General features: G+C 67.9%; 36 protein-coding genes and 5 pseudogenes (1 of these 41 only partly in view). 27 read left to right on the forward strand and 14 right to left on the reverse strand.

Translation table 11 applies throughout. The annotated features are described in order from the left end of the window. Together AB0E91_RS28495 and AB0E91_RS28500 are read left to right on the forward strand one after the other, a co-directional pair. Positions 1 to 1,417, forward strand: the 3' portion of a protein-coding gene (locus tag AB0E91_RS28495) for an N-acetylmuramoyl-L-alanine amidase (protein ID WP_361787735.1). It extends 134 nt beyond the left edge of the window; the window shows 1,417 of its 1,551 coding nt (coding positions 135–1,551); its start codon lies beyond the left edge, outside the window; its stop codon occupies positions 1,415 to 1,417. 451 nt (positions 1,418 to 1,868) lie between these two features. Beyond that, complete coding sequence (locus AB0E91_RS28500; RefSeq protein ID WP_361787737.1) at positions 1,869 to 2,702, forward strand: PIG-L family deacetylase; 834 nt, start codon at positions 1,869 to 1,871, stop codon at positions 2,700 to 2,702. Positions 2,703 to 2,831: 129 nt separating this feature from the next. Here the strand turns inward: AB0E91_RS28500 and AB0E91_RS28505 are convergent, their stop codons facing one another. The 4 genes and pseudogenes from AB0E91_RS28505 to AB0E91_RS28520 all read right to left on the reverse strand — a co-directional run. Continuing rightward, entirely contained in the window at positions 2,832 to 3,161 is a 330-nt protein-coding gene (locus AB0E91_RS28505; protein WP_361787739.1) for a hypothetical protein, read from the reverse strand. 71 nt (positions 3,162 to 3,232) lie between these two features. Beyond that, a pseudogene (locus AB0E91_RS28510) lies at positions 3,233 to 3,400 on the reverse strand (IS5/IS1182 family transposase); the annotation flags it as partial. A gap of 89 nt (positions 3,401 to 3,489) precedes the next feature. Continuing rightward, on the reverse strand, positions 3,490 to 3,891 hold the full coding sequence (locus tag AB0E91_RS28515; RefSeq protein WP_361787741.1) for a hypothetical protein: 402 nt from the start codon (positions 3,889 to 3,891) through the stop codon (positions 3,490 to 3,492). A 151-nt stretch (positions 3,892 to 4,042) separates the two neighbouring features. Next, a pseudogene (locus tag AB0E91_RS28520) lies at positions 4,043 to 4,575 on the reverse strand (transposase family protein); the annotation flags it as partial. A 214-nt stretch (positions 4,576 to 4,789) separates the two neighbouring features. Here AB0E91_RS28520 and AB0E91_RS28525 point away from each other — a divergent pair. The 5 genes and pseudogenes from AB0E91_RS28525 to AB0E91_RS28545 all read left to right on the forward strand — a co-directional run bounded on the left by AB0E91_RS28525 (position 4,790) and on the right by AB0E91_RS28545 (position 11,318). Then, on the forward strand, positions 4,790 to 5,269 hold the full coding sequence (locus tag AB0E91_RS28525; protein WP_361787743.1) for a hypothetical protein: 480 nt from the start codon (positions 4,790 to 4,792) through the stop codon (positions 5,267 to 5,269). Between the two features lie 314 nt (positions 5,270 to 5,583). Further along, complete coding sequence (locus AB0E91_RS28530) at positions 5,584 to 8,571, forward strand: tetratricopeptide repeat protein (RefSeq protein ID WP_361787823.1); 2,988 nt, start codon at positions 5,584 to 5,586, stop codon at positions 8,569 to 8,571. Then, positions 8,516 to 9,199, forward strand: coding sequence for a tetratricopeptide repeat protein (locus AB0E91_RS28535; protein ID WP_361787825.1), 684 nt, complete (start codon positions 8,516 to 8,518; stop codon positions 9,197 to 9,199). The genes AB0E91_RS28530 and AB0E91_RS28535 overlap by 56 nt, the downstream gene beginning before the upstream one ends. Positions 9,200 to 9,734: 535 nt before the next feature. After that, positions 9,735 to 9,908, forward strand: a pseudogene (locus tag AB0E91_RS28540) (cold-shock protein); the annotation flags it as partial. Between the two features lie 1,032 nt (positions 9,909 to 10,940). Continuing rightward, positions 10,941 to 11,318, forward strand: a complete 378-nt coding sequence (locus tag AB0E91_RS28545) for a hypothetical protein (RefSeq protein ID WP_361787745.1) — start codon at positions 10,941 to 10,943, stop codon at positions 11,316 to 11,318. A gap of 161 nt (positions 11,319 to 11,479) precedes the next feature. Here the strand turns inward: AB0E91_RS28545 and AB0E91_RS28550 are convergent, their stop codons facing one another. Next, positions 11,480 to 11,680: a hypothetical protein gene (locus tag AB0E91_RS28550; RefSeq protein ID WP_361787747.1), complete on the reverse strand. Its 201-nt coding sequence runs from the start codon at positions 11,678 to 11,680 to the stop codon at positions 11,480 to 11,482. Between the two features lie 1,038 nt (positions 11,681 to 12,718). Between AB0E91_RS28550 and AB0E91_RS28555 the strand changes: the two genes are divergently transcribed. Then, the gene (locus tag AB0E91_RS28555; protein ID WP_361787749.1) at positions 12,719 to 13,204 is read left to right on the forward strand and encodes an ATP-binding protein; all 486 of its coding nucleotides are present in this window, start codon (positions 12,719 to 12,721) and stop codon (positions 13,202 to 13,204) included. An 845-nt stretch (positions 13,205 to 14,049) separates the two neighbouring features. On the opposite strand, the gene AB0E91_RS28560 is transcribed toward AB0E91_RS28555, so the two are convergent. The 4 genes from AB0E91_RS28560 to AB0E91_RS28575 form a co-directional block, all read right to left on the reverse strand. Beyond that, entirely contained in the window at positions 14,050 to 17,559 is a 3,510-nt protein-coding gene (locus AB0E91_RS28560; protein ID WP_361787751.1) for a hypothetical protein, read from the reverse strand. A gap of 24 nt (positions 17,560 to 17,583) precedes the next feature. Beyond that, complete coding sequence (locus AB0E91_RS28565) at positions 17,584 to 19,167, reverse strand: 5'-methylthioadenosine/S-adenosylhomocysteine nucleosidase (protein WP_361787753.1); 1,584 nt, start codon at positions 19,165 to 19,167, stop codon at positions 17,584 to 17,586. Positions 19,168 to 19,240: 73 nt separating this feature from the next. Next, entirely contained in the window at positions 19,241 to 23,491 is a 4,251-nt protein-coding gene (locus AB0E91_RS28570) for an ATP-binding protein (protein ID WP_361787755.1), read from the reverse strand. Continuing rightward, positions 23,488 to 24,384 carry a 5'-methylthioadenosine/S-adenosylhomocysteine nucleosidase gene (locus tag AB0E91_RS28575; RefSeq protein WP_361787757.1) on the reverse strand — a complete coding sequence of 299 codons (897 nt, stop codon included), beginning with the start codon at positions 24,382 to 24,384 and terminating at the stop codon, positions 23,488 to 23,490. The genes AB0E91_RS28570 and AB0E91_RS28575 overlap by 4 nt, the downstream gene beginning before the upstream one ends. A gap of 235 nt (positions 24,385 to 24,619) precedes the next feature. On the opposite strand from AB0E91_RS28575, the gene AB0E91_RS28580 reads away from it, so the two are divergent. Further along, positions 24,620 to 25,159, forward strand: a complete 540-nt coding sequence (locus tag AB0E91_RS28580; RefSeq protein WP_361787759.1) for a hypothetical protein — start codon at positions 24,620 to 24,622, stop codon at positions 25,157 to 25,159. Between the two features lie 1,083 nt (positions 25,160 to 26,242). Then, complete coding sequence (locus tag AB0E91_RS28585) at positions 26,243 to 27,040, forward strand: IS5 family transposase (protein WP_361787761.1); 798 nt, start codon at positions 26,243 to 26,245, stop codon at positions 27,038 to 27,040. On the opposite strand, the gene AB0E91_RS28590 is transcribed toward AB0E91_RS28585, so the two are convergent. Beyond that, positions 26,991 to 27,515 (reverse strand): hypothetical protein, encoded by a 525-nt coding sequence (locus tag AB0E91_RS28590; protein WP_361787763.1) that lies wholly within the window; start codon positions 27,513 to 27,515, stop codon positions 26,991 to 26,993. The genes AB0E91_RS28585 and AB0E91_RS28590 overlap by 50 nt on opposite strands. A gap of 185 nt (positions 27,516 to 27,700) precedes the next feature. On the opposite strand from AB0E91_RS28590, the gene AB0E91_RS28595 reads away from it, so the two are divergent. From AB0E91_RS28595 to AB0E91_RS28605, 3 genes are all read left to right on the forward strand, one after another. Then, a complete protein-coding gene (locus AB0E91_RS28595; RefSeq protein ID WP_361787765.1) occupies positions 27,701 to 28,009 on the forward strand; it encodes a hypothetical protein in 309 nt (102 codons plus the stop codon). Next, positions 28,006 to 28,398: a hypothetical protein gene (locus AB0E91_RS28600; protein WP_361787767.1), complete on the forward strand. Its 393-nt coding sequence runs from the start codon at positions 28,006 to 28,008 to the stop codon at positions 28,396 to 28,398. The genes AB0E91_RS28595 and AB0E91_RS28600 overlap by 4 nt, the downstream gene beginning before the upstream one ends. Before the next feature lie 92 nt (positions 28,399 to 28,490). Next, positions 28,491 to 29,231: a hypothetical protein gene (locus tag AB0E91_RS28605; RefSeq protein WP_361787769.1), complete on the forward strand. Its 741-nt coding sequence runs from the start codon at positions 28,491 to 28,493 to the stop codon at positions 29,229 to 29,231. A gap of 145 nt (positions 29,232 to 29,376) precedes the next feature. On the opposite strand, the gene AB0E91_RS28610 is transcribed toward AB0E91_RS28605, so the two are convergent. Continuing rightward, the gene (locus AB0E91_RS28610; protein WP_361787771.1) at positions 29,377 to 30,417 is read right to left on the reverse strand and encodes a helix-turn-helix transcriptional regulator; all 1,041 of its coding nucleotides are present in this window, start codon (positions 30,415 to 30,417) and stop codon (positions 29,377 to 29,379) included. A gap of 549 nt (positions 30,418 to 30,966) precedes the next feature. Between AB0E91_RS28610 and AB0E91_RS28615 the strand changes: the two genes are divergently transcribed. From AB0E91_RS28615 to AB0E91_RS28650, 8 genes and pseudogenes are all read left to right on the forward strand, one after another. After that, positions 30,967 to 32,343 (forward strand): helix-turn-helix transcriptional regulator, encoded by a 1,377-nt coding sequence (locus AB0E91_RS28615; RefSeq protein WP_361787773.1) that lies wholly within the window; start codon positions 30,967 to 30,969, stop codon positions 32,341 to 32,343. A gap of 55 nt (positions 32,344 to 32,398) precedes the next feature. Then, on the forward strand, positions 32,399 to 32,899 hold the full coding sequence (locus tag AB0E91_RS28620; protein WP_361787775.1) for a hypothetical protein: 501 nt from the start codon (positions 32,399 to 32,401) through the stop codon (positions 32,897 to 32,899). Between the two features lie 49 nt (positions 32,900 to 32,948). Continuing rightward, positions 32,949 to 33,809, forward strand: a complete 861-nt coding sequence (locus AB0E91_RS28625) for a nucleotidyltransferase domain-containing protein (protein ID WP_361787777.1) — start codon at positions 32,949 to 32,951, stop codon at positions 33,807 to 33,809. A gap of 89 nt (positions 33,810 to 33,898) precedes the next feature. Continuing rightward, the gene (locus AB0E91_RS28630; RefSeq protein ID WP_361787779.1) at positions 33,899 to 34,312 is read left to right on the forward strand and encodes a hypothetical protein; all 414 of its coding nucleotides are present in this window, start codon (positions 33,899 to 33,901) and stop codon (positions 34,310 to 34,312) included. A gap of 241 nt (positions 34,313 to 34,553) precedes the next feature. Further along, positions 34,554 to 35,177: a DUF6119 family protein gene (locus AB0E91_RS28635; protein ID WP_361787781.1), complete on the forward strand. Its 624-nt coding sequence runs from the start codon at positions 34,554 to 34,556 to the stop codon at positions 35,175 to 35,177. Between the two features lie 54 nt (positions 35,178 to 35,231). Continuing rightward, positions 35,232 to 36,046, forward strand: a protein-coding gene (locus tag AB0E91_RS28640) for an IS5 family transposase (protein ID WP_361787783.1) whose coding sequence is annotated in 2 segments (ribosomal slippage) — positions 35,232 to 35,589 and positions 35,589 to 36,046 — 816 coding nt in all. Because the reading frame shifts where the segments join, the coding sequence is not laid out codon by codon here. Positions 36,047 to 36,062: 16 nt separating this feature from the next. Further along, positions 36,063 to 36,914 (forward strand): annotated as a pseudogene (locus AB0E91_RS28645) (DUF6119 family protein). Then, positions 36,913 to 37,107 (forward strand): annotated as a pseudogene (locus tag AB0E91_RS28650) (hypothetical protein); the annotation flags it as partial. The pseudogenes AB0E91_RS28645 and AB0E91_RS28650, both read left to right, overlap by 2 nt. 144 nt (positions 37,108 to 37,251) lie before the next feature. Here the strand turns inward: AB0E91_RS28650 and AB0E91_RS28655 are convergent. Further along, a complete protein-coding gene (locus tag AB0E91_RS28655; RefSeq protein WP_361787785.1) occupies positions 37,252 to 37,593 on the reverse strand; it encodes a hypothetical protein in 342 nt (113 codons plus the stop codon). A gap of 244 nt (positions 37,594 to 37,837) precedes the next feature. Between AB0E91_RS28655 and AB0E91_RS28660 the strand changes: the two genes are divergently transcribed. From AB0E91_RS28660 to AB0E91_RS28670, 3 genes are all read left to right on the forward strand, one after another. Continuing rightward, a complete protein-coding gene (locus tag AB0E91_RS28660; RefSeq protein ID WP_361787787.1) occupies positions 37,838 to 40,414 on the forward strand; it encodes an ATP-binding protein in 2,577 nt (858 codons plus the stop codon). Between the two features lie 195 nt (positions 40,415 to 40,609). Then, positions 40,610 to 43,150 carry a WD40 repeat domain-containing protein gene (locus AB0E91_RS28665; protein WP_361787789.1) on the forward strand — a complete coding sequence of 847 codons (2,541 nt, stop codon included), beginning with the start codon at positions 40,610 to 40,612 and terminating at the stop codon, positions 43,148 to 43,150. A gap of 361 nt (positions 43,151 to 43,511) precedes the next feature. Beyond that, positions 43,512 to 47,573 carry a HEAT repeat domain-containing protein gene (locus AB0E91_RS28670; RefSeq protein WP_361787791.1) on the forward strand — a complete coding sequence of 1,354 codons (4,062 nt, stop codon included), beginning with the start codon at positions 43,512 to 43,514 and terminating at the stop codon, positions 47,571 to 47,573. A gap of 416 nt (positions 47,574 to 47,989) precedes the next feature. Here AB0E91_RS28670 and AB0E91_RS28675 read toward each other — a convergent pair whose 3' ends face one another. Next, positions 47,990 to 48,757, reverse strand: a complete 768-nt coding sequence (locus tag AB0E91_RS28675) for a DCL family protein (protein WP_361787793.1) — start codon at positions 48,755 to 48,757, stop codon at positions 47,990 to 47,992. Between the two features lie 145 nt (positions 48,758 to 48,902). On the opposite strand from AB0E91_RS28675, the gene AB0E91_RS28680 reads away from it, so the two are divergent. Both AB0E91_RS28680 and AB0E91_RS28685 read left to right on the forward strand, forming a co-directional pair. Continuing rightward, a complete protein-coding gene (locus AB0E91_RS28680) occupies positions 48,903 to 50,387 on the forward strand; it encodes a UvrD-helicase domain-containing protein (RefSeq protein ID WP_361787795.1) in 1,485 nt (494 codons plus the stop codon). Between the two features lie 17 nt (positions 50,388 to 50,404). Next, positions 50,405 to 51,301 (forward strand): hypothetical protein, encoded by an 897-nt coding sequence (locus AB0E91_RS28685; protein ID WP_361787797.1) that lies wholly within the window; start codon positions 50,405 to 50,407, stop codon positions 51,299 to 51,301. A 169-nt stretch (positions 51,302 to 51,470) separates the two neighbouring features. On the opposite strand, the gene AB0E91_RS28690 is transcribed toward AB0E91_RS28685, so the two are convergent. Beyond that, a complete protein-coding gene (locus AB0E91_RS28690) occupies positions 51,471 to 51,635 on the reverse strand; it encodes a hypothetical protein (RefSeq protein WP_361787799.1) in 165 nt (54 codons plus the stop codon). A gap of 196 nt (positions 51,636 to 51,831) precedes the next feature. Here AB0E91_RS28690 and AB0E91_RS28695 point away from each other — a divergent pair. After that, the coding region (locus AB0E91_RS28695; protein ID WP_361787801.1) for a hypothetical protein at positions 51,832 to 54,106 on the forward strand (2,275 nt) is incomplete at its 3' end.

Below are 54,106 nucleotides of genomic sequence, written 5' to 3' on the forward strand. Positions count from 1 at the left end.
CAGCGCCGCGGCCGAGTACGGCGTCCCGCGCGACCTCCTGATCGCCCTCGGCTACAGCGAGACCCACCTCGACGGCCACCACGGCCTGCCCAGCCAGGCGGGCGGCTACGGCGTGATGCACCTGGTCAGCAACCCCGACCAGCACACCCTGGAGCTGGCGTCCCGGCTGACGGGCGACACCGCCCGCGAACTGCGCACCGACACCGCCGCCAACATCCGCGGCGGCGCCGCCGTCCTGCGCTCCTACGCCGACCACGCCGGACTGAGCCAGGCCGAGCGCCGCGACACCGACACCTGGTACCCGCTCCTCGCCCGGTACGGCGGCGCCACCGACCCCGCCACCGCCCGGCTCTACGCCGACACCGTCTACACCTTCCTGGCCGAGGGCGTCACCGCCCGCGCCGAGGGCGGCGAGAAGCTGACCCTCCCCGCCCGGAAGGTCGCCCCCGAGCGCGGCGCCTACGAGTCGGCCCTGGCCCCGGCCGCACAGAGCCCCGACTACCCCTCCGCCCTCTGGGTCCCGGCCAACGCGGCGAACTACGCGGTCGGCCGCACGGCCGCGATCAGCAAGGTCGTCATCCACGTCACCGAGGGCTCGTACGCCGGGACCATCAGCTGGTTCCAGAACCCGTCGGCGCAGGTCAGCGCGCACTACGTGGTGCGTTCCTCGGACGGCCAGATCACCCAGATGGTCCGCGAGAAGGACACCGCCTGGCACGCCCGCTCCGGGAACGCCAGCGGCATCGGCATCGAGCACGAGGGGTACATCGACAACCCGAGCTGGTTCACCGACGCGATGTACCGCTCCTCCGCCGCGCTGACCGCCTCCATCTGCGCCCGCTACGGCATCCCCAAGGACCGCGCGCACATCGTCGGCCACTCCGAGGTGCCCGGCAACGACCACACCGACCCCGGTCCGAACTGGAACTGGACCTACTACATGCAGCTGGTCGGCGGCAGCACCGGCGGTGGCGAGGTCCAGCTCAGCTTCCCGTCGTACGACACCCTGCGCTCCGGCTCCACCGGCGCCCAGGTCTCGGCCGCGCAGTCGCTCCTCAACGCGCAGGGTTTCGACGCGGGCACCGTCGACGGCAGCTTCGGCTCGAAGACGACCTCCGCCGTGACCGCCTTCCAGCAGGCCCGCGGTCTCGCCGCCGACGGTGTGGTGGGCGCCCGTACCTGGACCGCACTGCTCTCGGCCGGCACCACGCCCGCCCTCAGCCAGGGCAGCACCGGCGCCGCCGTCCAGCGCCTCCAGCGGGCCCTGACCGCCGCGCTCGGGCGGACCGTCACGGCGGACGGCGACTTCGGCCCGGGCACCCAGCAGGCCGTACGGGACTACCAGACCAGCCGCTCGCTCGGCGTCGACGGCCAGGTCGGACCCGCCACCTGGGGCGCGCTGCAAGCCGGCCGCTGATCGGCCTGCCGACGGCGTGGGGCAACTCTTCGGGATCGCCGGCGGCCAGGGGCTCACCGTGACCGGGGGGGGGCTTGTCGTGGCAGGCACTGATCGACGGCGGCTCCAGTGAGGTGAGGTTCTGCGGCCAGAGGCGGGATGAGCGGATCGGGCGGGACCGCTGCCCGGATGCCCGGGTGGGTGGATGAGGATGCCGCCCTGCCCCGACGGGATCCGCTCCGAGCGCGTCTCATGCCGGCCTGGAGCGTCATTCTTCGTGATGATCAGTCATCTTCCGACAGGGGAACAGCCGATGGGGTCTGCACGGTTGTCCTGACCGAGGTCCGGCGCCGTACGAGTGGGGAACTCGGCACCGCAAGGGTCGTCCGCTCCGTCAGGGACAGGGTTCCCGGGGTGCGGTACGCGCGCCGCATACTCGGACCAGAACGCGTTTCCGCAGGAGGACTCCTTCATGACTGACCGGCCCTTGACGCTCATGGCAGTACACGCCCACCCCGATGACGAGGCCACCGGAACCGGAGGGATCCTGGCGCGATACGCGGCGGAGGGCATCCGCACCGTTCTCGTGACATGTACGGACGGCGGTTGCGGTGACGGACCGGGGGGTGTCAAGCCGGGCGAACCCGGGCACGACCCGGCGGCGGTCGCCTCGATGCGACGTCAGGAACTCGAGGCGAGCTGTGACGTCCTGAAGGTCAGCGATCTGGAGATGCTGGACTATGCCGACTCCGGGATGGCGGGCTGGCCGGGCAACGACGCCCCCGGATCCTTCTGGCAGCTTCCCGTGGAGGAAGGCGCGGCCCGACTCGCGGAACTCATGCGGCACTACCGGCCCGATGTGGTCGTCACCTACGACGAGAACGGCTTCTACGGTCACCCCGACCACATCCAGGCGCACCGCATCACGATGGCGGCGCTGGAGATGACCGCGCTGACACCGAAGGTGTACTGGACCACTGCGCCTCGCTCGATGATGCAGCGGTTCGGTGAGGTGATGCGTGAGTTCCACGAGGACAGGCCGGACCCGGACCCGGCCGAGACCGCCGCGCTGGCCGAGATCGGTCTTCCCGACGACGAGATCACCACGTGGGTGGACACCACCGCGTACAGCGGTCAGAAATTCGACGCCCTGGCCGCGCACGCCAGCCAGGGCGAGAACATCTTCTTCCTCAGGATGGGCAAGCAGCGGTTCGGCGAGCTGATGGGCATGGAGACCTTCGTCCGCGTCCAGGACACCACCGGTGCGGCCACCCCCGAGAACGACCTCTTCGCCGGCCTGCGCTGATCCGCTCGCCCTGCCGCCTGGTGGGGCGAGCGTTTCTATCGCACGGCGCGGTTACGTGGGGAGGGTCCTGCGAACCGTAGTGACGCCCGCTAGCCCGCCGGGTAGGGACCGGACCGACTGGGCCGTGTTTCAGAACTCGCTGACCTGTCTGGTTGGTCGTCCGGGGAAGTCGCGGGCGGCCATCCAGATGGTGAGGTCGCGGGCGATGTCGTTGATGCTGGTCGCCGTGGTGACCTCGTGCTCGTTGCGGGCGGTGTCACGGCGGACGATCTCGTAGCCGCCTTCATCGAGGACGGCCACGGAGGCGAACCAGACGGGGTCGTCCTCGTCGGGCTGGACGACCACGAACGTGTTGTCGGAGTTGTCGAGGTCGCTGATCATCATGAACAGCGCGTCCTCGGAGGGGTCGTCGATGCGGTCGCCGTTCTCGCTGTCGGCGCCGTAGTACTGAGCCCCCATCGTTGCCTTCCCCTCGCCTGTTCACCTGGATCGCGGTCAGCATGGCATGAGGAACCGACGGTTCAGGCCGGTCAGAGCCATTCGCCGAGCGCGGCGATCAGGACGGTGGCTTCGAAGCGGACGGCGAGCTTGTCGAACCGGGTGGCGGCCGCGCGGTTGCGCTTGAGCCGGTTGATCCCGCACTCGACCGCGTGCCGGGCCTTGTAGTCCTCGCGGTCGAAGGCCGGAGGCCGCCCGCCGGTTGTGGTCCCCGCACGCGCGGGGCCGGACGGGATCCGTCGCAGCCGCCCCTGCGCGCGGCCCCCTCGCACTGACGCCTCGACAGGTGTCAGATGGTCGGCATGCGCAGTGCAGAGGGGGTCGGGCGACCGATGGGCAGGACGCCGACCACGATGAGACGGGGCACTTCGGTCGCGCTGCGGGCGTAGCTGGTGATCCATACCCGGTCGTCGAAGTCCGAGTACCCGGCCGCGTGGCTGCTGTGGTCGCCGACCAGAAGCATGCTGAACGGCGGCCCGGTAACAGTGTAGTTGGCGGCCTGCGCGAGGTAGTCCCGTTCCACGAGCTCGCGATCCGCTTTGGTCTTGCGTCGCTTTACCTCGATCACGAACCGCAGCCCGGGCTGCGGGGTGTAGGGGACGTCGGTGTGCCCGGAGGCCACGTCGATGACCTCCCGCTGGACGGTGCCCGGAGTGAGCAGTCCGCCGGAAGGAAGCCGCTGAGGAGCCACGTGCCGCGCCTCGGCCGCCGTGAGGGTTGTGGCAAGGGACGTCGTTCATAAGTCACCCCGAGTGCCGAGCCTCGTCGTCGGCTGGCCGTGGCTCCGGAGCCACGGCGTTCGCGTCTCAGCTGCTGCTCTCGGTGCTTTCACTCGTCTCGCTGATCTCAACGCGTCTGCCGGTCTCGGCATCCGTGATGATCGTGGCGTAGAGACGACGGCGGCGCAGGGCGAAATCGTCCACGCCGATCACCCGCGGGACCGCCTGCTGTGGCAGCGGCAGGCGCCGCAGATGGCGCAGCGCGGTGCTGCGGGAAACGGGCGTGGCCAGCAGACCGGCGAGGCGGGCGGCTGCCCGGCCGCACAACTCCCGTGCCACCTGGGATATCTGCCCGGCAAGCCGCACCGTGCGGCGCTGATGGCGCTCAAGCAGTCCGGGAATCTGCTCGCGGAAGGTCTGCCGCCGGCAGCCCAGGACCGGGCAGACCAGCCGCCGTACACGCAAGTGGACGACGACCTTGCGGCCGTCGACCGGCACGTCCGTCACCGTCCGGCCGTGGTACCCGTGCACCCTTGCTGTCGGCGTCCCGCACCCCGGACACGGCACCGCCACATCCGGGTGCGGGCAGTGATCACCACCGCGTCACCGCCGTCCGCCACGTTCTCGACGGCCAACGCCGACAGCCCGGAAAACACCGCGTCCATAAGGAAGTTGACATCCATCACAAAATCATGATTACGGGCGGCTACTCAACGTCACCACCGACTACGGGCCAGAGCCTGATTCATGACACTTCCCTGCCGATCAAAGTTACGCAATGAATCGTCATAAGCCGCCATTGCAGGTGCGCGGTGCCCTGGCGCGGGTACGGTCGGAGCGATATTCCGGTCGGCTTTGAGGGGGGTCGCCATGTTTCCGGGTGTTGAGATCGCTGCGGGCTACGTGTTCGCGTGGGCAGTGCGCAAGGCGAGGTTGATTGGGGGGCGCGCTGACAGCGAGGTCGACCGGGCATTGGAGACCGGGATGAACCGTCTGCATATGCTGGTCAGCAGCAAGCTCGGGCAGGATCCGGCGTTGGAACGGGCACTGGAGGAGGCCGAGGAGGGTCGTGCGGAGCTGTCGGAGCGTACTCGGCTGCGACTGGAGGGCTCTCTCGATGAGGCCGTCGAACGCGACGGGCAGTTCGCGACTGCGCTGAAGGCGGCGGTGGAGGAGGTGCAGGCTGCCACTCGGGCCGCAGGCAAGACGACTGCTCATGGCAACGGCGTGGCCGTCGGCAACAACGTGGAGATCCACGCAGAGGGTGGTTCCGTGGCGACCTGGGAGTTGAAGGGAAACGTCACGGTCGGGGCCGTAAACCCTCAGCAGCCGGAGACGGACAAGGGCTGACTGCCTCCGGCACCACAACTGCTCCGACCGGCGCTGCCGCATCGGTCGGGGCGAAGCCCGTCATCATCAGTGCCTCCGGCAACAGCGTTGCCGCCTACCGGATCACCCAGCACGCGGCGCCGCGACCGCCTGCTGCTTGGCCGCACCAGGTCGGCACCCCGCCCAAACGGGCCGCCTGCTTCCAGCACCGTGCCGAAATCGCCGTGCTCGCAGCGGCGCTGGCGAGCGGCGGCTCGGCCGTCCTGGGCCCAACCACCTCTGTCGCCCCTGCCACTCCCGTGGGAGTGTCGGCGAGGAGTGGTGCTGCAGGCGTGGTGGCCGGGCTCGGAGGAGTCGGCAAGAGTCAGCTCGCCGCCCACTACGCCCGGAGCGCGATGGAGCACGGTGAGGTGGACGTGCTGGTGTGGGTCACCGCAGACACCAAAGCCGCGGTGATCGACGCCTATGCCGATGCCGCTGCCCAGCTCATCGGATCGGCCGCGCCCGAGGATCTGGAACAGGCAGCGGAGGCGTTCTTGGCCTGGCTGGCGCCCAAGGCCGGCCGGCCGCGGTGCCGGTGGCTGGTCGTGTTGGACGACCTCGCCGACCCGACGGCAATGAACGGATTGTGGCCGCCGCCCTCACCGACCGGCCGGACTCTGATCACCACCCGCCGCCGGGATCCAGCCCTCCTCACCGATCGCCATCTCATTTCCGTCGGCGTCTTTTCTCCCGACGAGTCCCACGCATACCTCACCCGCGTGCTCGCCCCCTACGCCCTGGCCCACCCCGCCCAGGAACTGGACGCGCTTGCCCGTGACCTCGGCCACCTGCCGCTCGCTCTGGCGCAGGCCGCCGCCTACATCGCCGAACTCGCCGACACCAGGATGACAGCCGCCGCCTACCGGCGTCTGCTCGCCGACCGCACCACTGCCCTGCGCACTACCGCGCCCCATCTCCTGCCCGACGATCAATCCCTCACGGTCGCTGCCACATGGTCGCTGTCCATCGAACACGCCGACTCCCTCAAACCCGCGGGTTTGGCTCGCCCCATGCTCCGCCTCGCCTCCTTCCTCGCCCCCAACGGCATCCCCGACACGGTCCTCACCAGCACGCCTGCCCTCGTCCATCTCGCCCGCCACCGGACCGCAGGCGCAAGCGAGGCCAGCACGGCCCGATCCACAGTCCAGACACCCGCCCGCACCGAACAGCATGATCAGATGGCCCGCCTTGCCCGCGGCCCTGTCACGCAACCGGCTGTTCCCTCGGTGACCCATGACGAGGCCCGAGCAGCTTTGAGCGCACTTCGCCGTCTCAGTCTCATCGAGCATATGCCGGAGGTCCCAGCGACCGCCGTGCGCGTCCACCAGCTCGTCCAGCGCGCCGTCCGCGATGCCCTCGCTCCCCCCGAACACGGGGAGCTGGCCCGCACCGTCGCCGACGCCCTCATCGACTCCTGGCCCGACGCCGAACGCGAGACCCCTCTCACCTCCGCCTTACGCGCCAACACCATCGCCCTCACCGACAGCGCCGGGGACGCGCTGTACCGGCCCGCAGGACACCGTGTCCTCTACCGCGCTGGCAACAGCTTCCTCGGCGCCGGCCTGCCCTCCTCTGCCACCACCTACTGGCAGGACCTGACGTCCAAGAGCGAGCAGATCCTGGGGCCCCGGCACCCGGACACGCTCCAGGCCCGTGCCCACCTTGCCGTCGCTCACCGGCAGGCCGGAAACACCAGCGAGGCCGTCGCCCTCGGGGAGCAGGTACTCGCCGACCTCGAGCACATCCAGGGCCCCGACCACCCCCACACCCTTGTCACCCGCGGCTACCTCGCCACCTTCTACCAGCAAGCCGGACGCACCAACCAGGCCGTCGCCCTCGGGGAGCAGGTACTCGCCGACCTCGAGCACATCCAGGGCCCCGACCACCCCCACACCCTTGTCACCCGCGCCAACCTCGCCGCCTCCTACCTGGAGGCCGGACGAGCGGACGAGATCCTCCCTCTGCTCGAACGGGGAGTCCGTGACGGTGAGCGCATCCAGGGTCCCGACCACCCTGACACCCTCACCGCCCGCAACAACCTTGCCGTCTCCTATCGACGGACCGGACGCACCAGTGAGGCTGTCACCCTGCTTGAACAGGTGATTGTCGACTGCCAGGAGGTCCTGGGTACCGATCACCCCGAGACTCTCGCCGCCCGCGGCAACCTGGCCGACGCCTACCGGCAAGCCCGACGCACGAGCGAGGCCATCAGCGTCGGGGAGCAGGTCCGTACCGATCGTGAGCGGGTCCTCGGGCCCGACCATCCTCACTCCTTGACGGCCCGTGCCGGCCTCGCCTGCTCCTACTTCCAGGCTGGGCGCATCGATGAGGCCGTCCGCATGGAGGAGGAGGTGGTTGCCGACAGCGAGCGCGTTCTAGGTCCCGATCACCCCGATGCGCTGGAGGCCCGCGCCAATCTGGCCTCCAGCTACCGGCGGGCCGGGCGCACCGATGAGGCTGTCGCGCAGTTCAAGTATGTGGTGGCCAGCTACGAGCGGGTCCCCGGCCCTCAGAGCTCCGCCCTTGTCCTGGCTCGCAGCGAACTCGTCCTCTGCCACCTGCAGTCGGGGCGTGTCAGTGAAGCCGTCTCGCTGTCGGGAAGCCTGGTGACCGATAGCGAGCGGGTGTTGGGTGCCGATCATCCTCGTACCATCCTCGCCTGCGGCAACCTCGCCACCGCCTATCAGCATGCCGGACGCACCGGCATCGCCCTCAGCCTGCAAGAAGAGGTCCTCGCCGACAGTGAGCGCATCCTGGGCCCTCAGGACCCCGGCACCCTTGTCGCTCGCGTCAACCTGGCCACCCTCTACCAGGAAACCGGGCGCACTGACCAGGCCGTCAACCTGTTCGAAGAGGGCCTCGCCGATCTTGAGCGAATTCTGGGCCGCAATCACCCCGACACCCTCACCACCAGAGGCCACCTCGGCGACTGCTACCAGGATGCGGGGCGCACCCAGGATGCCATCACCCTGCTGGAGAAAGTGGTCGCCGACAGCGAACGCATCAAAGGCCCCCACCACACCGACACCCTCACCGCCCGTGCCAGCCTCGCCGAGTCATACCTGCAGGCCGGACGCCCCCACGAAGCCGTCACCGTCCAAGAGCAGGTCCTCCTCGACCGTGAGCGGATCGGTGGCCCGGACCACCCTGACACCCTCACCGCGCGCGGCAACCTCGGCAGCTTCTATCTACCTGCAGGCGGGGCACGTCGACGAAGCCGTCACCCTGCTCGAAATGAGGGTCGCCGACGACGAGCGCATCAACGGCCCCGACCACCCTGACACCCTCACCGCGCGCGGCAACCTCGCTGAGGCCTACCTGCATGCGGGGCGCACCCAGGATGCCATCACCATGCTGGAAAAGGTGGTCGCCGACAGCCAACGCATCAAGCGACCCGACCACCCCCAGACCCTGGCCGTCCGAGGCAGCCTCGGCCGCGCCTACCACCAGGCAGGACGCACGGACGAGGGTCTCGCTATTGAGGAGCAGCTGGCTGCCGACAGCTCACGGGTCCGCGGTCCCCACCACCCCGAAACTCTCATCGTCCTGGGCAACCTCGCATTCGCGTACCAGGACGCGGGACGCCTCGGGGAGGCGATCGACCTCGGGGAGCAGGTCGCCACCGACCGCACGCGAGTCCTGGGCCCCGACCACCCCAACACCCTCATCGCTCAAGGCAACCTCGCATTCATGTACCAGCAGGCGGGGCGTATCGGGGAGGCGATCGAGCTCGGGGAGCAGGTCGCCACCGACCGCACGCGAGTCCTGGGTCCCCTTCATCCTCAGACCCTGCTCACCCTCGAGAAGCTCGCCACGTCGTACCGACTCGCAGGACGTATCGAGGAGGCGCTCCATCTCGGGGAGTACGTGACCGCCAACCGGACACGGCTTCAGGGAGGGAGCGAATGACATCGCGCTATCGCGAACAGCCCCCTGGTCCTCGGTCAGCCGGCCCTGCCCCCTTGAAATGCCTGCCTGTCATCCTCATCCCGAGCGGCGGCTCGAACCGTGCGGCAGCCACGCTGCCGGGCCGGTCGGTGGCGGACGGCAGGGGGCATGCTCCAGCCGGGCAGCCCGCGACACCGTACTCCGCGCACGCACACCAGCCGGGAGCCGCAACCTCACCACACCCGCTGGTGCGTGGCGCACGAGCGGACTGCCCTCCGCCGCCACAACATGTCCCTCCGCGCTTCGCCAGGCCACGCCGCGCTGTGCACGGCGTGCCGCGTGCGCTCGCCCCACCACCGACGAGCCAGCGTGCTGGTGAGTCACGGCCGTTGCTCTCTGGTGAGGGCCGGTTCCTCCGTGTAGCGTCGCTGTCGGATGTCGTGATTCGCAGTGCCTGCCCGCGCTCTGGCGTGGGCGTTTTGCTGTGCGGTGCGGGAGCAGGGCATCACGTTCGGGTCCGCGCGGTGCGGGTCCGATATCGACCGGAAGGCTCAGCATGACCAGCGGAACCGTCAAGTGGTTCAACGCCGAAAAGGGCTTCGGCTTCATCTCCCAGGACGGCGGCGGCCCGGACGTCTTCGCGCACTACTCCAACATCAACTCCTCCGGCTTCCGTGAGCTCCAGGAGGGCCAGAAGGTGACGTTCGACGTCACCCAGGGGCAGAAGGGCCGCAGGCAGAGAACATCAGCGTCGTCTGACCTCATTCGGCTGCAGGTCCCGGGGCAACCCCGGGACCTGCAGCCGAATCCGGAAACGACAGCGGCTGCCCACACAAAAACGGCCCGAACGACTCCTCCACCACCGCGTCGCAGACGTGAACCGCTGACCAGTCCGCACCACGACGTACCACTCGGTGCCATCCGGGATCCCCCCCCCGCACCGAGCACACAGGTGTGGGCTAACCGGCCTGGAACGTCCAACTGGCCCCGCAGCCCGGGCAAACAGCGCCCCCGCACCGCACGCCCGACGCGCCGCCTGGTGGCGATCGGTGACATCGATGTTGCCAAGGGCGGCCAGGACAGCCGCCATCAGCTCTCCACGAGACCCAAGAGCTGGCAGCCCTCCTCCCGGTCGGATCCCGGGAACGCGCGGGCAGCGCTGCGGCGTGATCACGGCATGGACGAGGAGACCAACCCGGCGCAGTCCGCCACGCCCCACAGCATTTCTGCCCAGCTGAGTGCCGCACTGCGCGTGGCAGGCCCGCGCGATGTGCGCATAGACGACAGCATGTTCCACCCCGGCCTCGACCTCGGCCCCCAGTCGGCGTCGTTCCGGCTCCAACTGTTCACCGCCCCCGGCCTGCGCCCGGTTGCCGTGGTCACCCAGTGTCTGGAGGACGGCCCAAGCCTGACCAACGCCGCGGAGCGCTATGCCGCCGCGGTCTGGGAGCGACACTGCCCCGACGATGCCGAGCCTCCCCTGTGGGTGCAGCGACAATTGTGGGGCGACCGGCCGGGCGCCCACCAGGAGGAGAGGTGGTAGCTGGTCACCTTCACCTCGGCCGGGCCGTACCGGCTCGGCGTCCCACAGTGGAGCCCCCTGACTGACGACCAGCTCGAACAGCTGGTGGGCCGTCCGGTCGATGCGGGCCGTGGCGCCGCATACACGCCCCGGATCCCCGAGCCGGAGCCCGAACCGCACTTCGAGGTCTGGCCGGTGAGCCGGCTGGGCCTTCCTTCGCCGTTCCGTGAAGCCGCGTGCATGCCCACCGGCGCCTCGCGATCGCGGCGCCTGCTGCGCCGCATCCTTCCCACCGCCCGCACCCGCACGTGCTGCTGGTACCACGGCGGCAACTGGCACGCCGTCACCCGTCTCGCGGTCACTGCCCTGGACCGAGCCCGACGCGAGGTTGTTCCCCACGACGAACTGGCCGACTTGGTCGACCGGTACGCGCAGGCTGAAGGCACTTCCGAGTGGCAGCGTCAGGCGCTGGAGAGCCTGTTCAGGCCAGCCGTCGCCGTGCAGCCCGACGGTGAGGGCGGCTACATCAACGGCCAGCATCGCGTCCAGGCGCTGATGGACGCCGGGGTACGGCGCACCGTGGTCCTGGTCTACCGCTGGCCGACCGTGTCCCCTTGAGCATCTTGCCGCCCCGCATCAGCTCCTGCGCGTATTCCTCCGCACTCACCGGCACTCCGTCCCGCTCGCAGCCCCGGCACGCTCCCACCCGCGTCCCCGGGGGACCGCCGTGGCCGGCTGTCCCTCACCCAAGGGCCGCCTCGCACAGGCCACCGCCCCGTTCATCGTTGATGCGCCTCCAGGGCCATGAACGGCCGGTCCTGCTCGTCGAAGACCAGCAGGACCGCCCGCCAGGTCCGGGTCTTGCTGCTGACCTCCAGCTCCGCCCGGAAGCCCGCTGCCCGGGCGGCGGTGGCCAGCTCCAGCTTCAGCAGGTGATGCTCCGGCGATTTGTTCGCCAGCGCCCACGTCTCGGGTCGCACCTGGTGGCAGAAGTGTCGGGCCCCCGTGGGAGGAGACACGCGCGAAGAGCCGTCCCCGGCACTCCGGACACGCCAGTTCCAGCCCCGCAACGCGGTGGACGTCCCACAGGACCGCCCGCAGCCGAGGTCCTGTGGGACGCATCCAGTTGGCCCCAGTCCGCGTGCACGGTCGTATACCCCATCTGCGATTTCTCGGTGTGGGGTCGGTGGTGGTGAGAGTCGGTCGCGCTGGTCCAGGGATGGGTGTTATGGGGCTGGTCAGTGGGTGTTTGTGGGTGGGTGGGCCGCTGTCATGAGGTGAGAGGTTGAGGGGTGGGATCGCTGTCGTGGGGCTTTATCTCATGGCAGCTGATGTTGTCTCAGGTTCGTAAGTTCTGATTCCCTCGGGTGGGCTGGGCCGGTGTGATCGTGGGGTGGATCAAGAGGTAAGGGCCGGTCGTGGGCCTGTGCTGCCCAGGGGGTTGGTGGTGCGTCGTTTGCTGGAGCGGCAGCAGGCGGGGGAGCTGGCCACGCGGCATGTGTGTGCCGTCGCTGAGACGGTGGGTGTTTCGGAGCGTACGGTGTGGCGCTGGCTGGAGCAGGCGAAGGCGAAGGCGAAGGCGAAGGCGACGGGGCGGGTGGAGGCGCCTGTCCGGCAGGGATACGCGGTGTCGGATGAGGTGTGGGAGCTGCTGGGTGAGGCGGGGGGCAATGTCTCGGAGCTGAGGCGTCGTCTGGTGGCTGCCGGTGGTGAGGTGCCCGTTCCGTCGATGTCGACGTTGAGCCGGGTGATCCGCAGGGACCGACGGGCGGGGCGGGCTTTGCTGACCGGGCGGGAGCCTGTTGTGGCCGGGCCGAGCAGGCCGGATCTGCTCAGCGAGCTGGGCTTGAACGTCGTGGCCGGCCAAGGCACCGGCGGGCAGGTCTTCCTGCGGGAGCAGAAGTACCTGGCGCAGGTCCCGGTCCTGGTGCCGGGTGCCCAGGTGGTGCACACGCCTGCTGTTCGGTCGGTGTTGCGGACGGTCGCGCACGCGGCCGCGGTGGGGGGCGGTGGTGTGTTTGTACGGCGATGCCGGTCAGGGAAAGACCGTCGCGTTGCAGTACGCCCTGTCCCAGCTGCCGCACCCGGCCAGGGTCCGCCGGGTCCACGTCGGTGTGCATCCGACGGTTCCCGAACTGCGCCGGGTGCTCGCGGACGCCCTTGAGCTGGGCAGGCGGCTGCCGCGCGGGGCGGGGGAGGCCGACCTGATGCTGGTGAACGCGCTGCGGCAGCCCCGTGTGCTGGTCCTGGACGAGGCACAGCGCCTTCCGGGGCCGGCGCTGGAGTTTCTGCGCGGGCTGTGGGACCACCCGGACACGGACACGGCACTCGTGCTCGCGGGTGCGGACGGCGAACGGGCGCTGCGCCGCGTGCCCGCGTTGGCCTCTCGGGTGCTGACCTGGGAGCTGGTGCCGCGCCTCAGCCCGCGCGAGGTGGCCACCGTGATGGCTGCCTTCCATCCGCTGTGGGAGGACGTGACCGAGGACGATGTCGCGTGGGTGTGAGTTCTCATTTTCGCTGTAGTGGAGAAAGGTCTCTGAACTGCGATGCGGCAGGTGGCTGAGAGGTGTCTTGGGCAGTTCTTTCGTGTCGTAATGGTGTTTGACCTGCGCTGCAGCAAGTTGGATGAAAATCCCGCAGATGTATTGAGAATCCTGGGGTTCATCTGAGGATTCTTCGCCGCTCGCGCGGGAGGCAGCTGGCCCCGTCCTGTCTGGGCGGGGAGCAGCTCGCAGACCACCGGGGAGCGCCTTCGCTGGGTGAAGTCGGGAATTGACTCAGTCCTGCCTGCGGCGTTGGCCGTACTGGAGCGTGCCCAGGGCTCGGGGATGGAGGTGGGGGCGATCACCGGCCCGGCGACGCCTTCGCTTAGGAGCGCACAACTTCCTGATCTTGACCTTCAGGGGACCTCAGGTGACGAGAGACGTCCGCGCATTCGGCTGGAGGAGTTCCGACGCTCCACCCGCTATCGGTCCGTGCGCTGTGAATCAGCCCGGATTCGCGGAGATCGAGTCGAGTGTGAGATCCCGTGCCTCGGCCTTGGCGCTCTGGAGCCAGTGCGTGAGCCAGTACGCCAGCTCGGCCACGGGAGTAGTTCCTCGGACCACGGCGCGCGGTCGTTGTCCCAGACGGTCAGCTCCGCGTCGATGTCTGGGAGCAGCACCGCAAGCGGCCCTTCGGCCCGGCCGGGGACGCGTCGCGATGGCCAGCTCACCTGACCGTGCGACCGTTCCCGATCGCTGGGGCCCCTCGACTTCCGGTCGAGGGGCCCCAGCGAGTGCTTCTGCCCCTGTATCTGCTGGCCGTAGCCGGTCGGTCACGGCAATGACGTCATGAGACGAGGCACTGTTCACCAAGTTCGGCGGGCGTCGAAATTGAGGTCTTCTCTGCGGGCTGAGTCGATCTGTCTGTTTGCGTAGTCCTGCAGTGCGGCGTACAGCCGCTCCTCCGGAGAGCCGGCGCGCAGCGTCGCCCGGACTTCCGTGGCGCGCTGCAGGATCTCAAGATCTTGCGGGTACGGTTCGCCGGGGGAGGCCGATTTTGATCCGTTTGTTACGGAGCTCATCAGCCTGCCGCCGACCTTGCGGTACAGCTCCTCCGAGAGCTGAACGGCGGCGCTCAGCACCTCGGCCACGAACTGGGGCTCCTCCCAGAGGAGTCCGCGATGTGCGCCGCTCAGCAGTGGCGCAACAGCGTCTATTCGCTGGTGCTCACCCGACCTGAATACCTCCAGCAGCACGTCACGTGCGGCGCTGGCGTACACGTTGCCGGCGACGGTCGCGAAGAGCTTGGTGCCGTACAGCTCGCGCCGCCAGGGGTGCTCACGCTCTTCTTCGAACCATCGTGTCAGCCTCCGCAATAGCTCGACGCGGCGCGCGCTGTTCGTGAAGGGGGATCGGGCGTGCCAGGCGAAGGGCAGTGGATCGAAGCCCGGCTTGGGATCCTGCTCCCACGACTCCAGCCGTGCCAGCAGCAGGTCCAACGCCTCGTCTTCGTGACTTTCCGACAGGGCCGCGATGGCCGACTTGACTCGAGGGTCATCGATCGTCCGTGTCTTGGCCAACTCCGCCAGACACCCTTTCCGTTGCTCCGGGGTGAACTCGGACCACGACAGGCCGGCCGGGTCGATGAATGCCCAGCAGAAGTCCGCCGCGCCTCGCGCCAGACCGGAGAACGGAACTGAGCAGATAAGCGCGATGGCGTCTTCGCGCGAAGCCGCATTGCGGATCATCGAGACGGCCAGGCGCAAGACATCCGTGCCCATGGCGCTGTCGGCACGGGTGGCCAGCTGACGGGCAATCGCGAGTTCGTGTGGATGCAGTACGTCCCCTGCCGCCAGCCGTGCCGCGCTGGCCCGGAGCACGGCGCGGACCGGTGCGGCGCGACTGGCGTCCGCAAGTTCCGCCGCCATCTGCCAGGCGACGTCGGGCTCGTCCTTCCACAGGGCTTTCAACGCCTGCGGAAGGACAAGCTCCGCTGTGATGTCGCTGCACTCCAGGGCCCCACGGATGATTGCCGCCGCACGCGTAGGTCGTTCCGAGGCCATGCCGGCGATGAGGGCCGTGCAACCTGGCGGAGCCTCGGCGAACATCTGCATCCCGTGCTCCAGCAGGTCGCGCAAGACGTCCCAGGCCGTGGCGTCGTCCCAAGCTGTGGCCTGGGAGGATGCCTCTGCCAGCCGACGGCTCCAGCTGTTTTCGGTCGCTTCATAGTCGTAGTCCTCGCCTACCGACCATTCGTGGCAGTCGCTGTGCAGCAGTACGGCAAGCCGGTGCGGAAGCGAGTCGGGCAGGGCTTCCAGCACGACGCGCGCTGCGGCCGCAGCATCCGGAGAGCCGTACGCCACATGCCAGTGGACCGACCGCCGCACGGCCAGCGCCACCAACGGCCCGGGCCGGACTTCACGTGTGCGCGCGGCCAACGCCTCCAGGGCGGGCACCAGCCAGTCTGCGAACTGCCCGACCTGGCCGCTGAGAGCCTCCGCGAAACTCCGTGCCGCCACGCCCGCCCTCATACGGTCCGCCGAGCCGTACGCCTCGAGCAGTACCCGGTACGCCCGGTCGCGCACCGGCGCCACACGCTCAGCCAGCAGCGGCAGACGCGAGATGGTGAGCATCCGGCCGTCGAACTCGTGTCCCTCCGCCACGGGCTCGAAGATCCGGTCCAGCAGGGCGAATGGCATTCGGTCGGCGGTGCGCACCGGGCCTTGCTGCGCCCATCGGGCGACCGCTTCGACCACCGCTTCCTGGTAGAGCAAGGGCTTGTCGGGTGAGTAGGAGGCGAGGTCGCTCAATAGCCCCAGTGCCGACTGGGAGGACGAGCGGAGGGGACGCATGTCGTGCTGTCCGAGTTTCCACAGCAGGTCGAGGGCCTCACCGAGATGCTCGGGGTCCTGCGCAACCGCAGCCAGCACCGGAGGAACGTCGTCCAGCAGGCGAGGCGCATTGGCCGGGCCGGCCTCCACCTCTGGACGTAGGAGGCCGAGGACACGCCGTGGCTGGAACGGGGCGATGTTGCCTATGACTTTCAGGAGATGGCTGCGGGTCGAGGCATCGCCGTCGGTGTACTCCTGTTCGATGGTGTGCCACAGCGGCTCGAAGGGGGACCGGCCGGTCGGCCTGAGCCGGCTCCACTGCCAGTCCACTCGGCCAGCGTTGACCAGTGCGTTTGTCAGCGGTTCTCCGGCGGTCTCGGCCAGGACGCGCTCGAGAAAGCCGGTGGAGGCGCCGGTGTCCGGATTGATGGCGGCCTCGGCCAGCAGCACATCGCCCAGGAGATCAGGAAGGATCCGGTGCGAGGCACCCCTGCGTGCCAGCACTCCGCTGCTCACCAGCCGGCGCAGCTGGACCTGAAGGACGCTGTCAGGGGTGCCGAGCAGTGCCGCCATGGACTTGACGAAGCGCGGGACATCCGTGCGCACGGGCTGCAGAGCCGCGACGGTGTGCAGCACGGCTCGGTCCTGGTCGCGCGTCGCCGGGTCCGTCAGCGCCGTTTCGATGAACGCTTCCACCACCTCCCGGTGCAGGCGGACATCGCTCTCCATCCGCTGGGGATCGAGCCTGCCGCGCGCGATCTCCACCGCGCTGAACACCAGTAGGAACGGTGAATCACCCACGGTCGCGGCAAGTCGGCGGGCCAGGTGCCGCTTCGCCTCGCCGAGCGCCTGTTCTGCGAGTCGGGAGGCATCTCGCGTTGAGAGTTCGCCGAGTTCCCACGTGGAAACCCGCGCGTCGTCCACCCGCACCTGCCTGAACGTCCCCCTGAGTACTGTCGTGCCGGACGGTCGGGTGGAGACGACCAGGACGGCCCCGGGCCGTTCACGGCGGAGTGCCCGGATGATCACCGCCAACTCGTCGGGACGTTGGTGGGCGTCCTCGATGATGACGAGCAGACTGTCGTGTTCCGGCAGTTGCTCAACAACATGCTGATGGACGCCCTCGGTGGCGAGCAGCACTTGCACGACGCCTTCAGAGCGGCGGGCGAACTCTGCCGCGAGCGTCTGCAGCACACGGCTCTTGCCGCCGCCCGCCGCGCCCACGAGGACACCGATCCTGCCCTCGGTGTCGTCATCACCCAAAGCGAAGGAGAGCAGTTGTTCAACGAGATCGGATCGTCCGACCAGGTCCCAATGATGGCTGAAGTATGCGGCAGCCTGCGGATCGTCGAACGCTTCCTGCGGTGTGAGCCACGGATTAGGCGCGCCGGGATCCGCGTGAAAATACTGATTAACCGTCAGATTGCCGTTTTGTACTGCGTTTGTCGTGCCAGCGTGCGTCGCTGAGTTGATCTGAACAGAAGCGTGCGTGCCAGAGTCCCTAGCGTCAGGAGACGTACTGCCTGGCCCGCTCTTCATGTCCATCGTGCGTCCTTCTTCTCGGCTACGTCAGAAACTGCGGCGCGGGGTACGGAAGCTGGCGAGCAGGCGGGCGGCGAGCTCCTCGGCGACGCTGTCGCTCTTGGCGTTCAGCTCTTTCATGGTGAGCGATTCGTCCGGGTGGACTCCCAAGAGGTGGTGTCTCATCGGGAACTGGGCTGTGCTGCGGGGCAAGCGGCTCATGGTGTCTTCGCTGACCATGGTGGCTGGATCGATACCGATACCCAGGGCGACGGACAGCGGGTCGGGCAGTGGCAGCCGGACGAGGAGAGCCAGTAGCCGGGCGATCTGCTGGGGCAGCTCAACCGGGTCGAGTACGGCTCCCATGTCGTCGTGGGGGAGCGGCTGCCATGCGGAGCGTTGTCCTGTGCGCAGGACTGCCAGTCCGGTAGTGCCTTGGCCGCTGTCCGGTGTGGTCACCAGAGTGTGCTGGTCGTCGGCAGCTGTATCGAGTAGCTCGGAGAGAGTGAAGAAGCCGTCTTCCCGGCCGGTGCGGATGAGTTGGTCACCGAGCTGGGCCAGTTTGCGTACCTCAATGCGGCTGCCGGAAGGGATCGGGACGAGATGGATCTCCAGGCTGGCTGCACTCGTACTGAAGGGTGAGTTGTGGCCCGTTCTGCGCCAGCTCACCTCGACGGTGTCGGACATCGGCTCCCACTGCGGGCTCGAGCCGTCGGCCGTTGGCTGCCTACCTCCGTTGTGCGGGGTGCGCGCGGTGCCGACCTCTGCGGAACTAGCGGCGGGATAGGCGTTGGAGGCCGAGGCCGAGGCCGAGGGGGCGAGCGCCGTGATCACGGTGATGGCGGCCGCGGCGGCGTGAGCGGCTGCCTGGGGCTGGCTTCCTCCCGCGTCCGCCGTGTGCTTGAGGCCGTCGGCCTTGTCGCTGATGCCGCGGATGGTAAGGGCCTGCAGTTGGTCGGCGAGGTGTGCCGCGCGGGCGAAGCCGGCGCTCTCCATCTCGATCGCCACCGCGTCGTTGTACGCGTGGTGCAGTTGGGCTGAGAGCGCACTGTCGGCGGAGTTGAGTACGACGTCGCCGGAGGCGATGGGCTTGAGGTGCACGGCGGGCGGGCGCGGTGGCCGCTGGCTGCGGATGTGCGAGGTCCACTCGTCGGACCGCAGGGCATGACGGGCGGCCTGTTCAAGCCGGTGGGAGGCCTCCCACGTGTTCGGGCGGGACAGGAACTGGGCGGGGTCCTGCTTGCCGCTTTGATAGGCGTAGATCTTGGTCGCAACCACGACGTCACCGAGCTCGACGTCGTCCTTGAGACCTCCGGCGACTCCGACGAAGAGCAGGGCGGCCGGCTGCAGCCATGAGTTGATCCGCTCGGTGAGGGCGGCGGCATTCGTATTGCCCTCACCGATCTCGGCGATCGCCACCCGCCAGGGCGTGCCCGGCAGTGAGCCCTCCTCGATCCGGGTCCCCGCCTCGTGCTCTGCGCTCTCCAGGTTCGTCAAGTGCACGCGCACCGCCTCGTACTCCAGAGGAAGTGCGGTCAGGACCACCACACGGGGGCTGGTCGGTTGGATCAAGGCAGATTCCTTGTCGCTGTCGGTGAGGGCGCTCGGCGGCAGCCGGAGATCGCACTTCACGGCTGAGCATCGCATCACGGCAATGCCTGTGGCCGGGGCCAGAGGACATGGGCGAGGTTGGAGCCTGGGTGGGTCATTCGTCCAGCCGTTGCAGTGCTGGGGCACTCGGGTGTTGTGCGAGTGCGAGGCCGTCGACCACCGCCCGATAGTGGGGGCGGGCAGAAGCGGTCACCTCAGAGCGGAGGTCCTGCAGCCATTCGACAAGCAAGAACCCCGCCGAGTCGACCGCTCCGTTGCTGCTGACGCAGAGCTGCCGGACCCACCGCATACCCGGCTCGATCTGTTCATGGATCGGTTGTGCCTTGAGGAACCCGACTAGATTGTCGATGGCGAACCTCTCTGTGCCCGCAGAGGTGGTCCAGCTGTCGATCAGGTCACGCAGAGGGCCCAACGTCAGCCACGTGCGCCGGGCCCTGGCCAGCGTGCTGTCCACATGCAAGTCCGCGCCGGACGGCGTGGGGTTGGGGACCAGCTCTTCCATCAGCCGCTCCTGGTGTCCGAAGCGGTCAACCTGCTCGGTAGGCAGTGGGCGGGTCAGAACCGATTCCATGATGTGAGGCCAGACAACGCCGAGAGTTTTCGCCAGCTCGGGACTGTAAGTGGCGGCAATCTTCAGGCCGTGCAGGAGATGGCTGAGCGCCGCGGGGGACACCGTGAGCGTGTCTACGAAGCCGGTCATCACCGTCGGCTCTTCGGCACCGCTACGAAGGAGCGCTTCCGCCACCGCACCATGCTCTTCCGAGTGCCGGTGGTATCCATCGTCGCCCCAAACGCAGGCCGCGCGCGCATAGGCGTCCAGAACCGAGGCTCGCACTGACAGGGCCTGGGCCGTCCGGCAATGCTGCAGCCGGGCGGCCTCAAGGATCGCAGGCAGCGCCGTGCCTAGGACGGGGAGCGACAGCTCCTCGCCGGTCAGCTGGTCCAGCGCCGCCGCAGGCGGACGCAAGGACTCTGCGCGAGAGGCAAGGAGGCTGTTGGCGTCCTCGACCACGAGACGGAGGCCGGCTTCCACGGCCTCCCACGCCACGGCGTGGTGGCACGAGCCCACTGTGGCCGAGCACGGGGCGGACCACAACGGACGCAGCCCTTCGGCGGCGTAGGCCCGCACCTCATGGACCGGGTGCGCGCTACACCGCAGGACAGCTTCACGGATACGCCCGACACGCTCAGTGCCAAGAGGGCCCCTGGCCAACAACGCGACCGTCGGCAGAAGACTGCGTGGTAGTGCGAGGGCCGCCTGACGGCCGCCCTCCCAAGGCTGGATCGCTTCAGACACATCCGCATCGAGATGCGCAGGGCAGTCGAGGATGACCTCCGTCAGAAGATCGACCGACCAGCAGAGCTCCTCGACCGCCACCAGGGTTCCATTCGCCGCCGCGCACACGGCGGCCGCAGCAACCGCATACACGCCGCCGAGCCTCTGCGCGCTGCCATCCCCGTGGTCGAGAAGGCTCTGTGCCGTCTGGAGGTCCCTCGCCAACTGGCTAGGTTCTGTCAGCGTCGGCGGACCAATGCGGCCGGGAAGATCCTGGTGCAGCGCATATCGGTTGAGCAACTCATACTGCTTGGACGTGAGGTCCGACCGGCCACGGCGCCGCTCAAGCTCCTGCCGGATGGCCTCGGACGGTTGTACCTCGACGGCTGCCTGACCGCCGTCTCTCACCAGAACGAAACGTTCACAGTCCAGGTGATCGGCCCAGAACCTGAGTGTCAGGTCATCAAAGACATCGGTCGCGGCTGAACGAAGCCGTCCTGCAACGGCCTGCAATCGTGCCGCGGCCGCGTTGTCCCCACGTCGTTTGGCATCGATAACCAGAGACATCGCCACCTGGGCGGGGGAGAGTTTCAGGTGCTCCTCGCCCGGGAGCTCGCTACTCCTGCGGAACGTCATGTCGGCGACGGTGCGACCGTTCTCAAGCTCCCAGACCAGGGGTGAGCCCAGGAAGCCGTCCAACTCGTCGCTGATTTCGTCCAGATGCCGTACCAAAATGCCGTAGGCGAGGCCGGCCCCGGCCACGGTCCCCACCCGTCTGAGCACCAGTTCCGCAGCCCTGCGAGCTGGCATGACACGGCCCTGGACCAGCTGGTCCAGCCAACGGTCGAGAGCCATGAGCGCGCTCATGCACGGCTGTGGGCCGTTCAGGGCGCCTCGATACCAGGACCAGGCGTCCCCGCGGCCGGGATACTCGCAGTCTCCCGTTCCCAGGAAGTCGCCACGCAGAGCCGGGGCAGAAGCGCTGTCCGGATCCGGCTCGTCTCCGCTCTTGTACCGGTCCTCCGGCCGGACAGCGGCAGCCAAAAGCGTGCTGATCAGCTCCATGCAGCGCACGGGATCCGTCTGCAGCAGGGAGAAGAACGGCCCCCGCCACCAGGCAGCCTGCCCTCGTGAGCGGATGCCGAGGTACTCATGCTTTCCCACTGAACGGCCCCGCACCTCACCACGCAGACGCAGCGGGTCCGCCGACGGCGCGTAGTAGGCCGCTGCGAGCTCCGTGAGCAGCGCCGGGTTCGTCGTGGCGAGGCACCGGGCAGACCCGCCACGGTCCACTGCCGGCATCAAAGTGTGGGCGCGTTCGCGGGCCAGCCGTCGCAGCAGGGTGTCGGCGGCGTCGTCCCGATCCGCACCGAGCAGTGCCAGCGCCTCGATGAACGCGGGCGTGGGGAACTTGGGCACCGATCGAAACATCGCCTCGCGCAGTTGGACCCGCACCGGCCGGTAGTCCGGAACGCCGTCCCCCAGGATCTCTTGTTCGGAGACACTCCGCAGCCACGTCACCACGAGCGTGTCGCACGGCTCGCTGCGGTAGTCCGTGAAGACATCCGTGTGCTCTGCCAGCCAGGCGACGACCGGGGCCGCGACGAGCGGATCGCCATCCTCACCGAAGCGCAACGTCACGCAGCGCAGCAGCTCGCTTAGAAGCTCGGGGCGGCGCACCAGGTCCTCAGTCAGTGCGGCGAGAGCCTCGGCGCACCACCCTGAGGACAGCACCGCCTCCCAGGGAACCTCGTTCCACCGCGATCCGTGCGTGGCCGCCAACTGCTTGAACTGCTGGTGCACCTGGTTCCACCGCGTGAGGAACCCTCCGGCCGCATCCGCCCCAGACCGCAGCCTGATCTGGCAGAAGATACGGCCGGCGCGAATGGCCCACCGCGGCCCGTGGAGGTCCAGCAGGGACAGGCCGTCGTCCAGCAGCAGACGCTTGGTGGTGGCGTAGTCCCGCAGTACATCGTGGGCGAAAGCGTGCTCCTCGTTCGAAGTCGCCGACGACTCGCCGAGCGGAGCGAGGATGCCGTCGGAGCGCAGTGAAGCCAGTGCAGGGCCGGGGAGGGACGGTGCGCGGCGGCCGGTCAGCCGTCCTTCTGCCAGAGAGACGAGCGCCGCTCCGCGGTCTTCAGGCACTACCCCGTTGGCCATCCGCTGGTTGTTCAGCACGAACGCGAGCCAGACATGGGTGTAGACCTCGGCCTCACTCGCCAGCTGAGCAGGCAGTGCTGCGCTCCGCCTGACGGACCGCAGCAGCAGATCGATGAGGGCGATCCGGCGCAGCAGCCAGCGTGATCGGGGATCACTGGCGAGCCGTGCCAACTCCGGCGCCGAGGCCAGGATCTCGGCGATCTCCCGGTCGTCCAAGGACGGCACGATGACTTCGCCGACATCTGTGCACCCAGCCCGGTCCAGCAGGTCCCGGAGAGTGTCCGCCGCGTCGTCCCGGCTGACCAGAACAGCGGTGAGCCCGGCACCCATCGCTGCCTCCACGGCTTCCACGATGAGGCTTTCGAGCCCCTCCTGAGCGGCTTCAGCACCGTCCAGGACCAGAATTCCGTGAGGAGCAGATGCTCTCGATGTGCCGTCCTGGGCCCCGAGTGCGTGGATGAGTTCGTCCAAGCCGCCCGCGTACGAGGACATTGCCGGCACAGCGGCCGCCAGGACGTGTACGGACCGGGTGCGCAGTTCGTCGATGGACCGCAAGACCAGAGCGGTCTTGCCGACACCGGGTTCCCCTCGGACGAGGAGCACATGACCTGCCTGGGCCGTGCTGAGGGCATCGGTCAGGGAGGCCAGCGGAGTCTCACGTTCCATTGCCAGAACCTGGCCCGGAGCGATGCTCAACGTGCCGGGAGTGCGCCGCAGACTTCTCTCCCATTGCGTGAAGAGCCGCTGCGCATCAGGTCCGAGGAAGTTGTTGATGATCTGGTTGCCGTGCTGGACGGCGTTGACCGTGCCACCGGTATCGGCGCTATTGGTCTGTGCCATCGAAAGGTCTTCGACGGGGTGCGGATTTCCGAGCTGCGGACCATCGGCCTGCTCGTCGCCCCCGCTCACCGCTCGGTCGCTTGCGACCCGTGATGGTTGATGGTGAGCGAGCCGTTCTGAACGGCGTTGACCACACCCTTGCGGTCCGCCGTGTTGACCTGTGTCAGCCCTTGCACCGCCGCACCATCAGATGTGCAGGAGCCCTGCCCGTCGACACCGCCTTCACCGACGCCGAGGGGAAGGGCAGTGAGAGCAGTCATCGCCGCTGCTGCGGCGTGGGCCGCGGCGACCTCCTGCATACCGCGAGCATCGGCCGACGCTTTCGCGCCGTCAGCGTAGTCGCTGATGCCCCGGATCGTCAGGGTCTTGACTCCGCCGATAGCAGCCGCCTCGGCCAGCCCTGCGCTTTCCATCTCCACGGCCACCGCATCATTGAAGACACGGGTGAGCCGCTCACGCAGCTCGGAATCCATCGAACTCAGCAAGGTCTCACCAGCCGCGACGGGTTTGAAGTGCGCCGTAGGCGGACCGTCTGACTCGAAGGCTTTTGCATGTACGCGGCCGGTCCACTCGGTTCCGCGCAGCGCATGCTTCGCGGCCTGCAGCAGATCGTGCGAGGCCGTCCAGGCCGCTGGACGTGCGAACACCTCGTCGGATACGTGCTTGGCCCCGTCGTACGCATAAATCCTGCTTGCGACCACGACATCGCCCAGTCTCACATCGGGCTTCAAGCTGCCTGCTACCCCGACGAAGATGATTGCCCGGGGTGTGAACCGAGTCCTTGCTTGCTCGGCCATCACCGCTGTCGGCCGGTTCCCCGGTCCCACCTCCGCGAGAACGACCTGACGACCCGAGCCTGCGACCTCACCGGCTTCGAACCATGTCCCCTCGTGCACCACTCGGCGCGGATTGATGAGGTGTGCACGCACGGCCTCGTACTCCAGACCGATAGCCGTCAGCACAACGACCGGATTATGTAGACCGAACTCACCTACGAGCAAAGGATGTTCCCCTCACGACCGCAACGTCTGCTGAGCCTACCGCCGCCTCACCGCAGCCCCGTCCCACCCTCGGCGCCGCTCTCGAGTTGATCAGCCCGACCACATCGGAACGGCCTCTGATTTCCTTCCCATCACTCCTTGGCGGGTACAGAATTGGCCGTCGACGCACCTTCGCCCCGAACCTCTAGGACCAGGCGTGACAGCCACAGATGACATCACCATTGGCAAGCTGATCCTGGCTGAGTACGACAGAGTGAAGGAAGAACAGAAGACCCGGATAGGTTTCCGGGACAACCTCCTCTACGTCACCCTGGCCGCGATGGTGACGGTACTGATCGGCGCTGCCCAGACACGCCACGCCGAACTGCTGCTGGCACTGCCCGCCGCCACGTCCGTCCTGGGGTGGACATACCTGGTGAACGACGAGAAGATCAGCGCGATCGGCCGCTACATACGGACCGATCTCGGGCCCCGTCTGAGCGCACTCGCAGGGGAACCGGAAAGCCTCTTCGGATGGGAGGCGGCGCACCGACGCGATACCCGCCGGGCCCAGCGCAAGGTAATCCAGTGCGCGGTGGATCTCACCGCTTTTGCCGCGGTACCGCTGGCGGCTTTGACTGCCTTCTGGGTCTACGGAGCGGGCGCGGCCGTCCCGCTTGTCGTCTCCCTGCTTGAGGTCGTGGCCGTCGCCGCTCTGGCGGTCCAGATCACTCTTTACGCCGACACTGGGCCTTAGTGTGCCTTCTCGTTCATGGTGAAGCTGTGTTCTCGGCCTGGCCTGTGTAGATGTGGGCAGCTGAGAGACGCTGAAGCGGATGTTCAATAGCGCTTGGCCTGCAAGGTGGGAGAAGGCCCCATCTTGGAGTGAGGGTTCCTGGGCCGGGTGGAGGTTCATCAGGACTGGCTGTGTTCGGAGATATCCGTAGCGCTCGGATCGCGTCTGCGGCCGACTACGGCGAGAGGCAAGGGCGCCCGCCGGGGGGGCTCAGCCGCGGCCGGTTGTTCGTGGGCAGCATGGCGGGGGAGCTGTTGCGGCCCTCCTTGAAGTGAGCAGTCCTTCGAGGCTGACCTGGGCGTTGCTCGGTTTGGTGAGGCGGACGCGCTGAGATCTACTGATGGGTAATATTTCACGTTGCGTCGACTTGCGTCATTTGACCTGCAGTTTTCTTGGATCTGCTCAATGCGAGCGTGGGTTGCTCAGCGTTGCGGAGCCGCCGGTAGTGATGATCGATGGAGCGCTGTGGTTGCGACCTTCTCCACTGCCCGGCCGACGGCTTGGTGAGGTGCCACAGGTGCCGACAGTGCGTCTCCGCTGGTGTCGTCTCGTTGGCTGGGCCGCTGCCGTGCGGAGTTGCTGATCTGCACGGCGGTTGAATGGACGAGCTGGCAGATCCGGCGTCAAGTGACGGGCTCGGTATGTCGTGGCACTGGTGACGCGAACGGCTCGGTCAAGAAGCGGGGCAGGTGCTCAGCCCAAAAGGGGACCAGTCCCGGCCCATGGTCTTGTTCGTGCCGTTTCTCGGTGGGATGTCAGTGCCTGCTCCTAGTCTCTCTGTCATGACATCAGCGATGCCTCAGTAGCTGTTGTCGTTCCGATCTTGAAGGGTGTGTGTCGAACGGGAGTCTCGATCGGGTGATCGCGGCTGTCTGCGGGCATGAGTACAGGGCCTCTTGGTAGCTCGGGGTTGCGAAGCCAACCGAGTTCCAGGAGACCCTGTTGCCGCAGTTGTACGCGCTCGCGCCGCTGGAGTTCAACTCGGCTGCACCGAGGTGTGATTGTGTCGCTCACCCGGAACGTGTTCGGCGGTATCCCTCGGACATGACGGACTCGGAGTGGGCCGTGGTCCGGCCGCTGCTGCCGGTGCCGGGCTGGATGCGTGGCCGGGGCGGGCAGCCGGAGGCGTACTGCCACCGCGCGATACTCGATGCGATCCGCTACCTGGTCGACAACGGCATCAAGTGGCGGGCGGTGCCGGCCGACTTCCCACCGTGGGACCGGGTCTATGCGTTCTTTCGCCGCTGGCGTGACCACGGCCTGGTCAAGGAGTTCCACGACCGGCTGCGCGGGCAGGTCCGCACCGATCTGGACCGGGATGCCGAGCCGACGGCCGGGGTGATCGACTCGCAGTCCGTCAAAGCGGACGCTGTCGTCGGGTCGGACAGCCGCGGGTTCGACGGCGGGAAGCTCGTCAACGGGCGCAAGCGGCACGTCGTGGTCGACACCCTTGGCCTACTGCTGGACATGATGGTCACCGCCGCGGACATCGGCGACCGCGCCGCCGCGCGAGTCCTGCTCGGGCGGGTGACCGATACGCACCACCGGCTCGCCCTCGTCTGGGCCGACGGCGGCTACACCGGCGTGCTCGTGGATCACTGCCTGACCACGCTCGCACTGGTGCTGACGGTCGTCAGACGCAGCGACGACCAGAAGGGCTTCGTGGTGCTGCCCAAGCGATGGATCGTCGAGCGGTTCTTCGCCCACCTGATGCGCACCCGTCGCCTGGCACGCGACTACGAACGCCGCACCACCAGCGCCGAAGCGGTGATCTACTGGTCGATGATCCTGCTCATGACCCGCCGTCTTGCCCGACGACGTTCACGCCCGGAGCCGGCGTGAACCGGCCCGGCGCGGTCTCGGCCAGCCAACCACGAGCGACGAGGCGTTTCGCCTTCGACCGCAAAGCTTCCACCCGTGCCGGCACCACGTCCATGCCGAACGCGGCAGCCATCTCCTGGCAGGTCAGCGGCCCTTGATGGAGCCGGGCCCGGTCCGCGAGCACGGTGAGGATGCGCTGGTAGTCCACCGACAGCACCGACCAGGTCATTCCCTCACGCGACACAGGCACCCGTGATTTCGTCTTCGCCGCATCACGGGGCGGCACCGCACCCGGGGCGGCCTTCACGTCAGCGGTGTCGCCGCCGTCCGCAGCCAGCACCGTGTCGACCCGCCGACGGGCGATCGACCACTCCTGCCATTCCTTCTCGGCCGCGGCCAGTTCGGCCTGGATACGGTCTGCCTCCTCTCGCAGTCCGTCGACCCGACGACGAGCGACGCGCTCGTACTGTTCCAGCAGTCCCACGACCGACGGCATCCACGGCCTCCCCGAGAGCGGCAACACGACAGGCCACCACTCCCACGGAACCACCACCCCTATGCCTGACCAGCGAAAACGTCGCCCTCAGGTTCGGAACGACAACAGCTACTACACGGTTGGTCACTGAACTCCCGGGCGATCCCGCCCGTCTTCACCTCCATTACAGCCATGGACATCCCGCGGTGCCTTACGACTACGAGGACACCCTGGAACCCTGGCATGTCGCGGTCACTTATGGGATAGCGGGCGACGAGGAGTGGGAAGCCGAAGAAGGGGACGGGGGCGGTCACGCCCCGGCGGCGGACTCCAAGATCGGGCACCTCATCCTGTGGAGGCTGCGTGACTGCACCGGCGACAACCGGTGGGAGGCGGCGGACGCCGAGTCCGGCGATCTTGAGGTCATTGTCTCCGCCGTCCTTGGCCGTTCCGGACGCACCGGCTACAGCGCCGTGTTCGAGAAAGGGTCACGCATCCCGTTGGTGATCTGTTGATCCTCGACCGCGTCAGCCTCGACAAGGCGTGGAGGGGTTTCGGGCTGGGCCCGGCTCTGGCTGCCGAGGCGATCCGCCGCCTGTCCGGGGGCTGTTGCGCGGTAGCGGTGTTTCCCGGCATGGGCGAGTATCCCGAGGACCGTGAGCAAGTCACCGAGACCTATCGGCTCCAGGCGAAGAAGGAGATCGCCGCACTGTGGGAGAGCATCGGCTTCCAGCCGTTCCGCCGCGGGGTGTGGCTCCTGGACACCGCCCTGCGCCAGCCGGAGGAGCTCATGCAGGCCCGCCGCGCTGAACTGCGCGCGCTCGGCAGGCCTTCCAACTGCCCCCATCCGCCTGAGAGCGGCCTGCCGGACGCCACGGCTGCCGCGGAAGGGGCACCGGAGTGAGTCGGCGAGGCCCGCGTATGTTCTGGTCTCAACTTCAGGCGCCACATCGCGGATGACACGAACACCGAAGAAAGAGAGGGAAGTGGGGAGCCATGGGGGAGAGCGAGCCGGTGGGCGAGGACATTCAGGATGCGCTGGACTGGGCGCGGCAGCGCCTTGAGGAGATGGGCGTCTTCACGGCGCAGGACGGACTGCGGTGGGCGGCGGCTCATGGGCTCGTCCTGTCCGTGTGGCGCAACGGTCCGATCGAGGACGCGCACGCCTCCCGGCCGACCAGCCGTCGCAAGGCATTGCGTGACGGGACGATGTTCGCCCGCAACACTTGGCTCACCCGGCAGGCCTTCGACGTCCTGGGCTCCGACGACCAGTTCCGTCTCTACGAGCTGGAGGACCTGGTCCTGGACCGGGACATGGTCTGGCCGGGATGCGAGAGGACCCTGACGGAGTTCGGCTGGGGATTCCTCGGGGAGATCAAGAAGCAGGTGAAACAGCGCATCGACATGTTCAGGCACTTCGAGAAGATCCTGCCGGCGGACGACTTCCTCGTCTTCGCTGGCGCTCCCCGGATCGGGACCCACGACGATCACTACGGTATGCCGAAATGGCCTGCCTGCGTGGACGCGGCGATACGCCGACTGCGCGGCGAGGACGAGGAGTTCTGGGACGCCCGGGGCGACTTGATGACTCGTATCGGTTCCGCTCCCGCTCCCGTCACCGCGGACCTTGAGGCGACCCGGAAACTGCTGCTGGAGTCCCCGTGGGAACTGGGCGCCGGAACCCTGGACTGGTTCGCCTGGAACCCGATCCTGAGATCACCGCGCCCGACACTCTAAGCCTAGGCGGGAAACAGCGGCTATGCCCACGCAGTGGGCGCCGCCGTCCGTGGTGCACCCGCCCGCCGTGGCCTGGTGTGGACTGCCCGGTGGGACGGAGAAGAGGAGCGGCACCTGGGGGTGTGGCCTGGGTGAACCGCTGTGGTCAGTGGGAGTTGTCGGCTGTTCCCGGTCGCAGCAATTCCGACATGCGGTTGAGTGCTTCGGCGGTCCGGGCCTCCTGTTCCTCTTTCGGCAGTCTGACGAAGGCCAGCTCGGATGTGCACCGTTCACGCAGGTCGTCCCGGTCGAACCAGCGAAGAGGGTGACGGGGGTCGCCGGGGTCGTAGACGCCTTGTCCGTACGCCTCCATGAGTGTCAGGTCATACCGCCGGTGGCCGTGACTTTCGTCCGGCGGGAGGAGGCCGCCCACCATGCGGTTCATCCAGTCCTCCCGGATCGCGTGCTCGTCATCGGGTTCGTCGGCATCGGGGTCGTAGCCGAACACGTCATCCGCGTTCCGAAGTCCGGGGAACATGTCAAGGACGTCGCCGATCTGAGGCGGGTCGGTGTTCTGGATGACGATCCACAGGGCGTACTCGTCGGCCAGGCACTGAGGACGCGGGATACGCCCTTTCCCCAGTTCGCTGCCGATCCGCATGATGCGCTCACCCATGCGCACCAGCCAGTGGTTGTTGACCTGGGTGAGAGCCAGTTCAGGCAGCTCGCGCAGGAGGCCGACGTCCCGGATTGTCGCCTCGCCTTTCAGGTAGGCGGCGAACTCGTAGTTGAACGAGGTGTCCAGGTGCAGCTTGCCGTCCCGGGTGGGGGCGAAATCGGAGAAGTCGACGGTGTTGGCCAGGGCCATGGCGTCTGCCGGGGTGAGCGGCTCACCGGTGAAAGACCTGTTGAACAACTGCACGACATCGCTGACCGACTGGTCGATCTCGACGCGATCTTCGGCCTCTGGAGTGGCCTCGGCATCAGTCAGTTGCCTCAGCGCCGTGACGCTGAGCTTCAGCGCCCGGGCGAATCCTTGCAGGTTGTCCGCCCGGAACCCGTCCAGCGCGCTGGCACTGTCTGCGCTGTTCTCGAAGCGCCGCCAGGTCGCCAGAGATACGTCAGCGCGCCGAGCAGTCTCCTGCTGTGTGAGGTTCAGCTGGGCACGGCGCCGCTTCACCGCGTTGTTCGGCGATTCCTTGGCCATGCTCGCCCCTTCGCGTGTCCGACAGGTAATCTCCATTGAGATTAGCACTCATTGGGTGCTCATTTGATGTTGGGTGTGAGTTGGTTGTGGTGCAGGACAGGGACGGGACGGCCGACCGGAACACCGGGCCGGCACGGAATCTCGGGCAGGGCTGGACCTGAATCTCAGCGCGCGCGGGACGGGAGAGGGGGATGCCGCTGTCTGGCGCTCTCCCGAGGACGCCGCGGACACGATGCGGTGCGCAGGGAGAAAGGGAATCTCGGCACGTGCCAATCCGAACCAGGCAGGCCACGTGCCGGCTATCTGACGAGAAGAACTGCCGACGTCCGGTGGTCGGCAACCCGGTGGGGAAAACCTGCGTGTGCTCTTCAGCCTCCATGCGCTGCGGACAGGGCTGTTACCTCGGCCTCCGCATGACGCTCAGCTGGGCAGACCGGCAGATTGCGGGGCTGGATGTCCGACCCCTGGTGCAGGATGAAGGCACTGCGCTCCACGCCCTTGCGGAGGGGTGCCAGGGCCGGGGGTCTGCTGCGTCAATAGGGGGCGTTCGTGTTCCAGCGTCATCTTCACCGTCACGATGACGTCAATCTGATGATGTCCGCGCTGGGGAACGATCCTCAGTGCCTGCCGGTCCTGATCGCATGGGGTTCGGCACTACGGCGGGACATGGCTTCGGCGTTGCGGGAGGTCATCGCGACCGGAGCGTGGCAGAACGACGTCTGTGTCCGCCGCGCTGCGGCCCACTGGCGTGAGGAACCCCGCTTCCACGTCTTCCTCGACCACGGGCTCGAAAAGCGCCGAAACCGCGGCCCCAAATATGAGCACCTGAACACCGCGCTGCTGACGTTCCCCGAGACCCGCGCCGCCCTGTACCGGGTGAGCGCGGCGGAATGCCCGCAGCACTGCCGCACCAAGACCGGCACCTTTGCCGAGGACCGGCACGTGGATGACTACCGCGAGGCGCTGTTCGGCTGGTACGCCGCCATCCAGCACGCGCACGCCTGTGTCGTGAGGGCGGCGCACTGGTTCGCGGAGACGCAACCGCCCGACTCCCGCCGGCCTGAGGCCTTCATCGACTGGATGACCGGAAACCGGCGCCGACACAGCAGCAATACCGTCCAGGAGACGGAGCTGGCTGCCCGGGGCGCCTTGCGGGAAATCATCCTGATGATGCAGGCCTGGAGCCCGCATACCTTCGAAGCCATCGACGTGGCCTTCCAGAGGGCGGAGGGAGAGCGCGCATCCCACGCCTGGGGCGGCGGCTTCGAGCCCGCCGGCCGGCCCGAGGTCCAGGCCGCCGCGGAGGCACTCGCGAGCGTCCTGGGCCCGCAGGAACGCCAGCAGGTCCGGGCGGTCATCGACGAGATCGAGACCGACGACGAGTTCCGTGACATGGACCTCGCGAAGGACAGCACGCTGCCCTGCACCAGCGACCGGCACCACACCTACGGCGCCGACCCCGGTGAGCGCGAGGACTGCGCCAAGGCCCGAGGCCGCGTATACGAGGAAGCCTCTCAGCCCTGGAGTGAGGGCGTCGACCACGCGGCCGGTGCCGCTCGGCTAGCCCGGTTCCTCCTCGGACCCCGTGACGACCGAATCCAGACCGCTCTTGCCGCTGCCCGGGCATCTGTCGCCCGGCAGACCACTGAGAGGGCGCCGCAGGTCTGGCACGACAATGCCGAACTCCTCCGGGAAGCCCGCGAAGCCGCAGGACTCGACCTCCACGCCGCCGCCGGCCACCTCGGCATCAAGCCCGCCACACTCCAGCGCTTCGAGCAGGCCACCGGCAAGCTCCCCGGACGCCCCGTCTCCCTCAACTACCTCCAACTCCTCACCCTGACCTACAGTCAGGCGACTCGCACCCCTCCCGCCTGTATCCCGCAGGCCATCTCCCAGCCGGTGATCTCACTGCCGACCACCCTGTAGGACGCACCCGCCGCACGCCCCTGCCGCCACTCCACCACTATGTGAGGAATCCGCATTGTTCGAAGAGATACATCACCGGCTCTGCGGGCGCCCCACCAAGTCCGGCGCTCCCTGCCGTGCGCAGTTCTCAGGTCCGGGCTTCGCCTGCAAACTGCACACCACCGACCACGAAAAAGCCCTCGTGGAGGCCTATGAGCAGGGCCTTCAGGCCGGCCGGGCGCAGGAAAGGGAGTGGAGACAGCGGGCCGAGACCGCGCAGGTCGAACACCTTGAGCACCAGGTATGGACCCTGCGGGAAGAACTCGACGCCAAGAACCGCCGCTTCGAAGTCGACGGCCACCAGACCGTCACCGTCGACGGCTACGGATACCGCTGGGACGGCCCCGGCACGCTCGAGGTCGGCGACCGTGTGCTCCTGCCCGAGAACTACGTCAGCGCCCTGCGCCACGGCCCGGGCCCCTTCCCCGGGACTGTGACCGAACTGGGCACCACCTACACCGGGACCCTCAGCACGATCATCTCCCGGACCCCTGCCACCCCGCGGCAGACCGGCTGACACCACACGCCCACGCCAACCGGTACCCGACGACCAGCGGAGGTTTTCCGTGAAACGCGAGCGCGCCACCACGCTCCTGAACGACATGCTCGACCGGCTGGAGGAAGGAGGCTGGCCGCTGGACCTCGTCGACGAGATCCTCGTCTTCGGCTCCTACGCACGCGGCGCACTGAACCCCTCAGACGTCGACCTGGTCGTGGAGCACCGCACCGACGACCGCCTCACCTCCGAGTTCCTCCACGCCCTGTCCTACGGCCGCGACCCCTCCGCCTCGATGAAACGCGCCCTGAAAGGCAACAGCCGCGGCCTACAGATCCACTTCCGCGAACGCAAGACCCTCGAAGCGGAAGGTTTCGAACTGACCTTGCTGTGGACCCGCGGCGAACCCGTCGACACCGCCCGCACCCGGCTCGCCGCCATCACCCCCGACCCCGAGGCAGGCCGTGCCCCACGCGACCACATGATCGAAGACTTCGACGGCATCGACCGCTGGGTCCCGCGCCCGGTCCGCATCGATCTCACCGACCTCGTCGACCGCAAGGCGGCCACCATCCGCCAACTCCAGCTCCCCAACGCCGAACCCGCCCATCCCGCAGCCCTCGCAGCCCTCACCCGCTGGAGCGACACTAGCCCGCTACGCCGCGCAGCAGCAGCCGTCCTCGCTCATCTCGAAGCCGCCTCCCGCCCCCTCGACTCCGTCTACCTGCACGGGGAACCGGTCATCGGCAGCCGTTACAGCGACACCGCATGGCAGACCGGCATCGGATTCGGCTGGAGCCACTACCGCCGTATCCCCCGCCACCTGCAGGAGGGCACTGACTGGTTCGAGGTCGTCCGCCCCACACGGACCCAGCCCCTGCACACTCTCCACATCACCGTCCAGGACCGCTCCGCTCTGCCCCGCCGATGACGCAACACCCACACCCGGGTGAGCTGCAGGGCCGCGCGCAGGACGTGGACCGGGGTGTGTCAGGGTGATGGGGAAGGAGGTGGTGTCGGGTGAGTACGCTGCGGGTGGACGTGTTCGCATTCGACATGCCGTGTCAGCAGTGCTCGATGCCCTTGTGGTGGGTGTTCGGGCTACTGCCTTCGCACCGGCCGGACGGCAGCGAGTTCAGCACGACCGACTTTCCCGAAGCCGTCGATGTGGCACGCCGGATCCTGGCCGACCCCACCGGCGACACCATGGACCTGGCCGCGCAACTGCACGACCGCCCCGCCTGGCAGCGGGGGCGCAGCTTTAACCCGAACACGTGTGGCCGCTGCGGGCACCAAACGGACTGGCACGTCCTCGACGACGTCATTCACCGTGCCCTCCGCGGGCGATGGGTCCGCGCAGCAGAAGGCAGGGTCGCGGTGCCGCAGTGGCGCGCGATCCGCGGTCGCGGGCAGAGAATCTTCTGGACACCGTGAACCACCCCGGCCCGAATGCTGAGCGGCCGAATGCAACGGCCCCCGTTCACCGGCTGCCGCATGAGACGGGGCATCTCGCCAGCAGACGGTCCCGGCCGGTCCGGTGACGCCGGGCGGAGGCCGTGCAGCTTCCCGGGAGTCCGGCCTTCCCCATGAGCCGGATAGATCTGTTCGGCGGTGAAGACGGCACCCTGTCTGCTTTCGTGGTGTCTTCAAGTGCTTCGCGCATGGGGAGGCCGTCGTGAGCAGTACTCGCACATCCCGATCCGCCACCCGTAAGTCCACCCTCCACCGACTCAAACCTCCCGAGGGCACTACCCCGGAATTGCACAAGTTCGTCCGCGAGAGATACCTCGACAGTGAGGATTACCAGGCCAGGGAGTTCACCCGCCAGGGGATGGAAGGCCTGCTGATCACCGGAGGCGTTCCCCGAGGGCGCGCCGACTGGTGCAGCGCGGTGGAATCCATCACCGGACTGGAAGTCAACGAACGCAGCCGGGCCGCGGCGGGACTCATCCTCATACGCACCGGCGGTGGCACCTACGCGCTGAGTTACGGGGTAGGGCAGCACATGCTGGATCCCTACTTCCGTGACGACGAGTTCGGACTGGAGTTCGCAACCCGCTGCCTCAACGACGACGGGGTCATCAAAATCCGCAACCAGATCATGGACGGCAGAGGCCGCGTCGACGAGTACTCGGTGTCACGGGGCGAGCGGATCGACGACTTCGGCCTGGACCGCTTTGGTGCCGTCGTCCGCCGCATCTGCGGCACCGTCAGCGGACTGTCACTGACCTCCCTGGAGACCGGCAGGACACGACAGATCCGCGTTGAGTGCTCACAGGCCACCATTAAGAAGAGCTAACAGAATGCTCTTGTGAGGGCATGTCCCCTTCCTCGGCGGCTCGTTGAATGAAGCATGGGGAAGGGACCGCCGTGGGTGGTGTCGGACGACCTCTGGGGGCGGATCGAGCCGCTGCTTCCGCTCAGGCAGCGCCGGTCGCATAATCCCGGACGGCTGCCGCTGGATGACCGCAGGTGCCTGCAGGGCATCCTGTTCGTGCTGCACACCGGGATCCAGTGGGAGTGGCTGCCGCAGGAGCTTGGTTTCGGCTCCGGGATGACCTGCTGGCGGCGGTTGCGGGACTGGCACGAGGCCGGCGTGCGGGACCGGCTGCACCAGGTGCTGCTGACCGAGCTGCACCGTGCCGGGAAGCTGGACTGGTCCCGGGCGGTGATCGACGGCTCGCACCACCAAGCCCGTCGGGGCGGCCCAAAACGGGGCCGAGCCCGGTCGACCGCGCCCGACCGGGCTCCAAGCACCACGTGATCACCGATGGCCTGGGCACCCCGCTGGCCATCACACTGACCGGCGGCAACCGGCATGACGTCACCCAGCTCCTGCCGCTGCTGGACGCGGTCCCGCGCATCCGTGGGGCAACCGGCCGCCCGCGCCACCGCCCCCAGCAGCTGTTCGCCGACCGCGGCTACGACTACGACAAGTACCGGCGTCTGCTGTGGAAGCGCGGCATCAAGCCGGTCATCGCCCGCCGTGGTGTGCCGCACGGCTCCGGGCTGGGCACGGTGAGGTGGGTGGTCGAGCGCACGAACGCCTGGATCCACAGCTTCCGGCGGCTACGGATCCGGTGGGACATCCGCGACGACATCCACGAAGCGTTCCTGAAACTGGCCTGCTGCGTGATCACCTACCGACGCGTCCAGGCTTTGTGTTAGCTCCTCTAAGCTCCCCCTGGCCACCGCCGTGGAACAGTTCCTGAGCGACCTCCAGACGATCGAAGACGTCTGCTCGAAGCCCGATCCGCTGCCGCAACTGCGTTTTGTCAGCAGGGTCCACACCCTCGACAACCGCAGCCACAAGGCCGTGGAGGCCCAGGCGGTCCTGGAAACGCACCTCACGGACCCGGACAGCCCCCGCCTGACCATCGGGATCCCCGACTCATGCCAGGAAAGCTATAGCTCGGCCCAGGCGTTCCGCGCCAGACGAGACGCCCGCACGATCGAGACAAGCGACCTCGAACTGAACCACCTGCTGCAGCTCGTACAGGACAAGCCCGAAGGAGAACGACTCAAGGCTCTCGGCGACGTACGGGTCACCATGTTCAGCGACGACGACTACCAGACACCGGCAGGCGTCACCACCAACGGAAAAGAGTGGCTCATCGCCGACATCACGATGGGCACCGACCGTCTCTTCTACGGCAACGGCAAATGGTTCTAGGTAGGGGCCGGCTTCCTCGAGACCCTGGAGGAAGAACTCGCCGCCCTGTTCTCCCAGCCGCAGACAATAACCCTGCCGCCGTGGCCCAAGGGTCCGCCCAACTCCAAGGGCCACGACTCTCACGACGAGGACTGGTTCAACCACCAGGCAGCGAAGCCCGACGGGTATCTCCTATTCGACAAAAAGGACATCGTCACGGAGAAATTCAGAGGAGGGGGACTGGAGATCTGCGACGTCCTCGGCCCCGAGAACCAGCTGATCTGCATCAAGAAGGCACCCGCCAGCACAGCCCCCTCAACCACCTCTTCGCCCAGGGCGTGGTCGCCGTCGAGACGCTGCGCAGCGACTCGACGTACGGACTAAATTCCTGGAACAGGTGGCCGCGCACACGCCGGACCATCGCCTGCTCCACGACTTCGGCACACTCCGGGTGGTCTTCGGGATCCTCTTGAAGGACGGCCAGGACATCCGCGTCGACTCACTGTTCGCCTTCGCCCAGGTCTCGCTGCTCCAAGCGGTCAGACGGCGTGAGGTCGCACCGTTGTTGCGCCGTTGATCCTGCGGTGCCGCAGATGGCTTGCGACGGGTTCTGGACCCTGCTTGGGCCGTTTGACCTGCGGTCCTGCAGGTTGGGTGAGCCTGCCGCAGTTGTGGTGAGAACGCCTATTGCGGCGTGCTGGGGGAGCGCTCCGGAAGGTGATCATGGACGCAGTTCAGGGAATGCCTCCTCCCAGACGTCCTTGATGGCTCTGCTGATGAGCTTGTGGAGCACTGGCCACAGCTCACGCAGGATGTTCCAGTTGAGGAAGCGGCACAGGTCGTCACGCATGCCTTCGGCGAGCACTGTTCTGTACAGGCTCATGCGCTGGCGCGGCAGGTCGAGATCGAGGGTGCGCAGTCCGGACCACGCGATGTGCAGCGGCAGGTCCACCCTCCCGTGCTCGGGTCCGACCGACTCGTTCAGGCTGGCGGGTAGTCGTCGTCGACACCTCGCTCGCAGCAACGCTGCGATGGAGTTGGGGTCGTCGTGCACAGGGTTCATCTTCCTTGGCGCGTCGGCTCTGGGTTTGCACAAGTGGGTGCGCCGGGCCTGCGTACTGCTGCTCCGCCGGCTGGGGGTGGTAGCCGGTGCGCGTGGCTCGTTGGCGGGGGAGGGCTACACACTCTACGAAGCCGCCCTTGCTGTAACTCCCCACGTGAGAGGGGTTGGTGCTCCGGTTGGGATGCGGTCGCACCCGTAGAGTGTCCTCTCAGCACAGCAGGCCAAGGGGAGAGGGCGGGGGCGGGTGGGGCAGCAGTACGTGCTCGGGGTGCACGGGATCGGGCAGGGCAAGACATCGCAGCGGGAGCTGACCAAGAGCTGGCGCGATGCCCTCGATCGCGGTGTGAAACTGCTCCACGGCGGCGCAACGCCCACGGCGGCGAGCATGCTGGCCCCGGTGCTGAAGGTGCCGCACTGGTCGGCCCTCCTGGCCGATGACGAGGGCGGGCTGAGCACGAGGGAGGCGTTCCCTGACGACGCGACACCGTTCACCGCGGACGAGGAGGCGTTCATCGTCCAGGCACTGGACGACCTGCTCACCCGGCAGGAACGCGCCTACGCCGCGCAGGTCGACCCCACGACCCTCGGACTGCCCAAGGTGCCGCCGAGCATCACCCGGCGTGCGATCGCCTACGACCGGCGCAAGCCCGGCGGCCGGGCCAGCAAACTCATTCTGTCCCTGCGCGAGGTCCACACCTACCTGGCCGAACCGGACCTGGCCAGCCTGGTCCGCAAACACATCCTGGAGAGCGCCGACGCGCACACCACGGTCCTGATCGGCCACTCCCTGGGCAGCGTGATCGCCTACGACCTTCTCCGCCACGAGGAGATCGCCGCGCGCGGCACGGCGGGTGGTGCCGTGCACACCTTCGTCACCTGCGGTTCGCCCCTGGCCATCCCCACTGTCCAGCGGGGCATGGGCATCACCGACGGGCGACTGACGCAGATCGCGCCCCGCCTGCGGTGGATCAACGTGTTCGACCCGGACGATGCCGTCACCGGCGCCGCTGGCCTGGCCCTGACGACGGACCAGGTCAGGGACGTCGAGGTCGACAACGGCCGCCTTGACCCGCATGCCGCCGTCAAGTACCTGCGGTACCCTCCCCGTCGCCCGCGCCGTCACCGACACCTGGTCATGACCGACGAGCACGCTTTCGCCACCTCCGAGCGCCGCCTCCTTGTGATCGCCGTCAGCGACTACGACGACGGCACCCCGGCCAAACGCAGGGCCTTCCGCGACGGGATCGACGCCCAGGTCGCCGTCGTCGAAGACTGGTGGAACAGCCCTCACCTGGACGACCAGCGCCGCTTCGAACCTTCCCACCCGCCCAAACCCCTGCAAAGCGTCCATGATCTGAGAACGTTCCTCATCGACGAGAACCTCATCGACGCATCCGACGACGAAGCCCTCGTCATCTACCTCACCGGCCACGGCCTGGCCCCTGCGGGACCACAGCACTTCCTCCGTCTGCCCGACACCCACACCGACCGGCCCCTGGCCACCGCGTTCCCCACAGCCGAACTCATCGCGGCAGCCCTCGACTCTCCGGCCGAGCACGTGCTGGTCATGGTCGACTCATGCTTCTCCGGCCGCCTCGCCGAAGAACTCGACCGCACCCTGAAGCCCCTGCACCCCGACCGGCACGCCCTGAGCTCGCTGGTCGTCCTGGCCGCAGGCAACGAAGACAGCACACCCCGCCTGCGCGCCTTCACCGCCGCCCTGGCGGCCGTCCACGCGCACTGCGCCGACGAAGCCAACGGATACGCCCGCTCTCACCTGAGCTGGGAAGACTTTCACACCATCCTGGACACGGTGTGGGATCCGGCGCAGATGGCCGACCTTCACGTCCTGTGGCCGCCTCGCAGCGCTAGCCGTCGCCTCGCCGCCCGTGAGCTGAGCCCCTGCCTGCCCAACCCCGGCCATACCGACACCACCCTGCTGGAAGATGCCCGCAGCCAACTCGGATGGACACGGCCCGACATCGATGACTACTGGATCACCAGGGCCAGCGGCCAGATGTCCGGTGATGCAGGCTGGTACTTCACCGACCGCACCGCACTCGTCACCCGCATGAACGCCTTTCTCGCCGGCAGCGACAGCACGCTCATCGTCACCGGGCAAGCCGGCACCGGCAAAAGCGCGCTGCTCGCCCGCCTGGTCACCCTCAGCGACCCGCGCTTTTGCGACAACCCCGCCTACCGCCCCTACCTGGAGGCGATCCCAGAAGAACTGCGGGTGCCCATCGGCGCCATCGACGCCGCGGTGCTGGCCCGCAACACCGACCCGCTGGAACTGTCCGCCGCGCTCTATCGGGCACTCACCGGCCAGCCCGTGCCGGCCGGCACGGACACCTCTGAGCTGCTGCGCGGCCATGCCCGCACCACCCTGGCCCGCACCGGCCGGCCGCTCACCGTGGTCGTCGACGGCATCGACGAAGCGAGAACCCCGCGTCGCATCATCACCGACGTCCTGGGCCCCCTCGCCGCCCTGCACAGCGACGGCCAAAACGCGGTCCGGCTCATCCTCGGCATCCGCAGCTCACCACCCCCCTCCCGCCACACTCTCCCGGTCAGGGACACACACGCCGAACGGGGCCTCCTCGACTTGCTCCGCCAGGCCACCCACGCAGCCGCCCCGCTGCGCACCGACGACGACAGTGCCCAAGAGGACATCGCCGTTTACACCGCAGCCCTGCTGCACGCCGAACCCGCCACGGGATCCCGGCTGGCCCACCGCAGTGACCAGCCCATTGCCGAGGTCGCCGCCGCCATCGCACAGGAGGTCACTCCTTCCTTCCTGGACGCTCGGCTGGCCGCCTAACAACTGCATGTCCGCACCTTCCTGCCCGCGCCGTCCGACTTCCGATGGCGCCGCCAACTACGCGAGGGAACCAAGGAACTGCTGCGACAGGACCTCGCGGACGTCGCCCGGCACACCCGCACCAGGCCCGAGGACCTCCTGGCTGTCCTGCGCGCCACGGCATTCGCGCTGGGCGCCGGACTGCCCTGGGCGACCGTGTCGCCGGCCGCCGTCCGCGGCCTCGAACCCGGCTGCGACACCCCGGAAGCGACCATCCGGCTGGTGCGCAACAGCCGCCTCACCGGATATCTGACGACCGCCGTCGAATACGGCCGAGCCGTCTACCGGCCTATCCACGAACGCGTCAGCGAAACCCTGCGCACCGCCCCCCACACCCTGCTCATCGAGCAGATCCTGCCCGGTTTCGACGGCACCCCCGACACCGGCAGTGTGCAGGTACACGCCCATCTGACCCAGGCTTTTGCTCGTCTCCTTGAGGCCGCACCCCAGCAGCCCCCGCACCCCTACCTACGCCGTCACCTGATCGCCCACGCCGAGGCGGGCGGTGTCCTCGACGACGCGCACATCCCCGCCTCGTTCCTGCCCTTCGAAACTCACGGCCGCATCCGCGGTGCCCTGGGACTGCCCGTCACCGCTCAGGCCGGCACCCGGCGCCTGGCCGCCTGGTCCCGCATTGAGCCGTTCCTGGCCGACGCCCCACCCGCCGCCCGGGCCGACAGCCTGGCACTGGCCGAACACGCCGGCACCGGCCAACCCCTGCCGCGCCCCGACACCCTGCCCCGGCCGCCATCACTGGGACCCCGCTGGAACCGCCTCCACCTGCCCAACAACATCCTCGCGGGCACCCAAAGCGGCATCTGCCAGCTCGTCACCTTCCGAAGTGCAGACCAATCGACCATCGTGGCCGCCGGCCACGTCGACGGCTCCGTCACCATGTGGGACGCCCGCACCGGAGTCCCCTTCGGAGCACCCTTCAGCAACCTCGGACCCTATGCCCGCGCCATGACCGTTCTGAGCGCAGGCCGGAGGGAAACCGCCCCGCTCCTTGTGGTGGGCAGCGATGCCGGCCTGTGGCGGTGCGACCCGGATACCGGACACATCTGGAATATGCTCGACGGCCGCATCAGAGCCCTCACCTTGTTCACCAGCCCGCACCGGGGCACCTTGCTGGCCGTTGCGACGTCGCAGGGCGTGCTCACGATGGACCCCTACAACGGAGCCATAGTGAGCGAACGCCCTCGCACGCTTGACCGCCGTCCCGCCACCGTCCACGCCCTGGAGACCATCACCCTGCCCGACGGCCAGACGCTGCTGGCCATCGGAGAAGACGGCTCACACATCCCGCTACTGGACGCGCACACCCTTGAGAGCGCCGGCCAACTGCCCGGCATGGGCATGGGCACCTCGGCGCTGCAGGCATTCACCGACCGGCACGGCCAACCTCGTCTGGCGATCGCCTCCCGCTCCGGCAAAGGCGTGCGGATCTTCGACCCCGTCACCAGACGACCCCAGCCACACGCCCCCATCCGCCGGTCAGTAGCCTCGACGGCCCAATTCCCCGACCCCGTCTACGGCGCGTTGCTGGTACTCGGCAGCGGTGTCGACGGAAGCATCACCCTGGTCGACCCCGCCGACGGAGAACAGCTCTACACTCTGCCCGCCGAACACACCAAGGCCATCCGCGGTCTGGCCGTCCTGCGGGTGGGCAGGGAACCACTCGTCGTGTCCGGTTCCATGGACGGAACCATCCGGCTCTGGGATCCCGCCCGCGACGACACCCACGACAACCCGAGAGCCGACCAGCACGCAGACCATGTCACCCTCCTCCCGCGACAAGCCGGCCCGCCCCGCCTCATCAGCGGCTACGACGCGAACACCGTCATAGAGATCTCTCCCACAACCGGGCAGACGACGTCCTACCCGCACGATGGCCCCGACCTTCCCGGCCACCACATCACCGCCCTGGCCGCCCCGGAGAACGCCTCCCGCCACCGTCCCACGCCCCTTGCCGTCGGCTACAGCGACGGAAGCCTTCGCATCCTCACCGAAGAAGGCGACCACCATGCCCTGCAGACACCGTTCGACCGCACCCGTCGCAGCCATGCCCGCACCCTGCTCTTCCTGCCGACCGTGCCGTCCCAACCCCCTGTCCTGGCCGCAGGGTTCAGCAACTCCTGTCTCGTCTACTACACCCTCGACGATGAGTACGCCCCATACAGGGACACACTGCACACCGACGGCACCATCCGCGCTCTGGCCGCAGCACCCGCTGGCGAATCACCCCTGCTGGCGGTGGCCACCCGCACCGTCCGCCTGCTGCACCCCGGCCAACCGGCCCATGCCCGCTTGCCCCAGCGCATCGGAAGCCCGCACAGCCTGGCCTTCATCACCCTCCCCGACGCACCAGCCCCGTTCCTTGCGACCGGCGGCGCCGACGGCGTCATCAGGCTGTGGAACCCCACCACACCGCGCAGGGAAGCTCTGCCTGTTCTGCAAGGCCACCGAGGGAAAGTGACCGCCCTGACCGTCCTGCACCACCCGGCCCACTTCCAGCCCCTGCTGATCAGCGCCAGCACGGACGACACCACCATCCGGGCCTGGGACTGCCAGACCGGCGAAGAGATATTGCGACTGATCACCGCAGCACCCGTCACTTCACTCGCCGTGCTCCCGCCCGACACTCATGGTCAGGACGGCCAGGACGGCCGGCCAACCATCGTCTTCGGCAGCCCGTGAGGGCTCGCCGCATCGACCGTCCACCTGTGAACCGGGGCTTCGCCCGCCTGGTCCGCTTAAAGGTTGTGACACCGAACATGAAGAGGCTCAGCTGCTGGGCATTGTCGGCTCTGTCGGCGGTGGGTCGCGATCCGCGGCTCCACACGGCAGCTTCTCAGTGGTGGCCAACGAGCTCCGTCACCGGCGATGTCAGTGCATCCCTCTACGCTCTGGACCTGTGACGACAGCATCTTTGTCCGGAGTGGTCTACCCCTGGGCGCGGCAGACTGTATCGCTGGGAGATTGGGCACCCGGCCGAGACCGGAGCAGCGCGCCTGCAGCGGAAGGGGACCACGGCCGGCGGCTGGAGGAGCTACGGGACGTGCCGGTGCTCGCCCTGTTCGGAGAGCGGGGCGCGGGCAAGTCAGTGGCGCTTGTGCAGGAGTACCAGACTCTGGAGGCCGCGGGTGCCAAGGCGCGGTGGGTGAACCTGGGGCGGCACCAGACAGAGTCCCAGGCCGTGACAGCTCTGGCTGCCACGTCCGCTGCCCGGCTGGCGGGGGAGTGGTGGGTATTCCTGGACAGCGTCGACGAGGGCTTGAACGTCCTGCCTGCCCTGGGCGGTCTGATTGCCGACTGGATCGACTCGCTCACCGTGGACCAGCGAAGCAATTTGAGGCTGCGGTTCAGCTGCCGCACGGGGCGCTGGCCCGACGTCCTGCAGGACACCCTCACGAGGCACTGGCAATCGCCGCTTCAGGTACGGCACATGACCCTGGCCCCGCTCAGCGACCACGATGTTGCCGTCGCCGCTGAAGACTACGGTCTGGACGCTGATGCCTTCAGCACCCTGTTGCACGAGCGGGGCCTGACGCAGCTGTCCAGGACGCCCGTCACCCTCCTGCAACTGCTCGAATACCACCGCGTCAAAGGGACCCTGCCAGCCACTGCGGTAGACGCCTACCAGCAGGCCTGCGTGCTCTTGTGTTCCGAGACCCGGCGCCCGGCCGACATACGTGAACTGCGGGCTCAGCCCACGGGGCAGCGTCTTCTGCCAGTCGCCGCCCGCGTCGCGGCCGCGATGCAGTTCGGTACACACAACGTGCTGAGCGATGCCTCCCCACAGCCCTCCGGTTGCAGGGAGATCACCCTGGCCGAACTGGAAGGCGGACTTGAGCCCGGCCTGCTGGACGGCCAGGTCCCATGCACGACCGACGAACTGCGCCAGCTGACCGAGTCCCATCTGCTCGACCCTGTCGGCCTGCTGCGGTGGACCTTCACACACCGTAGCTACCAAGAATTCCTGGCCGCCCACTACCTGCACGCCCACCAGGTCGACCCACGCGCCCAGGCCGGCCTGTTGTGGGTCGGAGACGGCGCAGCGCGGCACATCTACCCGGCCCACCGCGAAGTGGCCGCCTGGCGCAGCGGCACCGACAGCACCCTCTTCGAAGACCTCCTGCGCGATGACCCGCTGGTGCTCCTCCTGGCCGATCTGCCCGCACGGCCGGCCGCCGACCGGGCCCGAGTCGTCGAAGCCATCTTCAGCCTGGCACAAAGAGACGACACCATCGACATCGACCACACCACGCTGCACCGTCTCGAACACCCCGGACTGCCACAGCAACTCCTGTCCCGCCTGCGACCAGACGCGGACAAGCTGATCGTGTACACGGCGCTACGCGTGGCCCGAAGCTGCCCCGATCCAGAGCTGAACGATGCCTTGCTGCAGGTCACCGAGACCACCAGCCTGTCCGAGGAGCTACGCGCCCTTGCCCTGCGCGCCATCGCCGACTTCCGACCTGAAGACGTCCAGACAGTGGACCGGATCAGGCAACGGGCGGCCGATGACCCCTCACCGGAAGTCGTCGCTGCCGCCCTCTCCCGACTGTGGCCCAGCCATCTGTCCCTGCGAGAACTGCTCGACCTCCTTCGCGATCCGGCCGCCGACTACTACGGCCATGCGTGGGTGCTGCGCTCGGACATCCCCGCCCAACTGACTGCAGCCCAGACCACCCAGGCTCTGCTGTGGGCCCGCGACACGCTTCAGCAGCCGCTGCCCGGGCGCAGCATCGTCCTGGCCACCAGTCTGATCAGCCGCGCGGTCACCCTGGCCGGCACCGACGGACTTCCTGGACTGCCCTATCCCGAGACCCTCATCAGCGAGACCCTCATCGCGCTGGCCAACCACCGAGATCTGCTGTACAGCGTTGAAGGCCGGACCGAACACGAGGCCATGGGCGACGCCCTGCGAGCCCAGCACAGCCTGCGCCGCGCCCTGACACTCCATCTGCTCAGCCACCTCGGCGAGAAGGACTTCCTCCGCGTCTGGAGCGCGGTGCCGCATGGCTGCCTGACCACGTACGACGACGCGTTCTACTGGATGGAGCATTGGGAACAACTCGCTGACGTGCCACCCGCACTAGCCCGGCTGCTCGTGTCCATCACCCCGCCGACCGACCCCGAGCTGCAAACCCGGGTTGAAGCAGCCTCCCGCGCCCATCCCACCCTCCGACAGATCACCGAAAGATGGGCCCCCGCCCCAGAACCCCGACAAGACGCCGACACCACTCCCGACGAGACTCGTGTTTACAACGAGACACGGCTGCGCGAAGGACTTGCCGCCGTCCACACCGCCAGCCCCGAGACCATCCGCCGCGCCTGGGGCACCGTCATCGACCAGATCAGATGCACCCGCGACGGAACCGAGCCTCCTCGCCTGTGGGAGGTCCCGCTGCTCCTGTGGGCGCACCACGCCCCGTCCCGTCCAGGTCAGGGCAGCGACCTCGATGCGGAGCTGAGGACTGCCGCCCGGCAGGTGCTGACCACCGCGCCGCCCCTGCCAGCGCACCTGCTGGCCTACGGCGGGCGCGCCAATCCGCGCCTGATGCTGGAGCTCAGCGCTTTCGCCGTATTGAGCACCCCGGACGAACTCCCCTCGGCGACGCCTGCTCACTGGGCCGGCTGGGCTCTCGCCCTGGCCACCACGAACGCTTTCACATCCCCTGGCGAAGCCGTCCGGGATGCCTTCCTGCCCTACTGCGCTGAACAAGCTGGCCCCGCGCTGATCACCCTGCTTGACAAGGTGCTCCGCGACCCCCACACGGACGCCGACACCACACACGACCTGGCCCGCCGCCTCAGCGTCCACACACAGCCGGACGCCGTCGACGCTCTCACCGTCTGGGCCGACCACCCCGACCGCGTCCCCGGACACTGGCAGGGCGTCACCAGCGCCCTGGCCTTCACCGGTCACCCCAGCGCTCCCGCCCGCCTGCAGGCGGCCCTCGACCTTGACCCCTCGCGCCCGGCCACGACACCCGAAACCCTGACCCGATGGCTCATGGCAGCGCAGATCCTGCTGCATTGTCCGGCACTGCCGAAACTGTGGCCGCTCGTGCACAAACGCCTGAACAACGAGGTGCTCGCCCGCGCCTACATCGACCAACTCGGCCAGCGCCTCGTCCACCACTACACCCAGCCGCACCAGTTGGCTGGCCTGTCCGAGGAAGCCCTCGCCGAGCTGTACCTCGTGCTCGCCCGACATGTGACAGCGGAAACCCTGGACCCGCCCTTGCGCTCCGGCTGGATCGGCGAGGACCACTGCGGCGAGCTGATCCGATCCATTCCGCCGCTCCTCCAGGCAAAGAACACGCCACAAGCCGCCCACCAGCTGCGCCGTCTGGCCTCTCAGACAGGGCTGTGGCGTCTACGCCACCTCGCCCGGCAGACCGCAATCGCAGCCGCGCAGTCCCTGCATGCCCCGGTATCACCCCCTCAGCTCAGAGCACTTGCCGAGCACTCACACCAACGCCGCTGGGTCACTGACGAAGGACACCTCCTGACGCTCGTGCTGGAGGCTCTCGGCCGCTTCCAACACGCCCTGCATCGTCCCAACGGCCTGAGCATCGCCCTGTGGAACCGCTCGGAGTCCTCCGCAGCCCAAGCCGAGTGGTGGCCCTGTTGGGAGGAAGATCTCAGCGACATCCTTGCCGCGTTCCTCCTGCAGGACATCGGCGGCTACCGCGTCGTCGTCAATCGTGAAGTCCAGCTCGACCGCCCGGGTCTGGCCGGCCGCCGCACCGACATCCAGATCGAGGTCCCAGCCCCGCCAGACAGTGGGCATGACCCGGTCAGACTGGTGATCGAGTGCAAAGGCTGCTGGAACAGCACACTGCCCACAGCCTTGGAACACCAACTCGTCGGCCGTTACCTGAACACCCCGCGTACGGCAGGCGTCCTGCTGACCGGCTACTTTGACTGCGACCGCTGGACGGCTACCAAGCGGCGATCCTGCCCCGCAACTCATCACACGCTCACCTCCGTTGACCAGCACCAGCAGCAACAGGCCCGAACACAGCGAGCTCTCAAGGGTGTACCCGTCGCAGCCTTCACCCTCGACTGCACCCTGCCTTCGCCGCCATCTGAAAGCCGGCAGGCGTGAAACGCGGCGACGAGCCGGGCGGCCATAGAGCCGATCAGATGCCCACGATGACCAACGGATGTTGCAGGCCACGGCATCTTGGCGATCTTGTCGCCCTGGTTGGGAAGGTCATACGCGGCGCGTGCGCCAGCGCGCCGATCCGTGCCCCGCAGGAGATGGACAAGAGCGCACGATGAGGGCATGCACGATCAGCTGCGGCAAGAGCATCTGACCACTCATTCAGCCGGTTGAACAGCCGGATGAGCTCCCTTTCTGCGTCACCGACCGGTCGGTCCTTCTCCTGCTCCAGGGCATGGGTGAACTGCCAACGATCTGTCGTGCTTTGCGGCACCGAGGTGCGCTGGAGCATGCAGGGGGATCGCTGCTCTACGCGGACCGCCTGGGTTTCTGCGCCCTGTGGGACGGCCGCAACAGGTTCATGGAGTTGCGGTACCTTGTTCATTCCCTCGCCGTAGATCGGACAGGTTGATCCGCTTCAGAACCGGCCGAAGCACTGCACGCTCCCCATGACGCTCCTGCCATCGTCTCTCGAGGTCCTTGTCCTCCAGCTCTATGTAGCTGACTCCGGCGCCGGACTCGGGCAGTATCCGGAAGGCGTCTACGCCACCGTTGTCGGCGATGAAGTCCTCCGCCAGCTCGAGGAATGTCGGGGCCGCGCGGTCGATGTGCAGCTCGGCCGCGGACCGGATCGGCGTTCCTGTGACGGAGCAGAGCAGAGGCTGTCCGGAGCTGAGCGCCGCGTTCCGTGAGATTGCCACCTGATCGGCAACCGCGTGCCGCAGGGCGGCAAGCACCTGGGTGCGCTGGCTGAACGGCGTCAGGCAGGCGTTCCACGAGAAGTCAGCCACTTCGCCGTCGAGCCGCACGAGGCCGATCCCGACGCTTCTGCGGCCGTGGTCGGTGTGGGCGATGACGCGGAAGTGGGCTATGCCAGCCCCGCGCTTGAGGTCGTATTCGGGGTGGCGTTCGAGGAGGTCGCGGCAGAAGGCATCGTCGTCGGGCTCGGTGATGTCACCACCTCTGCCGTACCGCTGGACGATGCTGCGGCAGATGTTCCGGACGGCTTCCGTGGTGGGGTAGCGGGTCGCACCGATCGTGATTCCTCGGGGCACGGGTATCTCCGTTCGACGCAGGTAACCGGGCATGCGTATGGCAAGGCCGTAGACACCGTAGTTTCCGGTCACCTCTTCGGAACCCCAAACCTCTGTTCCCGGTGCTTTGGCAAGGTGTCAGTGCGTCCTGCCATGCTGCTCACCAGCCCAAAGCCAGTCCGGCCGAGGCCGTCTGGCAGACGGAGTGAACAGCATGCCTGAGGAAAGGGACGACGGGGTGGCAGCGAAGGCGACCGAGGAACAGGCGGCAGCACGGGACAGCTTCGCTGCTGGTCATGATCTTGCCTTGGTGGCAGGCGCCGGTACGGGAAAGACATCGACACTGGTGATGATGGGCGCTGCAACCCCCCGCCGCGGCATGTACATCGCCTTCAACAGGCCCATCGCGCAGGAGGCCAAGGCCCGCTTCGGCGGCAACGTACACTGCAGCACCTCCCACGGGCTGGCCTACCGCGCGCTCGGGAGCCGCTTCAAAGCCCGCTTGGACGCCTCACAGCACATGCCCCTGTGGCGCACCGCGCAGCTCCTCGGCATCGATCGCGACCTCGCCATCGGCGGTCGCCGGCTCAAGGCGACGACGCTGGCTCACCAGGTGATGGAGATGGTCAAGCACTTCTGTTACTCCACCGACGAACAGGTCGCAGCGCGTCATCTGGGCACCGTCAACGGCCTCGACGACCACGGCCAGCAGTACCTTGCACGAGTCCTGTTGCCCAAGGCCCGGTGGGCATGGGACAACATCTGCTCACAGAACGGCACACTCCCGTTCAAGCACGACCACTACCTCAAGATGTGGGCGCTCACCCGGCCCCGGCTGCGCGCCGACTACGTCCTGCTGGACGAGGCACAGGACACGAACCCGGTCCTCGAGGAGATCTTCCTCGCACAGGACGTCCAGCGTGTCTGCGTCGGCGACCCCTCCCAGCAGATCTACGAATGGCGTCACGCCAAGGACATCATGAGCGGGTTTCCTGGCATGCAGATGGAACTCACCCAGTCCTTCCGGTTCGGGCCGGCCATCGCGGAGGTGGCCAACCACTGGCTCCGCGCGGCCACCTCGACGATGCAGCTCACCGGCCACGCCGCCGAACCGTCCACACTGACCGAGGTGGAGATCCCCGACGCGGTGTTGTGCCGAGGCAACGCCGACGCCCTCGCCGAGGTCCTGCGCTTCCTGGACCAAGGCGTGCCCGTCGCCCTGGTCGGCGGAGGGAAACCCCTGCTGAACATCGCGAAGGCAGCGATCGACCTGCAGGCCGGCCGCCGCACTTCACACCACGACCTCGCGCTCTTCTCCTCCTGGGGCGAAGTGCAGGAGTACGCCGAACAGGACTCCGCCGCCGCCGACCTCAAAGCCATCGTGGAATTCGTGGACACCTACGGCCTCCAGCAGATCATCCGCACAGTCCAACGCATGAGCCACGAAACACAGGCACGCGTCGTCGTATCCACGGTGCACAAGGCCAAGGGCCGGGAGTGGAACCGCGTACGGATCGGAGCAGGCTTCACTCCGCCCGAGGACGACTCCCCTCGCAACGTGCACCCAGCCGCCGCCCGACTCATCTACGTAGCCGTCACCCGGGCCCGCACCCAACTCGACATCACCGGCATCAAACGGCTCCAGACCCACGCCACCGCCGCGACAGCAGACGCCACCCCGAAGGCATCGCACTGGCCCGGCTTCCGCTTACCGGACAGCTGAAGTACCCACGCTCCCCGATGTCCACGTTCCTGGCCCGCCACCTTCCCCACCCCGAACGCATCATCGCCTCCTACCTCCAGCACATCCGCGGTCTACCGCACCCCGTCCAGCCGCTGAACGAACGCCGCCCCGACTACGCCGCTCTCGGCCACACCATCGACTACCGGCTGCGCCTGAGCCTCGGCTCCGACCCGGGGCCCGCCGCGATCGCTGGCGTCGAACTGATCGGCAGCGACCTTCCCATCGACGGAGCACCTGCCCGCGCAGTGCGCACCAATCTCCACATGATCGGAACCAGCGTTCTGGGCCGCCTCCATGCGCACCTGACAGATCCTTCCCGACAACTCGACGACCACGAATTGACCAGGCTGTGCTTTGGCACAGGCTTTTTCGAAGCCGTCTACCGAAACGGCTCCTTCTCCCGCAAGCGCAACCTCCTCGCCCAGGTAGACGAGCACACCACCGTCACAGGCGTGACCAGTGCCGTGCCGAGCTCAGTCCTTGACGACATCGACGAGCAGATGAAGCTCGCAGAAGAGCCCTTCGCCCCCCTGCGGAGCCTGCCGGCCCAGCAGCGCGTATGCGGGCCGATCTTCTCCGGAAGCGCCGACGTGAAGGCCGACGCAGATTTCATCACCAATGGGTACCTCATCGAATGCAAAGCCCTCACCCGCCCCCACCGCGTAGGACGAGAAGAGGTACAGCAGCTCGCTGGTTACCTCCTCCTCGACTACGACGACCGCTACGACATCCGCGAAGTCGGCTTCTACCTCGCCCGCCAAGGCGCCCTGATCCGCTGGACGGTTCCGGACTTCCTCACGACGCTTGGCGCCCGCATCCCGCTTCCACAGTTGCGTACGGCACTACGCGCACACCTGCGGGGCAGCCACCCCGCGCAGCAGGCCAAGTCCTAGGGGCGGCATACGTCTTGTCTGATCCCGAAGACGAGGACGTCTGCTCCGCTTCGGACGGAGCCCTTACTGCCGTCCGCTGGATCAGCCGCTGCACTGACGTGATCTCTCGGGCGACCCCATCGGGGCGGCCGACGATCGACGGCCGCATGACTGGAGCTAAAGGAGGCATTCAGCCGGAGTAGTTGCGCAGTATGCCGATGACTGCGCGGATCTGCTCCACGGCTCTCTGTTCATGCAGATGCTCAAGCAACTGCCGCCAGCCCGGCCCCAGTGCGTGTACCCGGGCAGGAATCTGTGCCGGATGTGCGCCAACGGTGGTGGGGCCGTCAGCCATGCTCCCATCTTTGAGCGCAGCGCGCTCGTGCAGGCTCCCGTCCGTACAGGGCGCCGGTGCTCGCCCGGCACGAGGGCGAGCCCGGGACATTGACCCCCGATTCATACGATGGCGCAGACGTTGGGCCTCGGGATGTCAGTGGGGTGCTGGACACTGGTCATGCGTGACTGCGGCAGTGAGACCAGGGGGGACCGACGTGAGTGACGATGCCGTCCAGCTTGAGCGGCGTATCCGCTTCGCTTTGAGCATCCTCGGAGAGAGCAACAGCCATCACGAGTTCGAGGCCCTGTGCCTGGGCCTGGCCCGCCGGAGGATCACGAGCAATCTGCTCCCGGCGACCGGCCCCGTCAGCAGCGGCGGGGACCAGGGCCGGGACGCTGAGAGCCACTGGACGAACATTCCCCGGGAACTGCCCGGCACGTCCCTGTACGCGTCGCTGGCCTCCACCCACCGGGTGGTGATGGCCTGCACCATCCAGGCCACCGGCGTCCCGGGCAAGATCCGAAGGGACCTCGCCTCGATCTGCGAGCAGGGCGCGCCCGTTGACCGCGTCATCTACTTCACGGTGACGGCTGTGCCCGCCAGGAAACGGCACGACCTGATCGAAGAAGCCACCCGGACACACCAGGTCGACCTGGAGATCTGGGACGCTGCCGCCCTCGCCCTCCACCTCGCCGACTACGACCTGTTCTACCTCGCCGCCCAGTACCTCCACCTGCCCTCCGACCTCGCTCCGCCGCGCCCGGACGGAGCTGGTGAACTGCCCGACTGGTATGTCGATGCCCGCCGGCGATGGCAGGCGAACAACGATCCGGACGGCACCCTGGGCGATCTAGTGGACCTGCGGGCTCCGCTGCGCCAGGCCACCTTCCATGAGGAGGCCCGAGCCGACTTGCCGGAGTGGATCGGCCACGCACGGATTCTGCTGGCCGCTGCAGCGGGGGAGCACACCAACCTGCGGGCCCGCTACGAGATCGTCGTGGCGACCCTGCGCGGCCTCGGCGACATGCGTCCGACGGACCAACTGGCCCGCGACTTCTTCGGCACGGTCACCAGCGACGACGCCCTCACCGACCTGGGAATCCTCGAGGACGCCGTCATACTCCTCCAGTACGCGTTCGGGGCGTTGGCACGCGGCCTCACCGCGCTGACCACCGACGACCTGTGCGACTGCCAGCGCCTCCTGGCAGACAAAATCGACCGCCTGCTAGACGCCGCTCCGCCCGCCAACGCCATGGCCCACCTGCTGGCCATGCGGGCCCGCCTGGCCCTGCACGCCGACATGACCGCCGACCTTGAAACCGTGCCCGAATACCTGCCCACCGTCGCGGAGATCACCGCAGCCGTTGTCGCAGCAGTAAAGGCCGGCGAGCCGATACCTGCCCTGCAGTCGGAGCCGCCGCTCACGGACCTCGACACCGGAATGAACACGCTGCTCCGGCTGGGCCGCCACCTGGACAACGCGCCACTCTTCCCCATCGAGCACACCGCCGACCTCTTCGACTACCTCACCCCCGTACTGGTGGACCATCCGCTCTACCGAGAGGTCCGTGATCTGCTCGACAAGGCCACTGACCGGGCAACCGGCCAGACCGCACGAGGTAAACGCGCCCAGTCCCGCGGCCTGGCCCTGATCAAGAACGGCCGCCTCCCGCAAGCACTCCAGGAGATCCACGATGCCAAGGCCAACTGGCTGCGCGGCGACACCCTCGAGGGCGGCCTGATCATGCTGCTGCTGTGCGCGCGCCTCTACAGCGAACTCGGCCTGCCCATCGCCGCCAAGCAGTACGCGCTCGCAGCAGCCGACGCCGCGAAGACCGCACCCGCCCCCGAGCTCAATCGCTACGTCCCCCGCAGCATCATCCTCGCCGCCCAGTACGACCGCCAGGCAGGAAATTGGATCTCCGCCACCCGTCTGTTCTGCATCGGCCTCATGGCGCAGAACGTCTACTGCGACGAGCCGTACAACCACGAACGCTACCCGTACGTCTGGGAGATGATGGCCGACCAGGCGCTCACCCTGCGCATCGCCGACGCGGTGCGGCCGGGCTTCGTCTCCCTGCTCCGCACGATCACCGCTTCCGTGGGCATCGACACCCTCATCGACGGCCTTCTCGCTCCGACCGCCGACGACCCCAGAGCAACCGAGGAGACATACACCGAGCAGGCCGATGCCCAAGGGACAGGACGGCCCTTCAGCGACGCCGGCCCCACACGCCACTACGCCTGGCACGCGCTCGGCGTCGACTGGGAGATCACCTGCCCGAACGAACACCTCTCGGTGCTGGCCGCAGAACGCTACACCGCAGCACTCCAGGTATTCCTCGGCGAATTCGCCACACAGGACCCGCTGTTCCTGCCCGGACGCGTCAGCGTCGACATCCGCGCAGACGGTGCCCTGCCGCACAACCAGCCCGCCGTCTGCGAGCAGAGCGCCGAGCGGGACACCAACCGATGGAGGCTGCGCCTGC

Origin of the sequence: Streptomyces sp. NPDC026659 (genome assembly GCF_040638245.1) — a bacterium.
Taxonomy (GTDB): Bacteria; Actinomycetota; Actinomycetes; order Streptomycetales; family Streptomycetaceae; genus Streptomyces.

What these genes read in the sequence shown, in the direction of transcription:
- AB0E91_RS28500 (WP_361787737.1), top strand. Translation starts at nt 1,869, where the DNA reads ATGACTGACCGGCCCTTGACGCTCATGGCAGTACACGCCCACCCCGAT.
- AB0E91_RS28505 (WP_361787739.1), bottom strand. Translation starts at nt 3,161, where the DNA reads ATGGGGGCTCAGTACTACGGCGCCGACAGCGAGAACGGCGACCGCATC.
- AB0E91_RS28525 (WP_361787743.1), top strand. Translation starts at nt 4,790, where the DNA reads ATGTTTCCGGGTGTTGAGATCGCTGCGGGCTACGTGTTCGCGTGGGCA.
- AB0E91_RS28545 (WP_361787745.1), top strand. Translation starts at nt 10,941, where the DNA reads ATGCCCACCGGCGCCTCGCGATCGCGGCGCCTGCTGCGCCGCATCCTT.
- AB0E91_RS28560 (WP_361787751.1), bottom strand. Translation starts at nt 17,559, where the DNA reads ATGGACATGAAGAGCGGGCCAGGCAGTACGTCTCCTGACGCTAGGGAC.
- AB0E91_RS28585 (WP_361787761.1), top strand. Translation starts at nt 26,243, where the DNA reads ATGACGGACTCGGAGTGGGCCGTGGTCCGGCCGCTGCTGCCGGTGCCG.
- AB0E91_RS28590 (WP_361787763.1), bottom strand. Translation starts at nt 27,515, where the DNA reads ATGCCGTCGGTCGTGGGACTGCTGGAACAGTACGAGCGCGTCGCTCGT.
- AB0E91_RS28605 (WP_361787769.1), top strand. Translation starts at nt 28,491, where the DNA reads ATGGGGGAGAGCGAGCCGGTGGGCGAGGACATTCAGGATGCGCTGGAC.
- AB0E91_RS28610 (WP_361787771.1), bottom strand. Translation starts at nt 30,417, where the DNA reads ATGGCCAAGGAATCGCCGAACAACGCGGTGAAGCGGCGCCGTGCCCAG.
- AB0E91_RS28655 (WP_361787785.1), bottom strand. Translation starts at nt 37,593, where the DNA reads ATGAACCCTGTGCACGACGACCCCAACTCCATCGCAGCGTTGCTGCGA.
- AB0E91_RS28685 (WP_361787797.1), top strand. Translation starts at nt 50,405, where the DNA reads ATGTCCACGTTCCTGGCCCGCCACCTTCCCCACCCCGAACGCATCATC.
- AB0E91_RS28690 (WP_361787799.1), bottom strand. Translation starts at nt 51,635, where the DNA reads ATGGCTGACGGCCCCACCACCGTTGGCGCACATCCGGCACAGATTCCT.